This is a genomic window from Romboutsia lituseburensis (genome assembly GCF_024723825.1).
GTDB classification, from domain to species: domain Bacteria; phylum Bacillota; class Clostridia; order Peptostreptococcales; family Peptostreptococcaceae; genus Romboutsia_F; species Romboutsia_F lituseburensis_A.
The window spans coordinates 3,171,936-3,229,606 of sequence record NZ_JANQBQ010000001.1 but is presented as its reverse complement, the minus strand read 5'-3'; the positions used below and the strand labels follow the sequence as shown (position 1 = coordinate 3,229,606).

The window sequence follows — 57,671 nt, the reverse complement described above, 5'->3', positions numbered from 1 at the left end:
CATTAATAATAGCAGGGAAATAACTGCACAGATCCACATTCCTTTTAATTTATAAATTCTCTTTAATACAAAAGGTATACCTGTTTTTTGTTTTACTTTAATATCATAGTTACTTCCCCTATACACCTGTTTAAAGGCTCTTATGTCACGTCTATCAACACAAAACTCAATTTTAATATTACTTGTTCTATTAACATTATATATTCGTATGTTATTCCTTATAAGGTGATTTAAAAATTTTTCTATTCCTATCCCTTCTACTGTTATGACGTAGTATCCCCTGATATAACTTATCACTAGTATCTCCTCCTAATCCACATATTCTACAGTATATATAATCCCTTTTATACCTATCTCCCCATCAGCTATATATTTCAATGAAAGTTTGTCCCCAGATATTTTAATTGATTTGACTTTTGTTTTAATTTTTATCAAATCAGTCTCATAAGTTATTATTGATAGGTAGTTTTCTATACTTACAAATGTATTTCCTATAATTGTTACTGTAGGTTGGTTTACCTGTAGGTCAGTTGATATTTCTACCATACATATACCCCCTTAATATAATTTATTTAATCCCCTTATAAATAATTACTATATTTTATAATACTCTTTTATTTAAATAAGTGTGTAAACTTATAATAATCTTTAGAATAAAATATCTATATATAAATATAAATTTGAGGAAAGGATGGTTACATGAAAAATATATTTTTTACTTTAGTACAAAAATGTATATGTTTAGATTTTCTAATTAATGCATTTATGAATTTAAATTATTACAAATCCTTGAATTTTTTAACTAATATAAAGAACGAAAATTTAAGGAATATAAAATTTTTATGTTATTTATACGAATACTCATTTAACGATAACTTAATTATAGATAATATAGATTCTTTTAAAATTTCTAAATGTACCGAAGAGAACTTTGATGAATTGCTTCAAATAAATTTATCTATATTATCAGACTTAAACGCTTTAAAAAAGCTAACACCAGATACCTATGCCTTAAATTTACTAAACGCCCTTACTTATAGTTATTTCAACTTTATATCTTCTATTCAATATTTTTCACCATCTTCAGTTTCAAGAAGTTCTATTTATAATGAAGATACTTCGTTAAAAATAAATAGCCACAATAATATACGATTATTTAATTTCATTGATGATTCAACATTCGAACATCCCACACAATTAGATTTTGATTTTATTAGACAGAAAACTTTAGAATCTATAAACATATTTTTTGATTTTGACTATAACACCGATAATATTATAGATGAATACTACGAAGTTTTTTTTGAAAATAACGATAAATATAAATTCCATCAATATTTTATAAAAACAAAAAATAAAATTTTCAAAGTTCGTATATCAAATTTTACCGGTAAAATATTTTATCTATATCAATCGCTTCAATATGATATAAAATCATCTGCTCCTATAAACAAAGATGAATCAAAAAATCTCATAAATAAATATTTAAACGAAAAATTTGAATCTGAATTTGACAACTTTACTTTAGATAAAGATTATATAAATACAACCACTTATAATACCATTACAGAAAGTTATACTTTTAAGTATAATTACAAAGATAACGTAGGTAAAGTTGACTTTAATAAAGGTTTTTATATTACAATAAACACCTTAAATTTAAATATAGAAGAAATATCATTATTTTAAAACAAAAATACTGAGGATTATACCTCAGTATTTTTTATTTATATTATTCATGTTCTATTAAACCATATCCACCATTGTATCTTTTATATACAATATTTATTTCATATGTTTCTTGATTTCTAAACATATAAAAATTATGACCAATAAGTTCCATCTGCATTATTGCTTCTTCTACACTCATAGGTTTTAAGTTAAATTTTTTATGCCTTTCAATCAATTGATCTTTTTCTTCCCGTTGATATTTGATACTCTCATTATTTATATCAAAACTATTAAATTTACTTTCAAATTTCATCTTATACTTATATCTAATTAATTGTTTAGCTATTCTTTCTAATACCATATCTGCTGCAAAATATAAGTCTTCATCAGATGATTCAGACCTAATTATTGTACTGTCGGTTGATAATATAGTTATTTCTATCTTATATATTTCTTTATCATAAGTTATCAAAATTTTCACTTCATCTTCAGAATTTAGGTGATTTTCTAACTTATTAACTTTATTATTTATATAATTGTATACTGACTCTGTTAGTTTTATCGGCCTACTTGATATGGTTATTTTCATAAAAACCTCTCCCTTCGAGCATACTAATCAAATATAATCTAGTAAATTGTTTATTAAAATTTTTTATAACATTTACTTTGTTGATTTGTATATTAAATATTTTATCTTAAGTATTTAATATAATTATATCTAGCGGGTTGAGGTCAACTTCTATAAGTGACATATATTTATTAATTCAGTATATGTTTTCACTTATATATTATTACTTTATTTGTTAATTACCCAAATAAAGTAATTTAGTACGAATGCATATAAAAGCCATAGTATATATGGAATATTTAAGTATACAGCTTTTTTATCTATTTTAAAGAACTTTATAGTCATTATAATTACTATTATAGTTAATATCCCCAAAGTTATTAAAGATGTAAATCTTAAATCAAATCCAAAAAATAATATACTCCAAAGGAAATTTAAACCTAGCTGTAACCAATAGTAAAACATTGCATCTTTTACTTTCGGTAACTCATATCCTTTTTTTAAGATTTTATAAGCTGATATTCCCATTAAAATATATAGTATTGTCCAAACTATAGGAAATACTATACTCGGTGGAGCGAAACCTGGTTTTATTAATTGGGAATAATATGTAGATGTATCTATTCCTGCTATTAATTGAGTAATTACACTACTTGCAAATCCAACAATTAATGGTATCAGTACACTTATTAAAAAATTTATAACTTCCTTTACTGATATTATCAATTTGTTCTCCCTCTCTTTCTCCTTTTGTATTTATTAATTTATTTAATTAATAAATATGTACAAGACTATAAAGGTATGACACTTTTTATTTTATAAATGCAAAAAAACCTAGAGATTTCTCTCTAGGTTTTTAATCTATTGTAAGTTAGCCTTAACTAACTCGTTTATTTGTTTTCCATCTGCTCTACCTTTTACTTTAGGCATCATAGCAGACATTATTTTACCCATATCTTTCATAGAAGTAGCTCCTAATTCAGATATAGTTTCTTTTACTATTTTGTTTAGCTCTTCTTCGCTTAACTGTTGAGGTAGGTACTCTTTTAAAACTTCGATTTCAGATTCCGTTTCACTTACTAAGTCTTGTCTATTAGCTTTTGCAAACTCTTCCAACGAATCTCTACGTTGTTTCATTTGCTTAGATATTATATCTATAATACCTTCATCATCAAGTTCAACTCTATTGTCAACTTCATATTGCTTTATAGAAGCTCTTATTAAAGTTACTACAGATTTTCTTACTGTATCTTTGTTCTTCATTGAAGACTTTAAGTCCTCTTGTAACTTTTGTTTAAGGGACATTCCCCTCACCTCTTTATTTCTTTTTTAACTATTTCTTAGCATTTTTTCTTCTTGCTGCTTCTGCCTTCTTTTTACGTCTAACGCTAGGCTTATCATAGTGCTCTCTTTTTCTAACTTCAGACATGATGCCAGACATTGCACATGAACGCTTGAATCTTCTTAAAGCGCTGTCTAATGTTTCATTTTCTCTAACTCTTACTTCTGACATTTCATTTTCCCTCCCTCCGATAGCGCGAATTATGCTGGGACTGTAACTACGATTATATCTGCATAAATGCATTACAACCTCACACTTTGTTTATTATAAACTAATCTTAAATTTTTTTCAAGTATTTTGTTTAATAACAAAGTTATTTTTTGTTTTTTTAGTTATTTAGCTTGTGCTTCATATAATGGTAGCTTCTTTCCAGCTAAAATATGATAATGAATATGTTTAACTTCTTGGCCTCCATCTTCACCACAATTATTTATTATTCTAAAGCCAGCTTTATCAAATCCTTTATCACTTGCTATTTTATTAATAACGTTATGAATATGTGCTACTATTTCCATATCTTTTTCTGGTATATCTATTATACTTTCATAATGAGCTTTAGGTATAACTAATATATGATATGGAGCTACCGGATTTATATCATTAAAAGCTAAAACTTTATCATCTTCATAAACTTTACTACATGGAATTTCTCCATTTACTATTTTACAAAATATACAACTCATGTCTACACCTCCTTTTATTTATACAAAAGTTCTATTTCTATGTCCTATACTAAAACACCTTCTACATATTCATTTTTAACATGTAAAATTTTTGTTTTTAGTATTTGACCTTGAATATCTCTATCTGTTTCTACTACTACTCTTATATAATTAGAAGTTAGACCTTCATATCTATTTTGTTCTACACTTTGTTCAAATAGTACATCTACTTCTTGTCCAACAAATTTACTTGCAAATTTATTAAAATTCTCTTTATTTAAATTTAAAAGTTTATCACTTCTAAACTGCTTCATTTGTGGATCTATTTGATTATCCATTGTAGCAGCTGGAGTACCTTTTCTTGGCGAATATTTAAATATATGCATTTGAGAAAGTTCGATGTCCCTTAAGAATTCATAAGTTTTATTGAATTCATCATTAGTTTCCCCAGGAAAACCTACTATTACATCAGTAGTTATTGCTACATTAGGTATATTTTCTCTTAAGCGGTCTACTATTTCCTTATATTCTTTTGTAGTATATCTTCTATTCATTCTTTTTAAAGTTTCATCACATCCACTTTGAAGTGATAAATGGTAATGAGGACAAACTTTTGGCATTTTTGATACTTCATTTACAAACTCATCAGTAAATAAAACAGGTTCTACTGAACTTAATCTTATTCTTTCTATTTCTTCAACTTCATTTATTTCTTTTATAACACTTAATAATGTCATTTGTTCATCTTTTAAGTCTTTTCCATAAGATGCGACATGTATACCAGTTAAAACTATTTCTTTGTACCCATTTGAAGCTAATTTTTGAACTTCTTCTAGTATACTTTCTTTATTTCTACTTCTTACTTTTCCACCTCTTGCATAAGGTATTATGCAGTAAGAACAGAATCTATCACATCCATCTTGTATTTTCATGAATGCTCTAGTTCTTCCGTTAGATTGACTTATTTCAATTTCTTCAAATGCTCTAACTTTCATTATGTCATCAACTGTACTAGCTTTTTGGCTTGAGTCAATTTTTTTAATTTCTTCTACTATTTGTCTTCTTTCATTAGTACCCATTACTAAGTTTACTTCTTCTATTTCAAGTATTTCTTCTGGAGAAACTTGAGAATAACATCCTACAACTGCAATTATTGCATCTGGATTTTTCTTTTTCATTCTTCTTATATATTGACGTGATTTTCTATCACTCATGTGTGTTACAGTACATGTATTTATTACATATACATCTGCAAATTCTTCACTATCAACTTGAGCATATCCGTCTTTTTCAAACATCTCAAGCATAGCTTCTGTCTCATATTGATTTACTTTACAACCTAATGTGTAAAAAGCTACTTTTTTCATTTATTCATTTCCTCCTAAGTCGCTTAATTCATATAGTACTATAGATGAAGCGACAACTGATGCTGTCTCGGTTCTTAATATTCTAGGTCCTAAAGATACTGATTGACCGCCAATCTCCTCTATTGCTTCTATCTCACTTTCGTCAAATCCACCTTCTGGTCCAACAAAAACACCTATGTTATTTATATCTACACCTTTTATCGCTTGCTTAATCGATTTTGTTCTTTCATTTTCATATGGGGCTATATTAAAATCATTTTCTTTCATTTCTAATAAAGCTTCCTTAAAACTTAAAATGCCTCTTAATCTAGGAATTTTACCTCTTTTACTTTGCTTAGCTGCTTCATAGATTATTCGTTCCCAACGCTCAATTTTTTTATCTTCTTTTTTATCGTCAACCTTAGCTACACTTCTCTTCGTTTGAACTAATACTATTTCATCAACACCAACTTCAGTAAGCTTTTGAAGGATCATTTCCATTTTAGGGCCCTTTGGTAATCCTTGATACAATTTTATTTTTAAGTCTGATTCTCTTTTTATATCAACTTTTTGTAATATATTTAGCTCAACTATTGATTTATCTATATCAGTAATTTCACATATGTATTCATTGTTATCATTATCGCATATTTCTAATTTTTCACCATTCTTACATCTTAGAACTTTAGATATATGCTTTACATCTTCACCCTCAATGATACAAGTATTACTTTCTAGATTTATATTTTTCTTTTCTACAAAAAATCTATCCATTTATGTCACCTACTTAATCTTTGATACTATAGCGTTCCACTCACCTAAAGTTTGTACTTCTATTATTTCTAATCCATTTTCTATTAAAGCTTCTTTTACTTCTTCAACTTTTGCATGTATTATTCCTGAAGATATAAATACTGCATCTTCTTTCATAAAGTTCTTTATATCTTTAGCTAATATTTTTATTATATCAGCTATTATATTTGCAACTACTATATCAGCTTTATCCTTAACTACTTCCATTAAATTACCATGCTTAGCAACTACTGTCTCTTCTACATTATTTAATTCTATATTTTCTTTAGATACTTTTACAGCAACTTCATCTAAATCAACTGCTAAAACCTCTTTCGCTCCAAGCTTTGCAGCAGCTATTGCAAGTATTCCACTTCCGCATCCTATATCAAACACTTTAGAATCTTTTTTTACATATTTTTCTAATTGTTGTATACACATACTTGTTGTTTCATGAGTACCTGTACCAAATGCCATTCCTGGATCAAGCTCTATTATTAAATCACCATCTTGAAGATCATATTCTTCCCAAGTTGGTTTAACAACTACTTTTTGCCCTATCTTTGTTGGCTTGTAATAATTTTTCCATTCATTTGCCCAATCTTCTTCATCAACTTGTGATAATTCTACAATAGCATCACCTATGTCTATTCCGAACTCTTTTAATCCATCTATTTTTTCTTTTATTATTTTAATATCATCAGATACATCTCTTTCTTCTGTTATGTAAGTTTTTATTATAACTCCGTCATATCCGCTATTGAATATTTCTTCTTCTACAAAATCCCAGTCATATTCATGTTTCTTTTGGAATTTAAAGTCTTTAGGGTCTTCTATAGATACTCCCCCTACATTTTGTTCATATAATATATTAGTTATAGCTTCAACTGCTTCAGTTGTAGTTTTAATTGTTATTTCTGCCCATTTCATTTATAAAGCACCATCCTTATGTTTTCGTATTCTTTTCGTAAATTTTATTATATCATAATTATTATTATCTTTAATACCATTCTTTAATCTATTTTGCAATACTTATATAACTACTTTATTATTATATTGTTTTATTTAGTTGTTTTTAATTCTATTAAATTGGGTATTATATTATAATAAAATAAATTACAATTTAAAAAGGAGATTTAATATGGCTGGAGATAAGATAATATGTCATTGCAAACAAGTTAGTTACATAGATATAAGAAAGGCAATGATAAATGGCGCTCGTACTTTAGATGAAATAAAGGAAATGACTGGTGCTGCTACTGGGTGTGGTAGATGTTCTGGTGAAATTGAGAAAATATTAGCATCTGTTTGTGGATGTAAGGGAACTTCTCTTGAAGATGTTGTTAACGCAGTAAAAAATGGTGCAGATACAACTGATAAAGTTGCTGAATTAACAGGAGCTGGATCTGGATGTGGTAGATGTAAGGCCCTTGTTGAAAATATAATAGAATTAAAAAGATAATAAAAAAGAGTGATTTAATCACTCTTTTTTATATTTATATAAATATTTTTTAATTTTTATCTATATCTATAACTACCTTATTATTTTCAAATTTTCTTAAAAGCTTATTTGTTCCGTTTAAGTTTATTTGAACTTCATCATATATTTTATCGTATCCATTTTTAATTAAATCAATGGTAATATTTAATTTATGAGAGTTATTAACTTTAATACTATATAAATTATATTTTCCATCTTTATATTCAAAAGATTCACCATCATCTTGATAGTGATTATATTCAAATTCACCATCTTTAACTGTGTATATATCTAATATCAATGTTTTTATCTCTTTTTCTCCTATATAACTTAATTCTGGAAAATTAGGTATTATACTTCCTTCTTTTATATAGATAGGACATATTTCTAATGGAGCTTCTTTTATTATATATTGACCACCTTCAAAACTTTCTTTTGTCCAATAATCTATCCAATTCTCTCCTTTAGGTAAATATATCATTCTTGCTTTTTTACCTTGTTCAAGTACAGGAGCAACCATTATATTTTCTCCAAATAAAAATTGATCATTTATCTCATATGTTTTGTCATCTTGTTGATAATGTAAAACTAAAGGTCTTATTACTGGAAGTCCATCTCTTTCTCCTTTATAGAAAGTATCATATAAATACGGAATTAATTTATATCTTAATTTTATATATTTTCTATTTATATCTTCTTTTAATTTATCAAATGCCCATGGTTCTTGATCTCTTGAGTATATTGTTGTATGATTTCTAAACAAAGGTGTAAATGCGCCTACTTGTACCCATCTACTTAAAAGTTCAGATGTACAATCATATCCAAATCCTCCAACATCAGTTCCACAAAAAGCAAATCCACTTAATCCTAAATTCATAAGCATTGGTATACTCATTCTTAAATGTTCCCATGTACTTTGATTGTCTCCTGTCCATACAGTTGAGTATTTTTGAGTTCCTGAATATGCTGCTCTGGTTACAACAAATGGCCTTTTATTTATAGACTCTTTTATTCCTTCATACGTTGCTTTATCCATCATATGACCATATACATTATGTACTTCTTTGTGTTCTACAATATTACCATCTTCATTAAATTTTATATCATCTGGTAAAGGTCCATTAAAGCTCGCTGGCTCATTCATATCATTCCATATTCCTGATACGCCATAGTCTAGCATTATCCTTTGGTTATTTGACCACCAGCGTCTGACATCACTATTCATAAAGTCTGGAAATACCGAATTTCCAGGCCAAACCCAATTAGTATATACTATTGAATTTTTATCAGTTGCAAAATATCCATTTTTTAAGCCCTCATCATAAATTTTATATCCTTTGTCTACTTTTACACCTGGATCTATAATAGTCACTAATCTAAAGCCGTCATCCTTAAGGTTTTTTATCATTTTTTTAGGGTTAGGAAATTTTTTATTATCCCATGTAAATACTCTAAAATCATCCATATACTCTATATCTAAGTATATAGCGTCACATGGTATATCTTTTTCTCTAAATTTTTTAGCTATATCCATTACATTGTGCTCTGGACAATATGCCCATCTACATTGCTGGTATCCTAGTGTCCATAACTGAGGAAGTGGTGTTGTTCCTGTTAAATTTGTATATCCTTTGACAACTTCAGTTATATCTGGCCCATAAATAAAGTAATAGTCTATATTTCCATCTACAGATGCAAAGTAATAATATTTAGAATTTTCTTTACCTAAATCAAAATGGGTTTCAAATGTATTATCAAAAAATATTCCAAATGCTTCTTCATCTTTCATCGATATAAAAAATGGTATTGATTTATACAGTTTTTCATATGTTTCTCCATGTGGACTTGGGTCATCTGTATTCCAATTTATATAATGACATCCATTTTTATTTAAATGGCCTGTCTTTTCTCCAAATCCATAAAAATACGTATTGTTTTCTAAATTCTTAGGAATAAATACTGTATAATCCATATGTTCAGTTGGCTTATGACCTTCTTGAGTTGCTATATCTAGCCTACCTGCACAATTTTTTATAAATGGTTCTCTCTTGCCTCTGTAATCTTCACAAATCAATTTTCCTTCTTTATTATATATATCGACTTTAAATTCATCATAAATTTTTATAACTAAAATATCTGTTGATATTTCTATATAGCTATCTTGTTTTAATATATTTATATTACAATGTTCTACTATTAAATTTTCAATAGCCTTCGATTTCTGCTCTTTTCTAAAATTAGGGACAAAGAAATTTACTGTAGATGGATTTATTATAGTTATTTTTGTTTCTAATTTCTCATATTCAATTTTTATAATGTTTTTATCAACTTCAAAGTTTTTTATTTTACCAAACATAAACTTAACCTCTCTTTACTAAAATATTATAAGCTGATGTAAATACTTACATCAGCTTATATAATTCAACATCAGGTGTTAATATACCTACATATTTTTTATACATTTTAACTTAATCGTTCATTATATATATCACTTTTATCTTCCTTTAATTTAGAAAATGCTTCTTTTAAGTTAGATTCTTCTTTTAAAATTTCTTCTTTTTCAACTTCTACCATATTAACTACATTTTTAGATTGTTCTAATATAGCTTCAAATTCCTTATCTACTTTTCCTAATTTTTTATATTCATTTTCTATATTTTCAATTGTGCTATTTAATTGAATTAAAGCTTGTTTATTATCTAGTACAGTTATCTTTTCAGAATCTAATCCAAGTACTTCAATTTCATAAATTCTAGTTGCTCCACCTGTTCCTTGCTCTGATTTATTTATCTTTATTCTTACATATCTAGCCAGTTCATATCCTAAATCATCTTTTGACACAGCATTAGTATTTCCTTTTATATCCTTTAACGCTTTCCATACTTTCTTATCTTTGCTAACTTCTACTGTATATTCAGATGTATTCATACTAGCAGCTTCTCCACCCGCTTGTGCATGGATCATACGTAATTCTTTTATTGTCATTTCTTTTCCTAAATCAACTTCTATCCAATTTCCTTTTTCTCCAAATGCACACCATTTACTATTTAACTTTCCATCAAAAGCAAATTTAGCTGCTTCATTCTCATTTACTTGTGTATTTGCAACTGCATCTTTATTTAGTGCTAAATTTTTCAAACCACCTTTAGCTTGACTACTTACAACTATAAAATCTTCTTTTTTGTTTATTGTTTCCCCTGCAGGATTAGATGATATCTGAGTAACAGTATAAACTCCCGGCTTATCAAATTTAACAGTTACATTTTCACCTTCTAATTCTTCATTTTTATGTAAGCCTTCTATTTTCCACTTAACTTTATTTTCAGCTAATGATTTGTCCGTTAAAGTAATTGATTCTCCTGGGGCTACTATAGGAGCACTTACCTCAAAATCCGCCTTAGGCGCTTCTAACTCAGGCCACTCAACTATTATTTTAGATTCATTTTGTAATTCACTCTTATTAGTTTTACTTACTGGTCTAACTATAAAACTTGTCTTAGTATCTATTGTAAGTTGTCTTTCTATATCATTTACATAAAAAGCATTAGTTGGAGTAGCTCCTATAAGTTCTTTATTACCATTTTCATCTTCCATATAGATTTCATAGTGACTTACATCCTCACTGCCTTTATCCCAAGTTAATCTAACATTTCCATAGTAATTATCTATTACTTTAAAATCTTCCACCTTTAAGTTTGATACTTTAGAAATCTTATTTCCTTTATTTCCATCTGTTATTGACATTTCGCCTAAATTTAGCTTAAATTTATTTGACTTAGCATTTCCTTCTACAATTAAAGAAATTTCTTCTAGTTCTTGCCCCTCATATTTACTTAAAGATGCATTTGCGTCTACCCATTCACCATTTTTCTTAGTATCTAAATTGACAATATGGTTTTTATTATTTATAACTAATTCTAATTTAAGCTTAACTTTATCATTATTAGTTTTATATTTTAATGATATCTCTGTATCTGAAGTTAAATTAAGTTCTGAAGCATATAATTTTATTGCACTTTTCCCACCTTTTTCTATTTTACCTCTAAGCGCAATTGAATTTCCTCCATAGTAACTTTCTGTATAATCTACATCAGCACTTATGTTATTCTTTTTATTATCTATTACCCATCTATATGTTGGCATTACATCCATCATACCTCTATGGTTCCATTCATCACTAGATAAAGTCTTTCCATTTACATTAAAGAATTTACCATTACCCATAGAGAAATTAGTTACAAATGGTAATGATGTAACAGGCGATTTTTCTACTATATAATTAGATATGCCTTTCCAATCCTCTTCACTATTTTCTCTAGGATCTCCATTTTCATTTACCCAAAATCTATTTTCTTTTTCTAAAAACTCATCAAAGTCTTTGGCTGAATCAAAAGTCCAAGAAGGACAATATAGTCCTAATGATGTATTTGCATTTTTTCCTTCTGGGAATAAATAATCCCATTTAATTTTTGTATTATATCCTTCAGCTTGAACATCTACACCTGCATATAAATCATATGGACTTCTCTTCATTTTTTTTGCTAGTTTAGCAGATTCATTCAGTTCTTTCCCTGTTACTGTATATGGTATTCTATTTTGAATATTAGCAGGATCTACTGCTGAATATTTTTCATTAGTCCACCAGAAATTTAAAAACATACCATCTGATAAAGGTTTCTTGTTAGTTCCAAGAAAATTTTTATTATAATCATTCAATCTATTTTGCCAAAAAACTCTACCATCATCTATCATAGAATCATACCAAATAATTTCCATATTATCTGGTTTTATTTTTTGAAGATATGCTAAAAATTCTTTCATTGATTTCGCTAATTCTGGTTTAAGTGTTTCCCTATCCCCTGTTTCTTGATTTATAAACCATCCATCAAAATTGTAATATTTAGCTGCTTCTACTAATTTATCTGCCATTGGGAATGTTCCATCAGCATTTTTTTGTAAAAATTCTTCCATCCATTCATATCTTCCTCCGTATTCTAATGGTGGGAAGAATACTGTTCCAAGCACTGGTACCCCATTAGTATGAGCTGCATCAATTAAGTCTGCACTTGGACTTAAAATTAATCCTTCTCCGGATGATCCACCCCATGCAACTAAAGTATCTATATATTGCCAATAGCTAAAATTATATCCATCAAATTCATCTTTTCCTTGAGATGGAGTTGCACTTGTAGTTTTATTTGCTATGGCTAGTGATATAACTTTGGCTTCATCATTTTGAGATTTTTTTTGCTTTTCTCCATCAGTTCTTTCTTGAAGAGGTACTGTTCCTACATTAAATTTTGCATCTTTATCTGTATTTGGGTTCCACTTTAAAAGTTCACTAGGATACCAATAAGATGAGAACGGCTGTCCATTTTTTTCTTGAGTTGCAATATCTGATTCTAAAATTGCATAACTAGTATTTGGAACTGCTGAAAATAGTAACATTGCTGCTATTGCTGATGATAAAAGTTTTCTATGTTTCATTGTATTTCCCCCTTAGTTTTTATTTATTTTAATAAATTAATTAACTATTTATTTCTATTTAGGAAGTTGTATAATGCACCTATTTTTCCTGATTCATTTTGGAATTTGCAAGTGTCTAATTCCACAAAATTTAATATATCTTCATTTAAAAGAATTAACTTTTCTTCTATCTTTTCAATCAAATCCGACCTAGCACTAACACCCCCGCCTAATAAAACCTTTTCCGGAGCAAAATTATAAACTATATTATGAATTCCTACAGCTAAAGAAAAATAAAAATCTTCTATTAAATTTTGTACTTCTTTATCACCCTCTTGAGCAAGTTTAAATACTCCTATTCCATCCAATTGAGATTGCTTTACTTTGTTTACTCTCGAAATCAAATTATATGTAGAGCCTAACTTACTAAAACTTTTGTCTCCTATGCTTTTAAGTTGCGATAATCTATGTTCTAGTATATTTATTCCAAACTCTCCTGCCATGCCTCTATGTCCTCTATATAGTTGGTTATTTATAAATACGCCTCCACCTATACCTGTCCCAATAGTTATGCACACAAAATTTTTATTATTAACAGCATTTCCCATGTACTTCTCAGCCATTGCAACACAGTTAACATCATTGTCATAAGCTGCATCTAATCCTGTATGTTCTTTTATATATTTGTTTAGATACATACCTTCAAGATCTGTTACTTGTCCCATAAAGTGTATATACCCATCATCATCTATACCACCTGGAACACTCATAGCTACACCTTCTAATTGATATTTATATTTAAATTCATTTATAATATCTAGTAAAATTTTCTGTGTCTTTCCCTTTCCTTGTTCTGGAGTGTTACATGAATAAGACTCAATCATCTCTCCTTTATCTGTCATTATGCTATATTTTATAGCAGTCCCTCCAATATCAAACACTATATAATACATATAAATACCCTCTAATTATCTATTTTTATTTTTACTCTTTAAACCAACTTTATATATTTAAACTTTTAAAGTAAAAGCTATGTTAAAACTAAAAACCATTATTTTTTATTAAATCTTTAAACCAATATGCACTCTTTTTAGGAACTCTTTTATAATTATTATTTAAATCCACTTCTACAAACCCATATCGATTTTTATATGAATTTAACCATGACCAATTATCCATAAATGTCCAAAGATGATATCCTTTCAAATTGCATCCTTCTTCCATTGCTTTGTGTGCCCACTTTAAATGTTCACTTATAAATTCTATACGATAATCATCTTCTATTTTTCCATCTACTTTAAATTTGTCTTCTCCTTCTACACCCATTCCATTTTCCGATATGTAAAAAGGTATATTTTTATAGTTATCTCTTATATTTATTGATAAATCATATATACCTTTTTCATAAATTTCCCAACCTCTATGAGGATTTATTTTTTTGCCAGGCATATCATAGAAATCAAAAAAAGATTCTGGAGTTAAAGGTTCTCCATCCTTTATTTCACTTGCCTTTGCTTTTATTCTCCTTGGTTGATAATAATTAACTCCTAATAGATCTATAGTATTATGTTTTATAATTTCTAAATCTTCACTTTTATAAATAGGTAATAAATTCTGTTCTTTTACAAATTCTATTAATTTCCCAGGAAATTCCCCTAATACTGATGGGTCTAAAAATGAACGATTTAATATTAAATCTGCTATATTTGACGCATCTAAGTCTTCTTTACTATTGCTTCTAGGATAAGATGGAGTTAAATTGATTATTATACCGATTTGACCATCTTGATTTAATTTTTTATACTCTTTTATAGCTAATGAACTTGATAACATTATGTGATACCCTACCTGTATCGCTCTTTTAAAATCTACTATTGCTGGATAATGATATTCACCTAAATATCCACACTCTACTGGTACAATTGGTTCATTATGAGTAAACCATTTTTTAACTCTGTCTCCAAACATATCAAAACAAGTTTTAGCAAACTTTTGATACAGTATTACAACTTCTCTATTTTCCCAACCACCAATATTTTGTAGATACATTGGCATATCAAAATGAAATAAATTTATAAAAGGCTCTATCTCATTTTTTAACAGCGTATCTATTACATTATTATAAAATTCAACTGCTTTTTCATTTACACTTTGATCTTCATTTATAAGTCTTGACCAGCTTATAGAAAATCTAAATGAATTATGTCCTAATTCTTTCATAAGTGCTATATCTTCTTCATACTTATAATAAAAATTACTTGTATCATAAGGTCCTATGTTGTTATGAAATTTTTCTGGATATATTTCATACCAATAATCCCATATATTCTGATTCTTTCCATCAATATTATATGCACCTTCCATTTGAGTAGCTGAAGATGCACTTCCCCACCAAAAATCTTTTGGAAATTTATAGTTCATTATTCTCCTCCATACAGCTTATAAATTTGGATTCTTAACAAGATTAAAATTTTATTTCTAAAAAAGAGTGTCTATTATGATTAATCACTAGGGACACTCCTTCAATTTTTTATTGAATAATTTTTTATTTTACTTTTTAACTTTTATTCCACAATAGTCTAGTACTAATTCACAGAACATCATATTTGCCCACGAGAACCAATCTCTAGTAAATTTGCTAGGATCATTAGGATTGAATCCTTCATGCATTAAATATGTTCCTGCATCTGTATTTTTCATAATTTCTAATAATTCTCTTTTTTTGCTCAAATCATTTGTAGTTAAACCTTGCATTGCAAGTGATATATGCCATATGTATCCTTCTGGTGTATGTGGACTTCCTATCCCACTAGCATATTTACCAATATGAAACTCAGAATTTTCTGTGCTTAATATAAAGTTTCTTGTATTTACATATAGTTCATCATTTATATCAGCATAACCTAAATATGGTATTGCTAATAAGCTTGGTAAATTAGCATCATCCATTAAATTATAATTTCCTAATCCATCAACTTCATAAGCATACATTTTTCCAACTCTAGGATGATTATATACTGCAAATTTTTGTATTCCTTCATTAATTTCATCTCTTAATAATTTTGCTTTTTTAGCTAATTCTTTATCTTTTAAAATTTCAATAGATATTTCACTTATGTAGTCTAGCACTACTACTGCAAACATATTCGATGGTACTAAATAACTGTAGGTACAGGCATCATCACTAGGTCTAAATCCACACCAAGTCATACCAGTTTCTTTATGTAGTGGACCTTTTCCACTTCTAGCTAGTGTATCTAGTTGTCGACAATCAAGCCTCTCAAATGTATACGGAGAATTATCTTCATGATTTTGTTCAACTCTCCATAAATCTATTATTTTATTTGCTGCTTCTTTAAATGTATTATTAAATTGAGTTGTCCTTCCAGTATTTTTATATAATAAATAACTTAATTGAATAGGAAAACACAATGAATCAATCTCATATTTTCTTTCCCATATATCAGGCTTCATATCCGTTAAATCAGTTTGATGACCTTTACCATTTGATATCTCATTAAATGCATTAGCATACGGATCAACTAATATATATCTAAATTGTCTTTCTACTAATCCTTCTATCATATCTGCTATTTCTTTATCTTCATTTGCAAGTACTAAGTATGGCCTAACTTGGCAAACAGAATCTCTTAGCCACATAGCAGGAATATCTCCTGTTAATACATATGTAGTATTATCATCCATTCTTTTTACAGTTGTATTGATAGTATTTAAGAAACATTTTTCAAACATCTCTCCTATTTTCACATCATCTGTGAAATTTTCTTTTACTCTGTCTATTAATCCATTTAGTGATTTATACATTGCATCCTCCATAAAATACACAAGGTATTCTACTACTATTTTAGTTGCAGAATACCTTGCACATTGTTTAATATATATTTAAAAATATTAGTAGTTATCTATTTTTGATCTGCCATCCAAGCATCATATTGAGTTTGTATTTCAGCCATAACTTTGTCTAATCCTGCTGAATCTAACTTCTTATTTAATTCAGCTAAATACTTATTTGTATCTACAGAACCTGTAAATAATGGGGCTTTGAATTCTTGGACTATATTAGATATAGTAGCAAGTTCAGTACTTATCTTTTCTGTATTAACATAGAATCCTAATGTTGGAGATGCTACAGCTTGTTCATTGAATTTTTCATATTGTTCAATTCTATCTTTAGGGTCTGTGTCAAAGTTCTTAGTTAAGAATACATTTCCTAAAGCCCAAGATGGCATATTATATGCTTTAGCTTCTTCTGTCTTAGTTATAGTTTTATCTTCATTTGTTTTGTAATGTACATCTTCTATACCTCTATCTATTAAGTTTCTTAAATATTCATCTGTATTTAATAAATTTAAGAACTCCATAGCTTTTTCAGGGTTTTTAGATGCTGCAGAAATTGACATTACTGAACCAGTAACTGAATTATTTATAGTTAAAGGATCATGCATTGGGCTATATCCAATTTCATATCCTGCATTTGAAGACCACATTTCTCCTGCACCAGGTGCATATTGCTCTTTTCTAACAAACCAGTTTTCAACACTCATTTCATGTGGATCTGTATCTGTTGCTGCTTGTGGATGAACAAATCCTTTTTGATAGAATCTTCTTAATGTGTCTAAAGTTTTCTTAACATCATCTTGTTCATATATATTTACTATCTTAGTAGTATCACCTTCTAATGCTATCCCAAATGGTAAGTTTTCACCTAATAATAAATCATATGGCATATATGGTACAAAGTTAGCTCCTGCTGCCATTGGCATTTTTAAGTCTGGATACTTAGCTTTTATTTTTTCTAATATAGGCTCTAAATCTTCTAAGCTCTTAACATTTGTCATATCAACACCGGCTTCTTTTGCCATTTTTTGATTGTACGCCCAAACCATCTGTTGGCCAACTTCCTTATTAGCTGGAACTCCATATAGCTTTCCATTTATTGTTGCACCTTCTAAGAATAGTGGATTTATTACTTCTTTCATTTCTTTTCCTTGCTTATCCATTAAATCACTTATCTCTAAATAAGCTCCTTTTTGTGCATTTAATGCATAATCACTTGCAAAGCATATATCAAATGGTTCACCTGAAGATGTTATAACTTGCATTTTTTGACCATAATCACCCCAGTCAACCATTCTTAAGTCTAATGTTACACCTATTTTTTCCTTTGTATATTTATTAACTTCTTCCATAACCTTAGCCTGATCTGGTTGTGGAGTACCTATCATGTACCATACTAATTGAGTGCTATCACCATCATTTTTTGCTGCACTATCTTTATCTTTTGAACTTGAGCATCCTGTAAGTATTGTTGTTGATGCTATTGTCATTACTAAAAATAAACTAGATATTTTTTTGAATTTCATAATAAAATCCCCCTATTAATGTTGTTTAAATTTCTAATGTATATTATATATTTTTACTCCTTTACTCCCCCTATAGTTAGTCCACTTATGAAGTATTTTTGGAAGAATGGGTATGTACATGCTATCGGTAAAGTAGATATAACTACCATTGCCATCCTTACAGATTCTTGTGGCAGGGCACTCATAACTTGACCACTTAGCATTGCATTTTGTCTTATAAACTCCATATTTTTTTCTATTTTCATTAACATATGTTGAAGTGGAACTAAATTTTGGTAGTCTATATACAACATTGCGTTAAACCAGTCATTCCAATATGCTAATGTTGAGAATAATGCTATTGTAGCAATCCCTGGTAGTGCTAAAGGTATTACCATTTTCACGAAAATTTTCAATTCACTTGCTCCATCTATTCTTGCTGATTCTATAATTGATTCTGGAACAGATTTTTGGAAGAAAGTCCTCATAACTATTATGTTAAATACATTAAATGCTAACGGTAATATCAATGCCCATATAGTATTTTTAAGACCTAGTACCTGAGTCATTACTATGTATGAAGGTACCATCCCTCCACCAAATAACATTGTAAAAAATGCTAAGAATGTAAACTGCTTACGATAAGCAAAGTTTGGTCTAGATATTGCATATGCATATGTAGATACCATCGTTACATTTACTATAGTTCCTAATATAGTTACTATAATTGTCACTATATATGATTGAAGTAGTGCTCCTCCTGATTCAATTAAATATTTATATGCATCTAAGCTCCATTCTGATGGAAATACTGAATATCCATTTTGTAATAATGACTGTTCTGAAGTTAAAGAAATTATTATTACAAAGATAAATGGAAATATACAAGCTATAGAAAATATTGCTAAAATTATATTTGCTATTATATTTGTTATACCTGTAAATCCTTCACTGTAAGCTTTTTTCTTTTTCTTAGTAAAAAGACCAGGCTTTTTAATTTCTTTTTTAATTGCCGTTGAATCCATGTTTGCCTAACCCCTTTCTATACTAGAATAAACCATATTCTGGATCTAACTTTTTAACTAGGAAGTTTGTAGTCATTATTAAAATAAATCCTACAACTGATTGATATAAACCTGCTGCTGTACTCATACCTATATTACCCATGTTCATAAGACCTTTATAAATGTATGTATCTATAACATCTGTCACTGGATATAATACTGCTGAGTTTCTTGGAACTTGATAGAATAATCCAAAATCTGATCTAAATATTCCACCGATTGCCATTATTGTTAATACAATCATTAATGGTATAAGAAGTGGTATTGTTATGTTTTTTATTTGTTGCCACTTACTAGCTCCATCTATTCTAGCTGCCTCAAAGTAAGTTCTATCTATACCTACTATAGCTGCTAAGTAAACTATACTTCCATATCCGACACCTTTCCATATATTCATAAATACTAATATGAAAGGCCAGTGTTTAGGTTCGCTATACCATGAAACAGGATCTACTCCAAAAGCCCCAAGTACTGAATTAAGCATACCTTTATCGAAACTTAAGAAACTAAATACGAAGTAGCTAACTATAACCCATGATAAGAAGTGTGGGAATAACATACTTGTTTGATAAATTTTACCTAATTTTTTATTTGCTATTTCACTAAGTATTATTGCTACAAATACTGCGAATAATAATCCTAAAATTATAAATATTAAATTATATACAACTGTATTTCTTGTTATACGAAATGCATCTCCACTTGTAAATAAGAATTTAAAGTTATCTAATCCTACCCATTCACTATTAACTAAACTTTCTATAAACCCACCAGGGCTTATTTTGAAGTCCTTAAAAGCTAATACCGTCCCAAACATCGGTAAATATGAGAAAACTAATAACCATATAGTTCCTGGTAAAACCATTAATAACCATGCTTTGTTTTTCCATAGATTTTTCAGAAATTTTTTCATCAATGCGTCTCCCCTCTCTATACTTATATTTTACCATTGGGCAAATGTTTTCTAAAGTTTACTATTATTAGATTCGCTACACTAATTTTATTAATGTATACGTTTTCCAGAAAACTTTCAGATAGTTTTTTAGTATAAAGATATTTACATAAAAATAGATTGTCTTAAGATAAAATTTATGTAAATTAATCTTTAAAACAATCTATTTTACTTAGTTATAAATTTATTTTTCTCCAATCACTTGGTGTAACTCCAACTATATTTTTAAACTTTCTATAAAAATAGTTTTTGTTAGCATATCCAACTAAATCCCCTATTTCACTTGCTTTTAAACTTGTATTAACTAATAAATCTTTTGCTTTGTTTATTCTAAAGTTATTTATATAATCTGAAAATAATATACCTGTTTCTTTTTGAAACAATTGACCTAAATAAATTGAATTTATATTTAGATTTTCACTTATTTCTTTTAAGTTTAAATCATCTTTGTAATTTGTTTCTATATGATTAAGTAACTTGATTATTACAGGGCTTATACTCTCTTCAGTATTTTCTAACTTAGATTGCATATATTTAACCATACTAATTAGCTCAAATTCTATATCATCTATGGTTCTATTATTTATAGCGTTTTCTAAATATATATTTAATCCTTTTATTAACTTCGTATCATTAAAATAATTATATACATTTAAAAATATTTCTATAGCTTTTATTTTTATTTGCTTTGGACTTGTTTTTTCATTTTTTAGATTTATAAACATATCTTTTATATATTCAGCTGTACTTGAGAAATTTTTATTCATTAAAATTTTCTTTAATTCTTCAAATTCTATATTTATATTGTCTTCATATATAGATTCGTCTTTGTATTCTTTTATCCAAGATATATTTGGATATACTATTTTATATTCACTAATTTTATTTGCAGTTTGATAGCTATCATATAGTTCATTTAAGTTGTTTACAAATTTTCCCAAACTTATATATATGCTATCTTCCATAACACTTGCAATTTTATTTTTTAAAACTGTAAGCTTATCTATTATTAGAGATTTGTCATCTTCATCTATTATTAATAAAGCTTTCGACTGCGATTGTATACAATATATAAATTGGTTACTATCTATACATCTTTTTAAAATTTTAGAAATATTATTAGATATATTTTTAAATTCAATTATTGCCACAGCATAGCTACTGCTTTTAAAGTTATGATTTAATCTATTCCATTTTTCTTCTGTATCTAAAGAATATTCTTCTGTTAAAATACTTAATAATAAATTATTCTTAACTAATTTATCATCTGAAGCTATTTTTTCTTTTTTCTTTAATTTTGTATATACAGTTTTTAAATTATTAGACAGTTCATCTGTATCAATAGGTTTTAACAAATAGTTTTCAGCACCTATACTTATAGCTTTTTTAGCATATTCAAATTCTTGAAACGCACTAAGTACTATAAAATTTGATTCATAACTTGATTTTTTTAATTTTTCAATAAGTTCTAACCCCGTCATTTTAGGCATCATTATATCTGTTATTATTAAATCTATATTTTTATTAATTATTTCATTATACCCATCAAGGCCATTGTTAGAACTTCCTACTATTTCAAATCCATACTCTTCCCAAGGCAGTATATACTTAAGCCCTTCTAATATAAACGGTTCATCATCTAATAAATATACACTATACATTTTTAACCTCATCCCTCAATATTGGTATTTTTATTTTTACTGTTGTACCTTCATTTATTTCGCTGTCTATGCCAAGTCCATAAATTTCCCCAAATTTTAATTTCAACCGATTATTTATATTCATCAAGCCTATAGAGCTTGTTTTTTGCAAATTCTTTTCTAAATCTTTTCTTAAATATTCTAATTTATCTCTGCTAATGCCATGACCATTATCTTTTATTAAAATTTCAATATCCGATTCATTACAAGTCAATTCAATCTTTATCACATTTTCATAAGAATCCTTTTTTAGGCCATGATTTATACTGTTTTCTAATATAGGCTGAAGAGTAAATTTCGGTAATAAACACTGTGTATATAAATTATCAATATCAATTTTATATTCTAGCATTCCTTTGTATCTTGTACTACATAAGTCTAAATACATTTTACAGTGTTTTATTTCATCATTTAAAGTTACTAAACTACCATTATTGTACGTTGAATATCTAAACATACTTGCTAGATTATATATCATTTGAGCTACTTCCCTATTCTTACTTGCTAACGCACACATTCTTATTACTTCTAATGTATTGTATAAAAAGTGTGGATTTATTTGAGATTGTAACGCATTTAATTCTGCTTGTTTTTGTTTAACTTCTGCAATATAATTTTTATTTATATTGTATTGTAAACTTTCGCTCATCTCATCAATTCTAATAGCAATCATATCTAGTTCATCATCTTCATCTTCTATATTGAATCTAGTATCCAAATCTCCATCTTTTATCTTTTCTATGCCTTTCATCATCTTTTTCAACTTATTTGAATAACCACTTATTACGGTGTAAGTTACGAACAGTATTAATATTATACATATTAACGATATATATAATATTTTAGAGCTCATTTTACTTGTACCTAAATCTTTTTCAGTTATAATACTTCCGTATTTAAAACCAGTTTGTGCATCTTCTTTAATATTGATAAGAGGATATTTTAACTTAAATTCTTCTCTGTGTACAAATTCATTTCTAGAATTTTTCATTCCATATTCTTTGACTTTATCTATATCCTTTTGAGCTAACTCTTTACTAGAAGTAAATATAATATGTTTATTTTCATCAACTATTATTAAATTACCTTTTAAGTTTGAATTATCAACTATTTTATTTAAATGCTTTAAATCAAAATAGATATCTATATATCCTATAGTGTACATAGTATCTACATTTTTTATAGGTCTAGTTATCTTCCTAATATATTTTACGGCCTCTGGATCATTTTTTATGTCATACCATTTATCATAATTTAAAACAATTTCATTTTTATATTCTTTATTTTTATCATTTATAACTACTGCTAAAACATCATTCCTATTTGATAACATTGTATCTAACAAATATTTCAAATCTAACTGCTTAGTATTAGTAATAGAAAAATTATCTAACTTATAACTAAGATATTCTTCATATGTTGATGTTGTAAGTTTTAATATCTCATCAATTATTTTAGGTTGTGTATTTATACCATTTATAACAGAATTACTTATATTATCTTGTTCTTCAAACCGTTTTTCTATATTAAATATAACTTCTGAGTGTATATTTAATTCATTTTGTAATTCATTATCCACATAGTAGCTTATAAACACTGCTGTTAATAAAAATATAGCTATTATAGTTATACTTGAGTATATAAGTAGCATTTTATTAAATATTTTATTTTTTATATATTTTCTATATAATTCTATCAAAACTTCGCTCCCCTATTGAAAAATTACACACTTCTTTGTAATTGTAAAAATCTTTTATATAATACATGCATTACCCAATATCCTGGTATAACCATACAGAAAAACATTAATAATCCACCATTACTTTGTACCATATAATATAGTAATCCAAACCCGATTAATATTAATATTGTTTGAAAAGGACTTGATAAAGCTAATACAAAAGAATTTTTTATATAATCTTTATTACTTGATTTAAAATGTACATAAGCTGGGAAAAAATATACAAATGCCATGCTTACGAAGAATAATACTGCCATAACTAAAATATATAACACTGTAGAATACATAGCTTCTATTTTAAATAAAATATTTAAATCAAATGCTAAGAATGCAAATATAGCAAAAAATACCAATCCACATTTATTTGTGTTTATAAATTCCTTTTTATATACATCTTTAAATGTTTTTAAAATATTAAAATCAAATTCACCTTGTACCCATTTTCTCAATATATAAAATGTAGCTATAGTTGATGGCATTATTCCAAACACAACGCCTCCACCAATCATAAATACAACCCATAAGAAGTTTAAAATCATAAACCTCCAGATCCACTCACATGAGTTTAATAATACATCCCCTAATTTCATATAATCACCTCAAAGTATATTTTAATAAAAAATTCGCTTCGCTCATGTCGCCAACGACCTAAAAAACAGGTCCGTTACTCAAGCCTAGCAGTTGGTATTATAACTTATCCACAAACCATATAATTTATAATACCTTAGTATATAAAAAAGTTCGCTAAATATTAAATGAGCTATTAATTAATAATAATCCAATAATACTTAAGCGAACTTTATATAATCTATATTATTTTTCTACAATTACTTTCTAATTCCTATTGTTAATATTTCTGATTGTCTTAAGTTCACTTTATTGTCTATATTATTTTGAGTTTGTTCTTCCAGTATATTAGATATGTACTTATCCCCTTTAAATTTACATATCTTTATATCTAATTCTGTTGGTTTATCTGATGCATTATATACCCTTAAAATTTTATTTCCTTTTTTGTCGTCTAATTTTAATGTTGAACACATTATACCATATCCGTCTAATTCTAGTAAACCGTTTTCAGAATCTAACTCTTCATTTTGTATAGACATTTGCTTTGTAATCATTGGTATTTGGAATATATGAGCTTCTTTATAAGAATCATATAATTTTTTTCCATGAGGTATTACTTCTATTTCTGCTTTATGATTACCTAAACATTGCGCTTCTGGAGTTTCAAACACTCCCCAATCTCCTAATTCTGATACACTCCTAATAAGTGTTACAGCTATTGTATTTCTATCATCATTTAGTATTTCATATTCATTTAATCCTTTATTTGCTATAGTCAATCCATAATCATCATTATGAATGTTTACAAAAGCATGTTGGTGATGACAGTTACTAGGGTTTTGCCATGCTTTATCTATAATATTGCTCCTTTTAACAACTTCAAATATAGAGTCGGCATAGTGTACATTGCTTTTTATATCTGTTGAAAATAGCATTCTCATTCTATGATCTTTACAAATATTATTAAATTCAGATATTATTTTTAATCCTTTTGCTTTTCTTTCTAGTACTAAAGTAGTCTTTATTTCCATTTGTAGAGTTTCTTCTACTCTCTGAGACTTTCTATGCTTAAATTCTAAAACTTCTTCTATCTCTTGTTGAAGTAATTCATTTGCACTCTTTGGTATATTCCATTTATGAGTTATTTCAATTACAGCCTTGTACTCTAAGTCTTCTTTTATTTCTATATTGGCTTTTATTTCTTTTGTAGTAATAGGTTCTTCTCCTATTGGCTTCATATGTATATATTCATTTCCTATATCACCTGAGTTTTCATATATACATAAATCTTTAAAAGTTTTTCCTGTTGATTTGTCAATCAGATCTACTGATCCATTTTCTTTTATCTCAACTCTTATATTTTCATTTTCTAATATATTATTATTTATTAAAGATGTTTTATTTTCTAAAATAGAATTTTCTTTATCTTCAACTAAAGCATATGTATCCCATCCAAATGATTTGATATAATTAGTTTCTAATTCTAATTTTACATATCTTGCATAATACGGTTGTCTAAATTTATCATCTGGTAAATCATACCCGAACCTAATTCCCATATCTATTATTTTTGCATCTATTTTATTTCCATTTATATCAACTACCTTATACTTAGGCAATTGTATTTCCTTCATTTCTTTTGCTATTAAATTTGGATGTCCTTCTCTAAAATATTTTCTAGCTATATCTATTTCTATTTCTACAACACTACATCTATTGTATCCAGATGTATTTACTATAATAAATGGATATACATTTTCACCTAACTGCTTAAACTTTAATGTATTGATTTTATTTGCTATGTATTCTAGACTTTCATTTATTATATACTTAGCTACATCTTTAGCTTTATCAAATCTAGCTACCATTTCCCTATGTACTTCATCAACACTACATCCGCATATGCTATCATGTGGATGATTTTTCATTAGAGATTTCCATCCATACTCAAATAAATGATGAGGATATTTATATCCAAAATCACTTGCCATTGTAGCTATTGGCTCAGCTATTTTTTCAAATAAAGTCTGACACAATTGATTCCACTGTTTTAAGTAAACTCTTGATGATGCAGTGTTAACAAGAGTATACCATCCATCTGTTTGCTGACTTCTAAGTTCTCCTTTTATAATCTGTAAATCTTTTGGCATTTTTTCGTTTAGATTTTTTACATAGTGTTCAAAGTTTGAATGTATAAATTCTATATCTTGATATATATTATTAGCAGCTTTAATGGCCTGCGATAAATCAGTTTGTATAGGTTGATGGTCGCACCCATTCATAAATAATAGTTGATCGCAAGAAGCAAACTTAACTGCATCATCTATTCTTTTGTTCCAATATTCTTTAGCTTCTTTTTCATCTATAGGTACTTCCATCCCATTGCAGTACCAGTTAGCAAATAATATCCCTAATATTTTAGAACCATCCGGACTTTCCCAATACATCTCTGAATAAGGTGATTCAAATTTATCATCTGCGCTAACTTCATTATTAAATCCTGTAGGCTTTACCCCTCTACCAAATGCTGCAGTATCTATTCCTGCTTGTTTTAATATTTGTGGTGCTTGTCCCATATTTCCAAATGAATCTGGGAAGTATCCAATTTTACAAGCATTAACTCCGTATTTACTAGCATCCTTATGACCATATTGTAAATTTCTTACATTTGATTCACTACTTGTTAAAAATTCATCTTGTAGTACATACCATGGACCTATATTTAATCTACCTTCTTTTATAACTTTTTCTAATAATTCTTTTCTTTCTGGTCTAACTTCTAAATAGTCTTCAAGTAAAACAGTTTGACCATCTAAATGATAATACTTAAATTCAGGATCATTTTCAAAAGTATCTAATAATGTATCCATAGTTTTTATTAACATCATATGATGAGTTTCATAAGGTAAATACCATTCTCTATCCCAATGAGTATGAGATATTATATGAGCTGTCTTTTTCATAAATTTATTCCCCTAATCTATATTATATTAATCAAGGTAACTAAATTATCCAATTAGATTTTCTAGTTACCTCGTGTCTTTTTGTATATACTTTTGGCTATTATACCTATGCCATTTTTATCATTATAGTTTTTATTTCATATGGATTAACTGTTAAGCTTATTTCTTTTTCATTTCTTAACCCTTCTATTGGTTTTTCCATTAAATTAGTTTCCATCCATCCAATTATATTGTAATCACTGTTTATCTTAACTTCTTGTCTGCTTCCTGCATACTCATGGAAACGAACTACTACCATATTTTCATCTTCTGCTTTCTTTATAGCATCAACTAACACATACGCATTATTAAAATCAAACATTTTAGTAGGTATATTTTCTTTAAATGTACCTTCTATAGCTCTTAGTGGTTGATTAAGTTCATATGCTGCTTTAACTGTGTCTGCTTCTATAAAGTCCCCTGCATGAGGAAGTAATGAATAAGTAAAGTTTTGCTCTCCTTGGTCTTGCACTGGATCTGGATGAGTTGCTGATTTTAATAATGTAAGTCTTATTACATTATCTTTTATGTCATGTCCATATTTAGAATCATTTAATAAACTTACCCCATAATCTCTTTGTGATAGGTCTACCCACTGCTGAGCAACAGTCTCAAATTTAGCCATTTCCCAACTAGTGTTCCAATGCGTAGGTCTTTTTACATTACCAAATTGAACATCATATGTTGCCATTGTACTTCTTATATCAACTGGAAACGCAACTTTTAATAATTGCTTTTGTTCTCTCCAATCAACATTTGTTATGAAGTCTATTCTTCTATCATTTACATAAGTTACCATATCTTGACTTATTGTAGTGTTCATATACTTATAATTAAATCTTACTACAGCTTTCAAATTTCCAATTTCTATAAGTTCTATACTTTGTAAATCAGTAACTTCTCTCATTTTTTCTTGGTAGTATATATCTATATCCCAAGCCTCATGTGCCATTGGCTTATCTTCAAACATTTGAAGAACATTTCCTCTTTGTCCTTTAGCTAAAACTTCTCTATTATTTTCTTTATCAAATATAGATGTTAATTGACCAAATTCATTCCACTTTATTTTATAGTATGGAGTATCTATCTTATTCTCACTATATTCAAATGAATTATTATCTTCTTGAATATCTTCAACTTTTAATTTTATTGTTTTAAATCCTGTTCCTTCTATATTGTTAACTTTAACAGCATAATTTCCATTTTTTCTTTGAGATTCTAATTTATTTCCTTCGTTATCATAGAAGTTTCCTTCTAATTCAGTTTCTATTTCTACAATTTCACATCTATTCCAGTTAGCGTTATTTATTACTGTCCAAGAATTTTCATCTTCCTTTATTAAAGAAGACTTGAAATTATCTTGAGTATCTAATGCTAATTTTTCTGCTTCTTTATATTCTACCTTAGTATCTTCATAAACTTCCGTTATAGAAGACCCTGGTATTATATCGTGGAATTGATGTCTCAGTATAGTTTTCCATCCTTTAGTTAAATCAGCTTGAGGATATGAATTCCAATCTCCTATATTTAATGAATTCATAGTTCCTAGCCATTCTGTTTCTCTATATAATAATTCAAGCCTTCTATTCATCATCTTAGTATATGCTTGACTTGTATATGTTCCTCTATGATATTCTAGGTATAATTCTCCATCCCATGTGTGTACATATTCATTTGTATTTTCTACTTTTTCTCTTAGACACTTGAAGTAATCTGCTGCTTTTCCTGTTTTAACATTTGGAAGTCCTGGCATCTTGTCTAATCTTCTTCTGTATTCTAACATCTCACGGTTTACTCCACCGCCGCCATCTCCAAATCCATATGATACTAATAAATCACTAGTTATATTTTTATCCGTATATGCATCCCATACACCCTTTACTGATTTTGGCGTAAGTCTTCCATTGTATGTATAGAACCAAGAACCTGGTTGACTCCATGGCTCTGGAGTTGTTATAAAGTGAGTTAGTACCTCTGAACCATCTATCCCTCTCCAGTTAAATGTATCGTGCGGCATTCTATTATATTGATTCCAACTTATTTTTGTTGTCATAAATGTGTTTATTCCTGATTTCTTTAAAATCTGAGGTAATGCCCATGAATAACCAAATACATCTGGTAACCATAAGTATTCTACATCTTTGTTAAATTCTTCTTTTATAAATCTTGATCCAACTAATATTTGTCTTACTAAAGATTCTCCTGATGGTATGTTACAATCCGCTTCTAGCCACATTCCTCCATCAACTTCCCAATTTCCATCAGCTACCTTTTGTTTTATAGCTTCATATAACTCTGGGTAATCATTTTTTACATATTCGTATAGCTGAGGCTGAGTTTGTAAGAATATATACTCTGGATATCTTTCCATAAGTCTTAATACTGTTGAAAATGATCTTGCACATTTTTCTCTAGTATGTTTTAATCTCCATAGCCATGCAACATCTATATGTGTATGGCCTATACATGTTACATTTATTACTGAATCTTTATCTATTTTATCAATTTCTGAATTTAAATAATCACTTGCTTCATGTGCTGATATGTAGAAGCCTTCACTGCCTGGATACGACCAATCTACTAGTTTAAAAGTATTATTTAAAATTTTTGTTAGGTGAACTTTATCAGATGAATATTGATCTAACTCTTGTATTGTCTCTAGCACAACCATAGCATTATAATATAAATCATCCATTTTTTCATCTAACCATGCAACCTGCGCCCTATTTATTCTATGTTCTTGATCTCTAGGTACGCCTCCACCTTCAAGCCCTGACCATAATCTAAATAATAATTCTAAGTCACACCCTGCGCTACCTTCTGGCAAGAATACTTCTTTATGATTACTATCTACCCCTTGATACGGCTTATTATCTAAGTAAAATAACGATTCAAATCCTGAGTTATTACCTGCACCTGTTTCACCAAAATCAAATATCCCAACTATACTTTTCTCTTTCCAATCAGATGGTATATTTACAACTGTTTTCATCCATATATATAAATCTCTTCCCTTCCAAGTTTCCCCTAATCTTAACACACCATCAAATTCACTTGGTATTTCTGGATTTATATCTTTATCTTCATTTATTTTAGTATTAAAATACTCTAATTCTATTGCATCTCTATATCTAAAGTTTTCAATCTCATTTATTCTATTTCTTAATTTGTCGATTGTATAAAACATATCTTTCATGTTTTACCTCCCCTACTGATTTTATAGTTTGATTATATTTAAAAACGTTTTCAAATTCAATATTCTACAAATTATTCATATACTTAGTGTAGTTTTTATAATAAAATTATAGCTTATTTTAAAATTAATTTAAAAATGCTGCTCCTATAATACCTGCATCCGCGCCTAAATTTGCACAAACTATATCTGCAAAGTCTTCTTTTTTGTATAATATTTGTTGCCTTATCAAGTCTTCTATTCCATCTAATATTATGTCGCTAGCTCTAGATACACCACCACCTATAGATATTACATCTGGATCTAAAGTATTTATCATTCCAGACATTGCTTTTGCCAGATATGATTTAAATCTATTTATGGTTTCTAATGCAACTACATCATTTTCTCTATAAGCATCAAATACCATCTTTGCATTTATATTTTGTAAGTTATTTTCAGCAAGTTCAATAATTTTACTATTTTTTCCTTCTTCAATTAGCTTTTGAGCATGCTTTATAATAGCAGTAGCTGAACAAAAGGTTTCTAGACATCCATTATTTCCACAATTACAATCAAAATAATTTTCTCCAATCACTGTATGACCAATCTCTGATCCCATACCATTGGCTCCTGTAAATGCCTTGCCATTTATTATAATTCCACCACCTACACCTGTTCCTAAAGTGTACATAACAGCTATATTTTTATCCTTCATACTTCCAAATTTAGCTTCTCCTAATGCTGCTACTGTAGCATCATTTTCTGCATAAACACTAACATCTGGAAATCTGTTTTTTAAGGCTTGTATAAAGTCAACTTCATGCCAACCTAAATTTACACAAGTTACCAATCCTTTTTTATTTATAAAGCTTGGAACACCAAATCCTATTGATTTTATATCATCCATACTTAGATTATTTTCTTTTATCAGTTCTCTAACTAAAGTATTTATATCATCCATTATGCTTTCAAATCCTGAATTCACATTTGTTGTGCATTCTTTTCTGAAAAGTATACTTCCACTTTCATCTACAATACCAGCTTGTACACCAGTCCCCCCAATATCTACTCCTATAAAATACATAATTGCCTCCCTTTATTTAAACATTGTAAATTTATTTAAGTAATTAATTTTGTATTATTGATTAAGTTTTATTAATTCTATATTATATGAAGGTTTTTAATAGTAAAAGTTCAAATATTTAAGTTTATCTATAAATATCTTATTTTGTCAAAAACTTTTCATTTTTTATAGAAAACATTTTCTTTATTATATTTAATTAATAGATTATACTATTGTTATTATAAAAAATAATAGTAACAACTTAGGGGGGATTATTATGAATAAACTAGAATCATTAAAACTATTTCAAGATATACAATTAGTTTCTGATAAATATAAAGATTGGCAACTTAAAGATGATGAAAAAGATGTTGAAGATAATATAAAGTTAAAATCTTTGCTTAAATTTTATAATGATAAATTAGATGATATAAAAAGTAGAGCTCATTTTGTTTCTAAGCAAACAAAAGATGAATTAAAAAATAAAGATTCAAAAGAAATTTATAAAATTCTTATAGATTTTAATAATTTTTCAATAGAAAAATATAATACTTTAAAGCAATCTGAAATTAAATCTACTACAGCCAAGGCTGTTATGTTTTCAACTATAGATGAACTTACTATTATAAATGAATCCATAAGAAATAAAGAATATTTAATGGATAAACCTACTTATTTCTATATATACGAAAAAATAGTTATAAATGCTTTTATGACATTTTTAGCTTTAAAAGATATGGATATAGATCAAGAAATTATTAATAGTTTATCTCAAGCTATATTTAGTCAAATTCAAACATTAGCTATTATTTCAATGTAAAAAGAGTAAATCAAATTTGATTTACTCTTTTTATAATTTCAACTCTATTACTAATAACAGTTAGTATTATATACACATATTGGTATCTCTTTGTTCAATGTCGTTCCAACAGCTGTTAATTTAAGACACCCTCGACCGGGACACTCTGCTATAAATGTAGTGAAAAAGCATCCATCTCCAAAACTTATTGCAGGGCTAAAACTCATTGTACCCAAATCATAATCAGATATTTCAAATTCTATCATTGCATTTTTGACAGGATGACCATGAGCATCTACTAAAACACCAAATATCATTTGTTTACAACCTGAATTTAGCTCTATTTTATACGGAACCATATACTTTAAATAAACTTGTTTAGGTCCTTGTGGTTGAACTGGTTTCTTTTTCCTTCCCCTAGATATATCATCTTGATGAATATCATCTAAATTTATATTATGCTCTTTTTTTAACTTATACTTCAAATATTCATGTAACTCTTGTTCGGTTGAAATTTTCTTACCATCTATAAATAAGGTCTCCATATTTATCCCCCACCTTTAATTTTTTAAACTACTTTGTATAATATATATTATGAGTTTGAAAATTTCATGTTACTTTTCTAAATAAAAAAGCCCTAGGAAAATATCCTAGAGCTTTTTTTTATTTTTTTTTAAACATATCTTCTATTTTTTGACCGAAAGTTCTTTTCTTTTCGTGAACTTCTTCTCCACATTCTGCTGCAAATTGTCTTAGAAGATCTTTTTGTTTTTCGTTTAATTTTTTAGGTGTATCTACGATAACTTTGACGTACTGATCACCTCTAGAGTTACCTCTAATTCTTGGTATACCTTTTTCTCTTAGTCTAAATACCGTCCCAGTCTGAGTTCCTTCTGGAATAGTATATTTAACTTTACCATCTAATGTTGGAACTTCTATTTCATCTCCAAGTGCTGCTTGAACAAATGTTACAGGCATATCAAAGTATATATCATTTCCTTCTCTAGTAAATAGTGAATGTGGTTTAACATTTATAACTAAGTATAAGTCTCCTCTAGGTCCACCTTTACTTCCTACTTCGCCTTGCCCTGATAATTTTATCATTTGGCCATCATCTATACCGGCTGGAATGTCAACTTCTATAGTCTTAACTTTTCTTGTGTGACCTTTTCCACCACATTTAGTACATGGAGTTTCTATTATTTCACCTTCTCCATTACATGCACTACATGTTCTTGAACTTGCTATGTTACCAAATGGAGTTCTTTGAACAGTTCTAACTTCTCCTGCACCATTACAAGTTGGACAAGTTTTCTTTCCTGTTCCTGGCTTTGCACCACTTCCATTACATTCGCTACATTCTTCACTTCTATTAATTTTTATAGATGCTTTTTTACCAAAAGCAGCTTCTTCAAAAGTTATATCTATACTATGTCTAATATCAGCTCCACGCTCTGGACCTCTTCTTCTTTGTCTTGAACCGCCAAAGCCTCCGCCAAATATATCTCCAAACATATCTCCAAATATATCTTCAAATCCGCCGAATCCACCTTGACCACCAAATCCTTGGCCACCGAATCCACCTTGACCATTCATTCCTGCATGACCAAATTGATCATATGTTTGTCTTTTTGTATCATCAGATAACACTTCATAAGCTTCATTTATCTCTTTGAATTTTTCTTCAGCTTCTTTATTATCAGGATTTCTATCTGGATGATATTGCATAGCTAATTTTCTATATGCTTTTTTTAGTGTCTGAGCATCTGCATTTTTATCTACACCTAGCACCTCATAGTAGTCTCTTTTAGTACTCAATATTTGTCACCGCCTTCATCTTACAAAACAATAGCTTGTAGAATATCATACTACAAGCTATTATTATTATTTTAGTATTCTAATCTATTTAATTTAATGACTGAATACTTTTGAAAAGATACTCTTTTCGAATTCTATATTAATTATATACAAATTTCTTTATTTGTGTAACCTATTTTTCATCATTTACTTCTGTAAAGTCAGCATCAACTACATTATCATCTTTAGCTTGTGATTGATCATTTGCACCTTGAGCTTCACTTTGTGTAGCTTGAGCTTGTTGATACATTTGTTCCGCTATTTTGTGGAATTTATTGTTTAATTCTTCCATAGCTTTATTTAATTCTTCAGCTGTCACATCTTCTTTAGCTTTTAATTCTTTTAATTTAGCTATTTCAGCTTCTACTTCACTCTTAGCAGCTGCATCTACTTTATCTCCAGCATCAGTTAAAGTTTTTTCCATTTGGTATATAGTAGAATCAGCTTGATTTAATGCTTCTATTTTGTCTTTCTTTTGCTTATCAGCTTCAGCATTCATTTCAGCTTCTTTTACTTTTCTTTCTATTTCTTCTTCACTTAAGTTAGTTCCTGAAGTTATAGTTACTTTTTGCTCTTTTCCAGTACCTAAATCTTTAGCTGTAACATGAACTATACCATTAGCATCTATATCAAAAGTAACTTCTATTTGAGGTATTCCTCTTGGAGCTGGTGGTATATCTGTTAATTGGAATCTACCTAAAGTAGTGTTATCGAAAGACATACTTCTTTCACCTTGTAATACATGTATATCAACAGCAGTTTGGTTGTCAGCAGCAGTTGAGAATACTTGAGATTTCTTAGTTGGTATAGTTGTATTTCTTTCTATTATCTTAGTCATTACGTTACCCATAGTTTCTATTCCTAATGATAATGGAGTAACATCAAGAAGTAATAAATCATTAACTTCTCCAGTTAATACACCAGCTTGTATAGCAGCACCTGCTGCAACACATTCATCTGGATTTATTCCTTTATGAGGTTCTTTTCCTATGAATTTCTTAACAGCTTCTTGAACTGCTGGTATTCTAGTTGAACCACCAACTAATAATACATCATCTATATCAGATGTAGATAAACCAGCATCTTGTAATGCTCTTCTAGTTGGTTCCATAGTTTTTTCTACTAAATGAGAAGTTAATTCATCAAATTTAGCTCTTGATATATCTATTGTTAAGTGTTTTGGTCCTTCAGCTGTAGCTGTTATGAAAGGTAAGTTTACGTTAGTTGTCATTGTTGATGATAACTCTTTTTTAGCCTTTTCAGCAGCTTCTTTTAATCTTTGAAGAGCCATTTTATCATTTCTTAAATCTACACCTTCAGCTTTTTTGAATTCATCAGCTAAGTAGTCTATTAATACTTGGTCAAAGTCATCTCCACCTAATCTGTTGTTACCAGCTGTAGCTAAAACTTCGAAAGTTCCATCTCCGATTTCAAGTAAAGAAACGTCAAATGTACCTCCACCTAAGTCGAATACTAATATTTTCTTATCTTGATCTAATTTATCCATTCCGTATGCAAGCGCAGCAGCTGTTGGCTCATTTATTATTCTCTTAACGTCAAGTCCTGCTATTCTACCAGCATCTTTAGTTGCTTGTCTTTGAGCATCTGTAAAGTAAGCTGGAACTGTTATAACAGCTTCTGTTACAGGTTGACCTAAGTAACTTTCAGCATCTGCCTTTAATTTTTGTAATGTTATAGCAGATATTTCTTGTGGAGTATACCCTTTACCATCTATATCTACTTTGTAATCTGTTCCCATATGAGTTTTTATTGATATTATTGTTTTATCAGCATTTGTAACTGCTTGTCTTTTTGCAGGCTCTCCTACTATTCTATCACCATCTTTAGTAAAAGCTACTACTGATGGAGTTGTTCTCATACCTTCTGAGTTTGTTATTATTTGTGGTTCTCCACCTTCTAATACTGCAACACAAGAGTTAGTTGTTCCTAAATCTATACCTATTATTTTTCCCATGATTGATTCCTCCTAAATTATTTTATATTAATTTTAAAGTTATTTTTATATTGTATTTTGTATAAAGTTTTATTAACAAGAAACTTTAACCATACTAGCTCTTAATACTTTACTTCCTAATTTGTATCCTTTTTGAAGTACCATTACTACTTTATTAGCTTCTACTCCATCTATAACTTCTTGCATTACAGCTAAGTGTAAGTTTGGATCAAATTCTTGGTCTAAAGCATCTATTTCTTCTACACCAAATTTATTTAAAGTATCTTGTAATTGCTTGTATACTAAGTCTATGCCTTTATACATAGAGTCTTCTTTATCGTCACAAGCTTCTAAAGCTCTTTCCATACTATCTATAACTGGTATTAAGTCATTTAGTATTTTTTCATTTGCAAATAAACCTATAGTTTCTTTTTCTTGTTGAGTTCTTCTTCTATAGTTTGCATATTCAGCTTGAAGCCTTTGATATTGATCATTTACTTTGTCTATTTCATCTTGTAAATTTTTTTCTTCTAACTTTTCATTTATGTCAGTAACATTATCATCACAGTTAGTTTCTTCTTTTGTTTCTTCTTTTGTTTCTTCTTGTTCAACTGTTTCTTCAGCTGAATTATCTATTTCTTCTTTTAATTCTTCTTTTTCTATGTTATTTTCTTGCAAGACATTACACCCCTTAATTTATTTTTTGCTAAACAATAAGCTCATGTAATTCATAATTGCTGATATCCTAGCATAATCCATCCTTGTAGGCCCTATAAAGCTTATCTTACCTACTAAATCATTACTTATATTATAGGTTGCAGTAACTACACTACAATCTTGTGCTAGCTCACAATCATTATCACTACCTATAATTATGTTAATATTATCTTTTTGAATTCCCTTAGCCCTGACCATACTTGCTATTGTTTCTTTCTTTTCTAGCATATTTAAGAAAGATTTTGCTTTCAATATGTCATTAAATTCTGGATAACTAAATATATTAGTTGCTCCACTTAAAGAAACTAAAAGATCATCTTCTGATGTTTCAAAATTCAAAGCACTTATTAACTCATCTATAAGCGCCGAATATTCACTTATTTCATATTTTATAAATGCAATTAACCTTTCATCTAAATCAGTTATGCTTTTTCCTGCAAGTTTTCTTGTAAGATTATCTGAAATTAAGTTTAGTTTAGATTGCTCTAAATAAACATTTGTTACAAGGTTTGCATTTTTTATATCACCTTGGTCTGTTACAACTATTAGCAAGATTTTATTATCACTCATCTCAACTAACTGTATATGTTTGATAACACTCTGATTTACTAAACTTTTAGTCACAGCTACCGTTGTATAGTTAGTAAGCTGAGATAACAGCTTAGAAGTTTCATGAATTAAATCCTTTATATGATCCACATTATCTTTTACACATTGTTCTATTAAGCACTTTTCTTCCTTACTTAATTCACACTGACTCATAAGTGAATCAACATAAAGTTTATATCCTTTTTCAGTTGGAACTCTACCAGCAGAAGTGTGAGGCTGAACAAGGTAACCAAGTTCTTCAAGGTCAGCCATTTCATTTCTTATAGTAGCAGCACTAACACCTAAATCATGTTTTTTAGATATAGTCCTTGATCCTACAGCTTCAGCTGTCTCTATATAATCTTTAACTATAGCCTTGAGGATTTTTAATTTTCTTTCATTTAGTTCCATACTATATTACCTCCACGCTGTTAGCACTCACTATATCCGAGTGCTAAAAAGATTATATATATTATATATCATTATATTTTATCTTTGTCAACACTTTTGGATTAATTTATAAATTCTATAAACACGCTATTTGATATTTCTCTTCCTTTTTGAGTGAGGCTAATCCCAGTTATACTTTCATTTATAAGCTTTTTTGCCTTTAAATCGTCCATTTGTTTTCTATATTTTTCCTTAAACTCTATTTTAAATTCTTTTCTAAAATCATCAAACTTGATTCCTTCATTCATTCTTAATCCCATAAATATTTTTTCTTGTATTTTATCTTCTATACTCAATTTCTCTAAATTAGATATAGGTTTTTTATTTTCGCTTAATTTATTATGGTATTCATCCAGACTTTCAACATTATTATATCTATAATTTTCAATATAACCTGATGCCCCTGGTCCTAAACCTATATAATGTTCACATTTCCAATATAATATATTATGTTCACATTCAAAACGTGACTTTGAATAATTAGATATTTCATACTGGTTATATCCATTTTCTTTTAAATAATTTATTGTATAATTATACATATTAATATCTGTATCTTCATCTATAACTTCAAATTCATTATTTTCATACATATCATATAATTTTGTACCTTCTTCTAAAATTAATGAATATGCTGATATATGAGAAGGATTTAATTTCACTATTTTTTTCAAACTTTCTTGCCAATCTTCAAATTTGTGATTTGGAAGAGCATACATTAAATCTACATTTATATTATTAAATCCAACATCTATAGCTTCCTTATAATTTTTTTCAAACTCATCATAGCTGTGTATTCTACCTATAGATTTTAAATGATAATCTTGAACAGCTTGTAAGCCAATGCTTAGTCGGTTTACGCCTACATCTTTCATAGTAATTAATTTTTCTTTAGTCAATGTACCTGGGTTACATTCCATAGTTATTTCTGCTTCTTTTTTCACATTAAAATTATTTTTTATTGAATTAAATAGTCTTTTTATTTCACTACTACTTAATATACTTGGAGTTCCACCTCCTATAAATATACTAGTAATCTCATTTTCTAGATTATTTTTTTTAATATCATCATTATACAATTTCATTTCTATTTCTAAATCATCTAAATACCTTTTTTTCATATCAAAATCTAACTTACATGAGTTAAAATCACAATAATTACATTTACTTATACAAAATGGTATATGTATATAAAGTCCTAACATTCATTTACCTCTCTTAAATTTTAAAAGTTTCTATATTTTATCTTATATTAATTACCCATTTTATACCATAGGTAAATATAAATAATATAAGATTCTATTTAAACTTTATTTATTTGTCTAAAATATATTTTTTGCAATTTAACCTTTATTAATACTTGCATAATAAAAAATTTAATTTATTACTATTTAATGTTTATATTAAAAAAATCTCTATTCTTAAAAGAGTAGAGATTTTTATTATAATTTTCTATTTTACATTTTTACTTGTAACTGAGTAAACAGGTATACCTATCAATGTTATTATTATTCCTCCTAAAGCTATCATAGTCGCTGTAATCAATTGATTTACTATAACAATTAGACCTCCAGTTATAGCTATTAAAGGTATTATTGGATATAGAGGAACTTTATAAGGTCTATTTAGCTGTGGTCTATCTTTTCTTAACTTTATTACACCTACAAAAGTAAATACATAAAATACCCATATAGTAAATACTGTTAAGTCTGTCAAAAGATTAAATTGACCAGAAAGAGCATATAAGGATGCTAATACTGCTAGTAACCAAATAGCATTAGCTGGTACACCACCTTTATTTAGCTTTGAAAAAGTTTTACTACCTGGAAGCGTTCCTTGTTTAGCCAAAGTATAAGGAACTCTTGGACCAGTAAGTAAATATCCATTTAATGCACCAAATACAGATATTAATATACCTATAGTTATTAATTTTCCTCCAACAGATCCAAACACTCTTTGAGCAACTAATGCTGCTGGTGCTGTGGCTGTGGCTAATTCTGATGCTGGCGCTACCCATAAATATGCTAAATTTATTACTATATAAACTGCCATAACTACAGATAAGCCTCCAACTATAGCTCTCGGTAAATCCTTACCTGGATTTTTCATTTCACCTGCTATAGCTCCAACATTTATCCATCCATCATATGCAAATAAAGTTGCTATTAAAACTTGTCCTAATGCACCTGCAACAGTTTTTCCTTGTCCAACCATAGGAGTAATTATTGGATTTCCATTTCCTTTTATAAATCCAAATATAATTATTAATATTAAAGGCACTAGTTTACCTATAGTTGCAATTGTTTGTATTGTTCCTCCTAAAGAGGAACCTATCGTATTTAATAAAGCTATAAATAATATAATTCCAATTGCCACGGGTAAAACAACCATCATATCACTAGGTAAATATCCTAGTAACTCTGCTACTTGTTGAGCAAATATTACAGCTAAAGCTGCTACTGTTCCTGGAAAAAAAAGTACAGTTTGCATCCATCCAGTTAAAAAACCTAGTTTTTGCCCATAGATTTCCTCAATATAAACCATCATACCTCCAGTTCTTGGAATTGCAGCTGAAACTTCTGCTGCTGTAAGACCTGCTGTGATAGTTATAATTCCACCTAAAACCCATGCTATTATTCCAAGACCTGGAGCTCCATTTGTAGCTGTATAGATAGCTTGAGGTTTAAAAAACACTCCAGATCCTATAACCATACCAACTACTGTAGAAAGAGCTGCAGATAATCCTAGAGTCTTTTTAAGTTGATTGCTCATATATTTCCTCCTTACTACTGTATAAATGCATACAATTTTGTATTTATTTGATATTTATTATTCCCAAGTTTTATGTATTTATTAAAAATGACATTTTTCATGAAAATTATGTATAAAATGTTTTAATAGATATCTATCCTAAATAATTTTCCATATTTTGACTATAGCATGAAACTTAAATTTTCAGTGTTAAGAGTAAGTTAACTAATTGGAATTATATAAATTATATTTTTAATAGTAGATTTTACCTATATAATCAATATATTTTATTATCTAGTTAACATAAATTTTACTTAAATCTAAAATTTAACCACAAATTTTTAAGTATAATAATTATCTTAAATCTAAAAAAGCTCATAGAATTTAATTCTATGAGCTAAAATAAAATTTATTAATTTTTAATAAATTATTCATCTAATTTTAATACCGACATAAACGCCTTTTGAGGAACTTCTACAGATCCAACTTGTCTCATACGTTTTTTACCTTCTTTTTGCTTTTCAAGAAGTTTCTTCTTACGAGATATATCTCCACCATAACACTTAGCAAGAACGTCTTTTCTAAGTGCACTTATAGTTTCTCTAGCCACTACCTTATTACCAACAGCAGCTTGTATTGGCACAGGGAATTGATGTCTTGGTATCTCATTCTTTAACTTCTCGCACATTGATTTTCCTCTAGGATATGCTCTAGTTTCATGTACTATAAAGCTAAGTGCATCTACCTGTTCTTTATTTATTAATATATCAAGCTTCACAAGAGTTGAAGGAACATATCCTTTCATTTCATAATCTAGAGAACCATACCCTCTAGTTCTTGATTTTAATGCATCAAAGAAGTCATAAACAACTTCATTCAGTGGTAAATCATAGTGAAGCATAACTCTTTTTTCATCTATGTACTCCATGTTTATCATGTTTCCACGTCTTTCTTGGCAAAGCTCCATAACTATACCTACATAATCCTTAGGAACTATTATATCTCCTTTAACTATAGGCTCTTCTATTTGTTTTATTTCAGATACCTCTGGCAAGTTTGCAGGATTTTGTATCATTACAAGTTCTCCATCAGTCTTTGTAACTTTATATATAACAGATGGTGCAGTTGTTATAATATCAAGATTAAACTCTCTTTCTAATCTTTCTTGAATTATTTCCATATGAAGTAAACCTAAGAATCCACATCTAAATCCAAATCCTAATGCTGCTGATGTTTCTGCTTCAAACTCAAGAGCTGCATCATTTACCTGTAATTTTTCAAGCGCGTCTCTTACATTTTCATATTTTTCACCTTCGCCTGGGTATATACCACAATAAACCATTGGTGTAGCCTTTTTGTATCCTGGCATAGGTATTTCTGTTGGATTATCTGCATCCGTTATTGTATCTCCAACTTGACAACTTCTTATATCCTTTATACTCGCTGCTATGTATCCAACATCACCAGCATAAAGTCCATCAAGCTCAGTTTGACCTGGGGCCATAACACCAACTTCAGTTACTTCGAACTTTTTGTTAGTATTCATCATTTTTATTGTCATACCTTTTTTAACAGTACCTTCAAACACTCTAACATAAGCTACAACACCTTTATATGCATCGTAATAAGAATCAAATATTAGAGCCTTTAATGGAGCTTCCTTATCACCTTGTGGGGCAGGAACTTTCTTAACTATCGTTTCTAATACATCTTCTATATTTAAGCCGCTTTTAGCAGATACAAGAGGTGCTTCACTTGCATCAATACCTATTATATCTTCTATTTCTGTTTTTATTTCATCAGGTCTAGCACTTGGAAGGTCTATTTTATTTATAACTGGTAATATTTCTAAATCTTGATCTAATGCTAAATAAACATTCGCTAAAGTTTGTGCTTCAACACCTTGCGCTGCATCTACTACTAATAAAGCACCTTCACATGCTGCTAAACTTCTTGATACCTCATATGTAAAATCTACGTGACCTGGCGTATCTATAAGGTTTAAGTAATATTCATTTCCATCCTTAGCATTATAAACTAATCTTATATTTTGAAGCTTAATAGTGATTCCTCTTTCTCTCTCAAGATCCATATTATCTAATAATTGAGCTTTCATGTCTCTATCACTAACAAGTCCTGTTTTTTGTATTAATCTATCCGCTAAGGTAGACTTACCGTGATCTATATGCGCTATTATACTAAAATTCCTAGTTCTGCTTTGTTTGCTGTCCACCCTAAATTCCTCCTTTATTATTATCATAACTTTTATTTTATAATATATCCTCTTTTATGTAAATAACATGGACAAAAAATAAGACTTATCTTTTTAATAAGTCTTATTTTTAATATTATTTGTTTATCTGAGACATTAATTCTTTGGTAATATTATCTAGATATCCCACTTTGTCTTCTATAAATGATCTCATTTCTTTTATAATAGGCTCTATTTGGTAGACATCTTCTCCTAGCATAGCTTTTGCATTTTGATCAACTATAATTATACAAATACATAAATTTATGCTCATTAACAAAATAAATAGTACTTTGGTTATAAATCTCCATTTTTTCCGTTTATTTTTTTTTTGTACAGTTTTTTCTAATCTACTCATGAGTTTCTCCTATTAGTACTGTATTTACTTTGTTTTAAAATATCCGTCTAAAACATCTGCTATATATTTAACACTAGCTTGAGCTTCTTGAATCGTAGTACCATTACTTCCTACTTCTATAAGCAGATGGTTAGGTGCTACTGATTGATTAAATTTACCATATGGTTTTTTTACAACAGGTAAAACTAATTCTGGATATTTCTTCATTGCATATGATGTTATATCATTTGCTAATCCCTGTACATGACTTACATTTTCATTTTTCATTCCAACTACAAATAAAAACTTAGCTACACTTTCTCCTTTATAGGTAGATGTTGCTCTTTCATGTTCATTTTTCATAGCTACTGAATCCGTTAAGTCTCGTCCATCCCTATGCAAATCTATTGCTATATCTACACTTGGATATTTAGGCATTAAAGCATCTAATGTTTGTCTACTACTCATATATGCTCCATTAAATGATGGATAGTCATGATACTTAGAACTATGTACTACGCCCCATCCTCTTTTTGTTAATTCATCTGTAAGCATAGTACCTATTTCTAATACTGAATTAGGCTTATCTTGTGAATGATAATTACCTCCTGGGGAATTCGAATATGTTTCTCCTGTATGAGTATGATATAAAAGTATTCTAGGCTGATCTTTAGTCACTCTTACATCATTTATATATTTTGAGCTATTTGCTGCAATTGAGCTGTTTGCATTATCTGCATTATTTGTAGTTTCTTCTTTTTGATTTTCATTATTTATTGTAGGTATATTTTCTTCACCTACATGAAATTTCATATAATCTTTTTCATATTTTTGAGTATTTGCATTTTCTTTATATTCTTTTATCCCACTTTCTTCTTTACTTTCTGGGTATGATGAGTTAACTAAGAATTTTAGAAATTCATCCTTATCCATAGCTATAGAAGTTATAGGTAAAATACAAACTAACACACATGACATAACCAATGTCTTAATGCGCTTTTTTAACATACTTTCTCCTCCTTATTTGGTGATTCTACCTGGATGAAGAGACCTATTTAATCCTTCGCTTATTATTATTGATAAATTCTCAATTGTTTCATCTATGTCCTTTGGTGTAACAATTAAATTTTTATCGTATGGATCTAGTGAATCTTTTATTAGCTGATATTTTTCTTCTTCTTTTAATTGCTTTAACATTTTATAAAAGTCTTCTACTCCTTCTGATTGAGTCATTAGATTATCTATCGCTAAATCTAGAACATCGCTAGTTAATGTGGCTGCGTCTACAACAGTAGGAACACCTATTGCTATTACATCTACCCCTAAGTATTCCTTATTCAATGCTTTTCTTTTATTTCCAACTCCACCTCCAGGTGCTATACCTGCAGTTGATATTTGTATAGTAGTATTTACCCTTTCCATCTTTCTAGATGCTAAAGCATCTATTGCTATTACTCTATCAGGTTTTATCTTATCTACTATTGATTTAACAATTTCACTAGTTTCTATACCTGTAAGTCCCATAACTCCTGGGCTAAGCCCTGCAACTTCTGTAAAATCATCATCATAATCTTTATTATAATTTTTAAAAATATGTCTAGTAACTAATGTCTTAGATACTGCTTTTGGACCAAGTGCATCTGATGTTATATTCCAGTTACCTAATCCTATGACTAAAGTTTTTTTAGTTTTATCTTGTCCTAAAATTTCAATTAGTTCTTCTTTTAAGTACTCTATTATTTCTTCTCTTGATTCATCATCATCAAATTTCATTAAGTTACTTTCTAGTGTTATGTACTTACCTATACCCTTGTTCATTATTTGAGATCCTTGTTCATCTATAACTTCAACTTTTGTTACTGTACAATTTTCTAATTCTTTTTTATCTAATTTCACTCCAGGTATTTCTTTTGATGAATGTTCATCTTCACACATTTCTCTAGCTTCTAAAGCTAAATCCGTTCTTATACTAATCATATCAAACCTCCAAGTACAATTTAAATGCTACTTATAAGTGTTAACAAATTTTAGTATTTTATAACAAAAAATATAATTTAATAAATCTTTGAATATTTAATTTGGATGTTGTAAATTATTTTTATATAGGTTATAATCTAAAAAGTCAAAACAAAAAGATATTATATAAAAACTTATAAATAATTATCCTTGATTTTTAGATTTATTTCTGTTAAAATCTAATATGTTGACGATGAATATAATAAAAACGCACACGAGGGGGTGAACACGGTGGCAAACATAAAATCAGCTAAGAAAAGAATAAGAGTTATCGAAAAGAAAACTGCTTTAAATAGAGCTAGAAAATCTCAAGTTAAAACTGCAATAAGAAGATTCGAAGAAGCTGTTACTGCAGGAAACAGAGAAGAAGCTGTTGCTAAGTTCCAATTTGCTCAAAAGAAATTACAACAAGTTGCTTCTAAAGGAACTATACACAAGAATGCTGCAGCTAGAAAAGTTGCTAAATTAGCTCAAAAGTTAAACGGAATGAACGCTTAATTACCCGTTTAAGCTTATAGATATTAACCCTTGATTCTTAATCAAGGGTTTTTTACTTTATTATTTCTCAAATGTAAAACATAACATAACAAAAGCCTTAGATAGATTTTTCTACCTAAGGCTTTTAACTTATATTTCTTTGACAATATTTACTTACTAATATCTCTATAGCTAAAGTATCTCTAACTAATCCATTTTTTATCTTATAATCACTTTCTAATATATAATTTAACATATCAATTATTACTTCATCTGAGAAGTTGTTAGCCTGTTTTAATGCTTTTCCCGCTACAAACGGATGAATTTTTAATTTTTCTGCAATAACCTTGGATGTATACCCTTCTATTTGAAGTTGTCTAACTTGTACTACTACTTTAAACTGTCTTGCTATCATAGCAAATATGCCTAGGACAGATTCACCTTCATAAATCATATCATTTAAAATTCTCATAGCATTAGAAGAATTTTTTTCACCTATATAATCAATCAGCTTAAATATATCATTTTCTACCTTTTTTTGAGAAAGCTTGTCTATAACTTCATTACTTACTTTATTTCCTTTTCCTATGAATGAGCTAATTTTATTTATTTCATTTTCTAAATCTGATAAAGTTTTTTCACTACTTTTATCTCTATATCCTTCTTGTTCTATAAAATACATTATCTGTGGATTGTCTATAACTGCACTATTTACCTCAAACTTCTTTTTAACCCACTTAAACAAATCCATATCTGATAATTTATCACAGTTAAAAACTATTCCATTTTTATCGATTTTCTTTACTAATGCTTTCCTTTTATCTACATCTCCATATACTACAAAAACTAATACAGTACTATCAGGAATATTATTTAAATGTTCTATCAGATACTTTTCATCACTATCAGTAAAGTTTTTCTTTTTTCCTTTTAATAGTTCAAAATCCTTTACTATTACTATCTTTCTATCATCCATAAAAGGAAGAGTTTCTATAGAGCTTATAAGTTGGTCTAGCATAGTTTCCTTGCCATCTATCATATCTAGGTTAAAATCAATCATACTTTCACTTAGACTTTCCTTAAATACCTTTATAGCATTTTCAATTAAATAATATTCTCTTCCATAAAAGAGATATGCCTTTTCAAAATTTCTATTTTTAAGATTATTTATAATATCCTTGTAATTCATTTGTCTGCTCCTTCATAACCTTTAATTCTTTATAAATCATATATGAAAATACTATTGTATAGTAAATTATTACATAAAATTTACTTGGATTTTCTATTTCTATATACGCAAAATCTAATTCACTTAAATTGCATAATAAAAAGTATATAGCATTTATTATTATACAATTAAAATACGCTATACATTTAGATATAGTTATATTTACTCTAAATAAAAAAACACTTAAAATACTTATATATATTATAACACCTATAAATGGTACTATTATTATATTACTAATAATAGATATTATTGGTATTCCATTAAAATTATAATATATTATTGGCAACGTTAAAATATTTGAAGCTAAAGTTAATGATATAACACTTATTTTTAGCCTATTATTTATATAACCATAGAAATATATTATAGACAATGTTGCAAGAAAAGACAATTGAAAACTTATATTATATAAAATATATGGGTTATTTATCAGTAAAATAATCCCTATTAAAGATAATGTACTTATACCATCCCTCTTCCTATCTGTAAAAATAGCTATATATAATATCATTATAAAAAATATAGCTCTAAGTATAGATGGTGAACTACCTATCATAATACAGTAAATAATCATAATTGTTATAAGAATTAATAATTTATAAAATTTATTAATCCCTCCTATTATAAATGAAATCAATACACATAATATCCCTGTATGAAGTCCAGATATAGCTATTATATGGCTTGTTCCAGTCCTAGAAAACATATCTTTTTCATTTTGTGATAACTGATCTTTTTCTCCTAAAACTAATGAGTTAATAAAATCAGAATTTTTCTTATATAAATATCTATTTGAGCTTCTTATATACTCTTTTAATCTATCTAAGCTTTTATAAAATATATTTTCTCCTATTATTTTATAGCTTTCTATGTAAATTAAACCTTCGCAACCTATACTTTTTAAATATCTTCCATAATTAAATTTAAAATCATTCATTTCACCTAATGATTTAAATTTTCCATTTATATTTATTTCATCTCCAACTTTAATATTTTTTCTTTTTGTATAGTCTCTAACTAAAAATTCAGAAATTTTATACTCATCATACCTTTCCTTTTCTTTTTTCTGTTCAACAGTACCTATTATCTCTACTTTGTTGTCATTGTAACTACAATCAAGTGTTTTATTATTTGTATATATTAATGATATTATCATAATTATTAAGAATGTAATTAGAAGTGGTCTTCTCATTGGTAACTCCTTGTTTTATTTTTAATTATCATCAATATATTAATTTTTAAAACAAAAAAAAGACACAAAGGTGTCTCTTCTTAAACATATTCATTTATATAGTTACTTTTCTTTTTAAATATACAATTTAATAAATTTATATCTCTTTTACTTATTTTTAAATCATTTAATAATATAGATTCATCTATATCAATATATGAAAAAGCTAATTGAGTCAGTGTATTTATATTAAATGCAACGTTATATTTTTCATTTACTTTCTCTACGAATAGTCTATTATTTTTTATTTGTATTTTAAACACTCCATTATTCTGTTCTATATAGTTATCTTTTACTAATATATTTAAGCTTCCTTCTACATTATTTTTTATAGTCAGACTCTCTAAATAATCTTTTAAATTTATTATTCTACCCATCATAAATGGTTTAACCTTTATTTCACACGTTCTTGGATTATCTAATACAAATTTTATTTTATCATTTATAGGAGCTGATATTTTAACCTTTTTACATTGAGTATTATGGTTGTAGATAAACTTTAACATAGACTTTAAGGAATCCATATTTTTGTAATATATTTCCCTAACAAACATAGTTTCGCCATCTAAAAAATATATTATATAACCTTCACTACCATTATTTTCATGTATATATATATGACCATTCTCACTTTTTATTTCATTTAATAAATTTAGATAAAACTTCTCATCTCTTTCTACATTTCCGTTTATATCTTTTAAAAATTTTCTACTTATATCCACTAACTCATTTATATTAAATTGATTTGCCTTATATAATCTACCATTTATTTTATAGTTACCTAAATCCTCTATATTTATATTATATTCTATTTGATCGTAACAGTGCTCATATCCATATTTTCGGTATAACCTATAATCAATAGGCATTAATATCGAAACTAATTGATTTCTTTTATATAATTCTTTTAACATAAATTTCATTATATTTTTCATATAACCACGCCCTCTAACTTGAGGTAGTGTCGATACACCTACAACATAAGAAGTATTATAGATTTTATTATTTAGATTTATTTTATATTGATTAAGTTGAAGGGAAGATACTACTTCTCCTTCATCCTCAACTACAATAGTATTATGTCTTTTATATTTATTCTTAAAATAATAATCTACAAAATTTTCGCCGTCATTAAAACAGTAATTCCATATATTTTTTATATCATTTAATTCATCTTCTTTAGCGTGTCTTATCTTCATATTATCCCTCCCTAACAGTGTATTTTTCAACAAATCTACACGGATGGTATGAAAGTTTTGCTTTTCTTAAACCTTCAATACCTAAATCTTCTTCTCTATTTACAAACTCTACATTTTTAAATTCGTTAACAATAAACTGTTGATTTATATAAGGATATAATCCTCTTATATTTGGATTTGCTTTTTCTATGTGTACTAAAGCCATATTATCATTTAAAAGTTCCCCTATAGTAAATGCTTCTAACTTATTATCTATATATATACCAGCTATTTTAACTTTATCTTTTAATATTTTGAAATCATTAAATATTTTTTTTATTCCTGAAAGTTCATCATCCATACCTTCATCAAATTCATCATTTTCTTCTTTGTTGCTAGTCCACTCTTTCATTAGATCTAAGCATTCATTAAAGTTTGATTTATCTAAAAGCTTATATTCAAATCTTCCCTCATATTCTTTTATAAAATAATTTATATGATTTCTTTTCTTTTGATTTTTTCTACCTGCTAACGATCTTAAACCTTCTGCATCATATATATAATCAAATAAATCTCGCTCTTCTATATATTCAAATTTATTAGGATATTTTTCTCTTAAAAGTTCTACTACCTCTGATGTTATTCCTCTTAGATATATCTTTTTATTTGATTTTTTAAAGTAATCTATAACAAAATCGATTACTTTAGATAAATTTTCTCGAGTCGCTAATGGTAATATAGAAAAACTATCACCTTCATATTCACCAACTATTACTGCAAAATCATCACCTATATAATATCCTGTCTTATATACATGTTGCCACATATAAAGAGTACTAAAGCAATACTCGCATGCTTCATAATCGACCATTTCAAAATATGGGTCTAGTTCCTTTTTTGAATCTATATTAATCTCTTTAAAAATCATAATTCCTCCCGAAATTTCTTTTTGCTTTGTTATATTATTTTTCATTTCTTATCTATTTATTTTATTTTTTTGAATTTAATTCTTAGAACTTGTATAAAATCTAAAATATGAAATTTGTATTAAATTATTTTACCCATATTGTATTTATATAAACATTTTATGAATGGAGTGATTTTTTATAAGAAAGAAATTTTTTTATATAATACTTATTATAATAACACTTTTATCTGGCTGTGGCAAAAATTCCCTATTAGAGGTTCATATTATAGATGTAGGTCAAGGCGATAGCATATTAATTAAAACACCTAATTCAAAAACATTATTAATAGATGGTGGTACTAACGAAAGTGAACATATAGTTAAAAGTTATTTAAAAAAACAAAAAGTAAAAATAATAGATTTTTTAATAGCTACACACCCAGATTCAGACCATATAGGCGGATTAGATGCTGTCGTAAATAAATTCAATGTTAAAGGATTATATCTTCCAGAACAAACGATTACCTCAAATAGTTATAATGATTTAATATCTGCATGCAATCAAAAAAATGTTCCTTTAAATTATTTATACAAAGGTGATAACTTTTCGATAGACAACTATATAAATCTATTTGTTTTAAGTCCGTCTTATATACAGGATGATAATAACTTAAATTCAATAGTGTTTAAATTGAGTTTCAAAAATAAATCATTTTTATTTACAGGAGATGCTGAGAGTAGTAATGAATCTGATATTATTAATTCATTTAATCTTGAAGATATAGATTTTTTGAAAGTTGGTCATCATGGAAGTAAATCTTCTACAACTTCAGAATTTCTAGATGAAACAACACCTGATGTAGCTGTTATTTCATGCGGGTATAAGAATCAATATGGCCATCCTCATAACGCTACGTTAAAAAATTTAAAAGACCATAATGTCACAACATATAGAACAGATTTATCAGGAGACATAGTATTTTATAGTAACGGAGAAATAATATACACCAAGAAAAAATATAAATAAAAATGTTAATTTAACTCAACAATGCAGATTAATAATAATTTTATTATTAATCTGCATTGTATTTTTATTTATTTAACAAATCATTTATTACCACTGATGCTATTGTTAACCCTCCTACTGATGGTACAAAAGAAGTACTACCTGGAGTTATTTTTTTACCATTGAGTATTTTCTTTTTTAAGTCTAGTGGTTTTTCAGTTGAATAAACTACCTTTAATTTTTTTATTCTTCTATCCTTTAGTTCTTTCCTCACTACTTTAGCTAATGGACACATGCTTGTTTTATGTATATCTGTTACTACTATTTTAGTTGGATCTAACTTATTTCCCATTCCCATAGAACTTATTATTTCTAAACCCTTTGATTTGCAAGTTTCTATTAAATGTATCTTTGAGCTTACCATATCTATTGCATCCACTACATAATCATAGTCTTCACATAGTATTTCTTCACTCGTATCTTTATTGTATACGTTTCTTATCGCTTTTATATTTATATCTGGATTAATATCTAGAATTCGTTCTTTCATAACCTCTACTTTATACTTTCCTACAGTAGAATGAAGTGCCGGTAGTTGTCTATTAATATTTGTTATATCAACATCATCAAAATCTACAATCGTTAGATTTCCAACTCCTGCTCTAGCTATAGCTTCTGCTGCAAAACTGCCTACTCCTCCAACACCAAATACAATTACATTTGATTTTTTTAATTTTTCTATACCTTCATCACCAACTATAAGGCTAGTTCTCATTGTAAAATTTTTTTTCATTTATAATGTTCTCCTAAAGTATTTATTTAAACTTAATAGAATATATTTTATTATTAAATCCTAATTTTTAAGGAGGTTTAAATTGAATAAACTTATAAAGCTATTAAGTTTTCTTCTTGTTATAAACTTACTTATTTTAGGTAATTTAATCATTAAACAATATAATACTGTTGATTTATTACCTATATCTTATGCTCAAACTGCTAAACATAATAATGATAATTATAATTTAATTACATCTATTTTAAAAGATACTAATAAAAATAATCTTATGAAATATGCAGATTATTTTGAAATCCAAATTACAGAAAATATTCCGAATCTACCTAAAAGCAATATAGCATTTACTTTATCATTACCGGAACAGGTTTCTTTTATAGCTATTTATGATAAAATTGATAATAATAATTATAAATTTAAATACTTAATAGATGATTTATCTTTAGTGGATAATTTTCATTTTTATAATAATTTTTTAATAGTTGAACAAACAGACAAAAGTGTATCTACTGAATTTAATGATAAAAAAATATTTGAAGTCTTTTCAAAAAAAGAAGATGAATTTACATCTATATTTAAAAAAAGCACATATAGCGAAAGAATTATATCAAAAGATAATAATAACTTTAAAGAAATAGAAATTTCATCTATCGACTATGTTCTAGGAGATATACCTAAGATACTCTGTATTGTAACAACTTCAGTGTATAAACTAGAATTATTCTCTTCAGAAAAAAATGAATCTCTAGAAAAAATAAAAGAGATTACTAAAAAAGAGGTTTATGACTTTAATTATGATAAAAATACATTTGATTTAACTAATAGTGATATAATTAGATAAAAACAAAAAAGAACTCATACGAGTTCTTTTTTTATTGGCGGGAATGCGTGGGAGTCGAACCCACCTAAGAGGCTCTTAACCCCTCATACTAGTTTTGAAGACTAGAGGACACACCAGCACCCATCCATCCCCATGCTCATTTTTATAATAACATTTTTATTAAAATTTTTCAATATAGTTTGCACACAAATTTAAATATAGCCCCTAATAACTTTATTAACAAGGGCTATATCTTTTATTCTACAATATATACTTCTATATTTTTTCTACCCCAATTATAAACTTCTTCTTTATCGTACATATATATATCTATTTTATTTCCTTTTATAGCGCTTCCACAATCTTCTGCTATAAATGTCTTTCCAAATTGAGGAATATAAACTTTTGTTCCATAAGGTATTATTGTTGGATCTACTGCTATTGTCCCCCATTTAGGTTTTGTTCCTGTGGAAGTTATATTATGTCCTGTATAAGCAGTCGCTTCAACAGATATCTGTTTTCCATCTGTTTTTGATGTATCATCATAATTTTTTATAGTTGTATCATAACTATTCAATGTTGGTATCATTCTTGTAGTTTCACCTCTAGATGAGGCTACTTTTACTTCCTCTTTTATTCCTTTTTGTATTACTTTATTTATAGGATGCGATACTTCTTCTTCTTTAATAAATTTTTTATCTACTTTTTTACCATTATAGTATGTTATTTTATAAACTAATTCATTCCTACCAGTTTCCCCTTCAGTAGACACAGTACTATTCCCCTTTAATAAATTCTTATCATCTACTATTTTTGTTTCATAAGGTATTTCTTTTTTTTCTCTTATAGTTTGTTCTCTTACGTCTATCACCTCAATTCTATCTCCATTTTTTATCTTTCTATCTAATTCTAAAGTTACTATATCATTTCCGTCATATTTAACATCTTGCTCATCTAACAATTTTTTGACATTTGATTTATGAGTGCTCAGATTCTTTTCTTTTCCTTTTACAACTAAAGTGACTTCTTTACTTGATAATGAATATCCAAATCCTGATAAACTTATTGCTATTATACCGGCCAAGGCTGAGGATTTTATTTTTTTATTATTTATAAAATTCATATGTCACCTCCCTTATTTATTTTCGCTCTACGCTATTTCGATGTTTGCAAAAGGATTGTAACTTTTTTAATACTTCATGTCAACTTGACAAAAAAATAAAATTGTGCTCATTAAATTGTATTCGAGCACAATTTTATTTTTAATATTCTAAGCTATATTTATATTCTTTAATTCCTTTATATAAACTATATAAATACTCAAATCCATTTACAGCTAATACTTTACAAACACTTTTACTTTGGCTACCTATACCACAGTATAATAATATTTTTTTATCTTTATAGCTATTTAAAAAATTCATCTTATCTGGTATTTGATTTATAGGTATATTTATAGCCCCCTGTAAATGTCCTTTTTCATAATTATCTTCAGTTCTTAAATCTATAATTAAATCAAATTGATTTTCTTCAATCATAAGTTTAACTCTATTTGAATTTAAATTAGTTATACTCATTCATATACCTCCTCATACTTAATATATACTATTTATTTAATTGATAAAAAGTTACATTTTTAAACTTTTATCTTCAATTTCTAAGTTTTTAATCAATATAATGCCAAATATAAAAAGCTAAGTACAATTGTACTTAGCTTTTTATATTTGGTATTTGCCAATTTATTGGAACTTTACCTATACTAGTTAATATTTCATTTATCTTTGAAAAATGCTTACACCCAAAGAAACCTCTATGCGCAGATAATGGACTTGGATGAGGTGCTTCCAATATATAATGTCTACTAGAGTCAATAAATACTTTTTTCTTTCTAGCATTAGCTCCCCATAATACAAATATTACTGGGTCTTTGCGATCATTTAAAAGTTGTATTATCTTATCAGTGAAAATTTCCCAACCTTTATCTTTATGAGAGTTAGCTTCATGAGCTCTAACTGTTAAAGCTGTATTTAAAAGCAAAATACCTTGATCCGCCCACGGTATTAAGTATCCATTATCTGGTATAAAGCATTTCAAGTCTGAATTTAGCTCTTTATACATATTTAGCAAAGATGGTGGTATAGCAACCTCTGGTTGTACAGAAAAAGCTAACCCATGAGCTTGATTTTCTCCATGATATGGATCTTGTCCAAGTATTAATACTTTTGTATCTTTATACGATGTATGCTTTAAAGCATCAAATATATTATGCATATTAGGAAAAACAGTTTTTTTACTATATTCTTGTTTTAAAAAATCTCTTAACTTTAAATAATATTCTTTATTAAATTCATCTTTTAATAGTTCATCCCAATCATTATCAAATTTAATCATAAAATCACCTATATTAATAATATTATCCTTTCATAACTTGTATTTTATACACTATATATATCTTCCATTCCGACAACTAATCTTTCTACATTTAAAGGCTCATTTTTTTTATGTTCATAATTACAATTTGTATGTTCTTCTTTTTTATGTGTTATATTTAAAGATATTGTAAAAACGCTACCTTTTCCATATTCACTTTCAGCGCTTATCTTAGCATTAATTAAATTAGATAGTGATTTTATCATAGATAATCCTATACCACTTCCATTTATATTTCCTACAAATCCTTTATTAACATCATTAAACCTCTTAAATATAAGATTCAACTTATCTTCTTCTATCCCTATTCCTGTATCCTGTATTCTTATATCAATTTTATTTTCCTGTTCTTTATATATCATATTCACATATATATATCCATCTTTATCTGTAAACTTTATAGCATTAGATAATAAATTTAAAACTATTATTTCTAAAGCATTTACATCTATAGCCATAACAAGTTCTTCAATATCTGTATCAAATATAATTTGAACTCCTTTTGATTTTGCATAATCTACAACTGACATTACAATATCTTCTATGACTAAAACAACGTCTTTATTAATTAAGTTAACATGATAAAATCCAGTTTCCATTCTAGTAAATTCAATTAAGTCATTTATTATCTTTAGCAATCTATAACTATTTTGCTTTGTTAAGTTTACATGATTTCTTATACTATTCCCACTCAATTTATTTTTATTATAAAGACTTTCTATTAATTGAGTACTTGTAAAAATTAAATTCAATGGAGTTTTTAACTCATGGGACATATTTACAAAAAACTCCATTTTCATTTTATCATGTTTATCTCTTTCAATTATTTTCTTTTTTAATTCTTCTATTTTTTTAATATCTTCCATGGTTTTTATAATACTTAATTTAAATATATTATTATTTATTTTAAATGGTACACTACCTACCTTAGCATCTATAACCTTGCTATTATTATCAATGTATTTAATATCGTCAAAATCAGATATTTTATCATGCTTTACATTTTCTATTCCTTTATATAAAACGTGGCTATATTCTGGATGCACTTTCATAGCTTCATTTTTATATATTTTTTTATTTATATCTTTTAGCCTATAACTAAATATTTCTTTAAACTTTTCATTTACAAATATATATTCTTCATTATCTATATCTTCTAAATATATACCTTCTGGAATGCTATCAAGAACCCCTTTGTACATATCTTGGTTTCTTTCTAGATTCTTTTTACTTTCTATATACTCACTTATGTCAACATAACTTTGTATTTTATATTTTGTTTCCCCTTCGTAATATATTGTTGTCTTTGACTCTAGCCATATAACTTCTTTTATTTTATCTATTATTCTAAATCTAAACACACCATTATTATACAATTCATTATTAGATTTTGCTTCTTGATTTACCTTGTAAACATATCTTACAATTTCTTTATCGTCAGGATGAATTATTTTAAAATAACCATCTACATTTAATTTTTTATTATCTTCACTGATATATGTTTTGTATTTATCAAATGTTAATTCATAAGATTTGCTAAAATTAACTATGTTGTTATATCCATCACATATAAAAACAGGCGTTTTTATATTTCTAATTAAATCTTCATATTCTTGCTTTAAATTTATAAGATTATCTAAAATATTAACTTCTTTAGTTATTTCAAACATAAAGCAAATACATTCGTTATCATTTTTATAGGACATATAAATACATTTATAAATTTTATTATCACTGGTCCTTATTGAATCTTCGATTTTTATCTTTTTATTTTGTGCTTTTAATATATTGTTTTTAAACTTATCATAATCAATTATATTTTTTTGTATTGAACCTAATACATCATTATTCTGACAGTTAATGATTTTTCTAAATGATTCATTACAATATATTAAATTTAAATCTTTATCAAATATGAACC

General features: G+C 27.7%; 50 protein-coding genes and 1 tRNA gene (2 of these 51 cut by a window edge). 6 read left to right on the top strand and 45 right to left on the bottom strand.

The features are described 5' to 3' along the window. Positions 1-297: the 5' end (the start) of a sporulation protein YqfD gene (yqfD, locus tag NWE74_RS15585; RefSeq protein ID WP_258243887.1), read on the bottom strand. The gene continues 1,002 nt to the left of window position 1, outside the view; only the first 297 of its 1,299 coding nucleotides appear in the window; the start codon lies at positions 295-297; its stop codon lies beyond the left edge, outside the window. A gap of 12 nt (positions 298-309) precedes the next feature. After that, complete coding sequence (locus NWE74_RS15580) at positions 310-546, bottom strand: YabP/YqfC family sporulation protein (RefSeq protein WP_258243886.1); 237 nt, start codon at positions 544-546, stop codon at positions 310-312. 153 nt (positions 547-699) lie between these two features. Here NWE74_RS15580 and NWE74_RS15575 point away from each other — a divergent pair, with 153 nt between their 5' ends. After that, the gene (locus NWE74_RS15575) at positions 700-1,689 is read left to right on the top strand and encodes a hypothetical protein (RefSeq protein WP_258243885.1); all 990 of its coding nucleotides are present in this window, start codon (positions 700-702) and stop codon (positions 1,687-1,689) included. 43 nt (positions 1,690-1,732) lie between these two features. On the opposite strand, the gene hpf is transcribed toward NWE74_RS15575, so the two are convergent. From hpf to prmA, 8 genes are all read right to left on the bottom strand, one after another. Next, entirely contained in the window at positions 1,733-2,260 is a 528-nt protein-coding gene (gene hpf / locus NWE74_RS15570; protein WP_258243884.1) for a ribosome hibernation-promoting factor, HPF/YfiA family, read from the bottom strand. A gap of 207 nt (positions 2,261-2,467) precedes the next feature. Beyond that, complete coding sequence (locus tag NWE74_RS15565) at positions 2,468-2,965, bottom strand: TspO/MBR family protein (RefSeq protein ID WP_258243883.1); 498 nt, start codon at positions 2,963-2,965, stop codon at positions 2,468-2,470. 135 nt (positions 2,966-3,100) lie between these two features. Then, positions 3,101-3,544, bottom strand: a complete 444-nt coding sequence (locus NWE74_RS15560) for a GatB/YqeY domain-containing protein (RefSeq protein ID WP_258243882.1) — start codon at positions 3,542-3,544, stop codon at positions 3,101-3,103. Between the two features lie 28 nt (positions 3,545-3,572). Next, positions 3,573-3,752, bottom strand: coding sequence for a 30S ribosomal protein S21 (gene rpsU / locus NWE74_RS15555; RefSeq protein ID WP_021125460.1), 180 nt, complete (start codon positions 3,750-3,752; stop codon positions 3,573-3,575). A 161-nt stretch (positions 3,753-3,913) separates the two neighbouring features. Then, complete coding sequence (locus NWE74_RS15550) at positions 3,914-4,264, bottom strand: histidine triad nucleotide-binding protein (protein WP_258243881.1); 351 nt, start codon at positions 4,262-4,264, stop codon at positions 3,914-3,916. 44 nt (positions 4,265-4,308) lie between these two features. Continuing rightward, the gene (mtaB, locus tag NWE74_RS15545; RefSeq protein ID WP_258243880.1) at positions 4,309-5,610 is read right to left on the bottom strand and encodes a tRNA (N(6)-L-threonylcarbamoyladenosine(37)-C(2))-methylthiotransferase MtaB; all 1,302 of its coding nucleotides are present in this window, start codon (positions 5,608-5,610) and stop codon (positions 4,309-4,311) included. Beyond that, positions 5,611-6,363, bottom strand: a complete 753-nt coding sequence (locus NWE74_RS15540; RefSeq protein ID WP_258243879.1) for a 16S rRNA (uracil(1498)-N(3))-methyltransferase — start codon at positions 6,361-6,363, stop codon at positions 5,611-5,613. It abuts the gene before it with no gap. 9 nt (positions 6,364-6,372) lie between these two features. After that, positions 6,373-7,311 (bottom strand): 50S ribosomal protein L11 methyltransferase, encoded by a 939-nt coding sequence (gene prmA, locus NWE74_RS15535; RefSeq protein ID WP_258243878.1) that lies wholly within the window; start codon positions 7,309-7,311, stop codon positions 6,373-6,375. Between the two features lie 211 nt (positions 7,312-7,522). Here prmA and NWE74_RS15530 point away from each other — a divergent pair, with 211 nt between their 5' ends. Beyond that, positions 7,523-7,843 (top strand): (2Fe-2S)-binding protein, encoded by a 321-nt coding sequence (locus NWE74_RS15530; protein WP_258243877.1) that lies wholly within the window; start codon positions 7,523-7,525, stop codon positions 7,841-7,843. A gap of 49 nt (positions 7,844-7,892) precedes the next feature. On the opposite strand, the gene NWE74_RS15525 is transcribed toward NWE74_RS15530, so the two are convergent. The 14 genes from NWE74_RS15525 to NWE74_RS15460 form a co-directional block, all read right to left on the bottom strand. Then, entirely contained in the window at positions 7,893-10,217 is a 2,325-nt protein-coding gene (locus NWE74_RS15525; protein WP_258243876.1) for a glycoside hydrolase family 31 protein, read from the bottom strand. 107 nt (positions 10,218-10,324) lie between these two features. Beyond that, complete coding sequence (locus NWE74_RS15520) at positions 10,325-13,348, bottom strand: endo-beta-N-acetylglucosaminidase (RefSeq protein ID WP_258243875.1); 3,024 nt, start codon at positions 13,346-13,348, stop codon at positions 10,325-10,327. 44 nt (positions 13,349-13,392) lie between these two features. Further along, positions 13,393-14,280 (bottom strand): ROK family protein, encoded by an 888-nt coding sequence (locus NWE74_RS15515; RefSeq protein ID WP_258243874.1) that lies wholly within the window; start codon positions 14,278-14,280, stop codon positions 13,393-13,395. Between the two features lie 88 nt (positions 14,281-14,368). Beyond that, positions 14,369-15,748: a glycoside hydrolase family 1 protein gene (locus tag NWE74_RS15510; RefSeq protein ID WP_258243873.1), complete on the bottom strand. Its 1,380-nt coding sequence runs from the start codon at positions 15,746-15,748 to the stop codon at positions 14,369-14,371. A gap of 129 nt (positions 15,749-15,877) precedes the next feature. Next, complete coding sequence (locus NWE74_RS15505) at positions 15,878-17,152, bottom strand: glycoside hydrolase family 125 protein (RefSeq protein ID WP_258243872.1); 1,275 nt, start codon at positions 17,150-17,152, stop codon at positions 15,878-15,880. 98 nt (positions 17,153-17,250) lie between these two features. Further along, positions 17,251-18,711 (bottom strand): ABC transporter substrate-binding protein, encoded by a 1,461-nt coding sequence (locus NWE74_RS15500; RefSeq protein ID WP_258243871.1) that lies wholly within the window; start codon positions 18,709-18,711, stop codon positions 17,251-17,253. 53 nt (positions 18,712-18,764) lie between these two features. Beyond that, positions 18,765-19,715, bottom strand: coding sequence for a carbohydrate ABC transporter permease (locus NWE74_RS15495; RefSeq protein ID WP_258243870.1), 951 nt, complete (start codon positions 19,713-19,715; stop codon positions 18,765-18,767). A 22-nt stretch (positions 19,716-19,737) separates the two neighbouring features. After that, on the bottom strand, positions 19,738-20,667 hold the full coding sequence (locus NWE74_RS15490) for an ABC transporter permease (RefSeq protein WP_258243869.1): 930 nt from the start codon (positions 20,665-20,667) through the stop codon (positions 19,738-19,740). A gap of 215 nt (positions 20,668-20,882) precedes the next feature. Beyond that, positions 20,883-22,367: a response regulator transcription factor gene (locus NWE74_RS15485; RefSeq protein WP_258243868.1), complete on the bottom strand. Its 1,485-nt coding sequence runs from the start codon at positions 22,365-22,367 to the stop codon at positions 20,883-20,885. Beyond that, positions 22,360-24,105 (bottom strand): sensor histidine kinase, encoded by a 1,746-nt coding sequence (locus tag NWE74_RS15480; RefSeq protein ID WP_258243867.1) that lies wholly within the window; start codon positions 24,103-24,105, stop codon positions 22,360-22,362. The genes NWE74_RS15485 and NWE74_RS15480 overlap by 8 nt, the downstream gene beginning before the upstream one ends. 23 nt (positions 24,106-24,128) lie before the next feature. Further along, the gene (locus NWE74_RS15475; protein ID WP_258243866.1) at positions 24,129-24,737 is read right to left on the bottom strand and encodes a YesL family protein; all 609 of its coding nucleotides are present in this window, start codon (positions 24,735-24,737) and stop codon (positions 24,129-24,131) included. 237 nt (positions 24,738-24,974) lie between these two features. After that, positions 24,975-27,680: an alpha-mannosidase gene (locus NWE74_RS15470; protein ID WP_258243865.1), complete on the bottom strand. Its 2,706-nt coding sequence runs from the start codon at positions 27,678-27,680 to the stop codon at positions 24,975-24,977. A 106-nt stretch (positions 27,681-27,786) separates the two neighbouring features. Then, positions 27,787-30,915, bottom strand: coding sequence for an alpha-mannosidase (locus NWE74_RS15465; RefSeq protein WP_309137293.1), 3,129 nt, complete (start codon positions 30,913-30,915; stop codon positions 27,787-27,789). 124 nt (positions 30,916-31,039) lie between these two features. Beyond that, positions 31,040-31,978, bottom strand: coding sequence for an ROK family protein (locus NWE74_RS15460; protein WP_258243864.1), 939 nt, complete (start codon positions 31,976-31,978; stop codon positions 31,040-31,042). 256 nt (positions 31,979-32,234) lie between these two features. Here NWE74_RS15460 and NWE74_RS15455 point away from each other — a divergent pair, with 256 nt between their 5' ends. Then, a complete protein-coding gene (locus tag NWE74_RS15455; protein WP_258243863.1) occupies positions 32,235-32,777 on the top strand; it encodes a hypothetical protein in 543 nt (180 codons plus the stop codon). A gap of 50 nt (positions 32,778-32,827) precedes the next feature. Here NWE74_RS15455 and NWE74_RS15450 read toward each other — a convergent pair whose 3' ends face one another. The 11 genes from NWE74_RS15450 to gpr all read right to left on the bottom strand — a co-directional run bounded on the left by NWE74_RS15450 (position 32,828) and on the right by gpr (position 45,638). Beyond that, positions 32,828-33,301 carry a hypothetical protein gene (locus NWE74_RS15450; protein WP_258243862.1) on the bottom strand — a complete coding sequence of 158 codons (474 nt, stop codon included), beginning with the start codon at positions 33,299-33,301 and terminating at the stop codon, positions 32,828-32,830. Positions 33,302-33,419: 118 nt separating this feature from the next. Then, the gene (gene dnaJ, locus NWE74_RS15445) at positions 33,420-34,574 is read right to left on the bottom strand and encodes a molecular chaperone DnaJ (protein WP_258243861.1); all 1,155 of its coding nucleotides are present in this window, start codon (positions 34,572-34,574) and stop codon (positions 33,420-33,422) included. A gap of 172 nt (positions 34,575-34,746) precedes the next feature. Then, positions 34,747-36,588 carry a molecular chaperone DnaK gene (gene dnaK, locus NWE74_RS15440; protein WP_258243860.1) on the bottom strand — a complete coding sequence of 614 codons (1,842 nt, stop codon included), beginning with the start codon at positions 36,586-36,588 and terminating at the stop codon, positions 34,747-34,749. Between the two features lie 72 nt (positions 36,589-36,660). After that, entirely contained in the window at positions 36,661-37,245 is a 585-nt protein-coding gene (gene grpE / locus NWE74_RS15435) for a nucleotide exchange factor GrpE (protein WP_258243859.1), read from the bottom strand. 18 nt (positions 37,246-37,263) lie between these two features. Then, the gene (gene hrcA / locus NWE74_RS15430; RefSeq protein ID WP_258243858.1) at positions 37,264-38,283 is read right to left on the bottom strand and encodes a heat-inducible transcriptional repressor HrcA; all 1,020 of its coding nucleotides are present in this window, start codon (positions 38,281-38,283) and stop codon (positions 37,264-37,266) included. 101 nt (positions 38,284-38,384) lie between these two features. Next, positions 38,385-39,527, bottom strand: a complete 1,143-nt coding sequence (hemW, locus tag NWE74_RS15425) for a radical SAM family heme chaperone HemW (protein WP_258243857.1) — start codon at positions 39,525-39,527, stop codon at positions 38,385-38,387. Positions 39,528-39,774: 247 nt separating this feature from the next. Beyond that, positions 39,775-41,094, bottom strand: a complete 1,320-nt coding sequence (locus tag NWE74_RS15420) for an APC family permease (RefSeq protein ID WP_258243856.1) — start codon at positions 41,092-41,094, stop codon at positions 39,775-39,777. A gap of 406 nt (positions 41,095-41,500) precedes the next feature. Next, on the bottom strand, positions 41,501-43,306 hold the full coding sequence (gene lepA, locus NWE74_RS15415; RefSeq protein WP_309137292.1) for a translation elongation factor 4: 1,806 nt from the start codon (positions 43,304-43,306) through the stop codon (positions 41,501-41,503). Positions 43,307-43,421: 115 nt separating this feature from the next. Further along, positions 43,422-43,682 (bottom strand): hypothetical protein, encoded by a 261-nt coding sequence (locus NWE74_RS15410; RefSeq protein ID WP_258243854.1) that lies wholly within the window; start codon positions 43,680-43,682, stop codon positions 43,422-43,424. Positions 43,683-43,706: 24 nt separating this feature from the next. Beyond that, a complete protein-coding gene (gene spoIIP / locus NWE74_RS15405; RefSeq protein ID WP_258243853.1) occupies positions 43,707-44,669 on the bottom strand; it encodes a stage II sporulation protein P in 963 nt (320 codons plus the stop codon). A 12-nt stretch (positions 44,670-44,681) separates the two neighbouring features. Then, positions 44,682-45,638: a GPR endopeptidase gene (gene gpr / locus NWE74_RS15400; RefSeq protein WP_258243852.1), complete on the bottom strand. Its 957-nt coding sequence runs from the start codon at positions 45,636-45,638 to the stop codon at positions 44,682-44,684. A 270-nt stretch (positions 45,639-45,908) separates the two neighbouring features. On the opposite strand from gpr, the gene rpsT reads away from it, so the two are divergent. Beyond that, positions 45,909-46,175, top strand: a complete 267-nt coding sequence (rpsT, locus tag NWE74_RS15395) for a 30S ribosomal protein S20 (protein WP_092725469.1) — start codon at positions 45,909-45,911, stop codon at positions 46,173-46,175. Between the two features lie 124 nt (positions 46,176-46,299). Here the strand turns inward: rpsT and holA are convergent, their stop codons facing one another. The 4 genes from holA to NWE74_RS15375 all read right to left on the bottom strand — a co-directional run bounded on the left by holA (position 46,300) and on the right by NWE74_RS15375 (position 50,722). Further along, positions 46,300-47,343, bottom strand: coding sequence for a DNA polymerase III subunit delta (holA, locus tag NWE74_RS15390; RefSeq protein ID WP_258243851.1), 1,044 nt, complete (start codon positions 47,341-47,343; stop codon positions 46,300-46,302). Continuing rightward, positions 47,318-48,577 carry a ComEC/Rec2 family competence protein gene (locus tag NWE74_RS15385; protein WP_258243850.1) on the bottom strand — a complete coding sequence of 420 codons (1,260 nt, stop codon included), beginning with the start codon at positions 48,575-48,577 and terminating at the stop codon, positions 47,318-47,320. Before NWE74_RS15385 ends, holA begins: the two co-directional genes overlap by 26 nt. Positions 48,578-48,657: 80 nt before the next feature. Beyond that, complete coding sequence (locus NWE74_RS15380) at positions 48,658-49,815, bottom strand: GNAT family N-acetyltransferase (protein WP_258243849.1); 1,158 nt, start codon at positions 49,813-49,815, stop codon at positions 48,658-48,660. Position 49,816: 1 nt separating this feature from the next. Continuing rightward, positions 49,817-50,722: a DUF2156 domain-containing protein gene (locus tag NWE74_RS15375; RefSeq protein ID WP_258243848.1), complete on the bottom strand. Its 906-nt coding sequence runs from the start codon at positions 50,720-50,722 to the stop codon at positions 49,817-49,819. A gap of 178 nt (positions 50,723-50,900) precedes the next feature. On the opposite strand from NWE74_RS15375, the gene NWE74_RS15370 reads away from it, so the two are divergent. Beyond that, positions 50,901-51,728: a ComEC/Rec2 family competence protein gene (locus NWE74_RS15370; RefSeq protein WP_258244480.1), complete on the top strand. Its 828-nt coding sequence runs from the start codon at positions 50,901-50,903 to the stop codon at positions 51,726-51,728. A gap of 64 nt (positions 51,729-51,792) precedes the next feature. On the opposite strand, the gene NWE74_RS15365 is transcribed toward NWE74_RS15370, so the two are convergent. Beyond that, on the bottom strand, positions 51,793-52,500 hold the full coding sequence (locus tag NWE74_RS15365) for a tRNA threonylcarbamoyladenosine dehydratase (protein WP_258243847.1): 708 nt from the start codon (positions 52,498-52,500) through the stop codon (positions 51,793-51,795). Positions 52,501-52,582: 82 nt separating this feature from the next. On the opposite strand from NWE74_RS15365, the gene NWE74_RS15360 reads away from it, so the two are divergent. After that, a complete protein-coding gene (locus NWE74_RS15360; protein WP_258243846.1) occupies positions 52,583-53,341 on the top strand; it encodes a hypothetical protein in 759 nt (252 codons plus the stop codon). A 35-nt stretch (positions 53,342-53,376) separates the two neighbouring features. Here NWE74_RS15360 and NWE74_RS15355 read toward each other — a convergent pair. The 5 genes from NWE74_RS15355 to NWE74_RS15335 form a co-directional block, all read right to left on the bottom strand. Further along, a tRNA-Sec gene (locus NWE74_RS15355) sits at positions 53,377-53,473 on the bottom strand. Positions 53,474-53,576: 103 nt separating this feature from the next. After that, positions 53,577-54,443: a 3D domain-containing protein gene (locus NWE74_RS15350; protein WP_258243845.1), complete on the bottom strand. Its 867-nt coding sequence runs from the start codon at positions 54,441-54,443 to the stop codon at positions 53,577-53,579. 139 nt (positions 54,444-54,582) lie between these two features. Further along, a complete protein-coding gene (locus NWE74_RS15345; protein ID WP_258243844.1) occupies positions 54,583-54,897 on the bottom strand; it encodes a rhodanese-like domain-containing protein in 315 nt (104 codons plus the stop codon). Positions 54,898-55,030: 133 nt separating this feature from the next. Continuing rightward, positions 55,031-55,711, bottom strand: coding sequence for a uracil-DNA glycosylase (locus tag NWE74_RS15340; protein WP_258243843.1), 681 nt, complete (start codon positions 55,709-55,711; stop codon positions 55,031-55,033). Positions 55,712-55,755: 44 nt separating this feature from the next. Beyond that, a protein-coding gene (locus NWE74_RS15335; protein ID WP_258243842.1) for an ATP-binding protein crosses the window boundary here: on the bottom strand, positions 55,756-57,671 show its 3' portion. Its footprint extends 913 nt past the window's final position; only the last 1,916 of its 2,829 coding nucleotides appear in the window; the start codon falls outside the window, past its right edge — the gene reads right to left on this strand; its stop codon occupies positions 55,756-55,758.

Coding starts and splice junctions, on each gene's coding strand:
- NWE74_RS15580 (WP_258243886.1), bottom strand. CDS start 546: ATGGTAGAAATATCAACTGACCTACAGGTAAACCAACCTACAGTAACA.
- NWE74_RS15575 (WP_258243885.1), top strand. CDS start 700: ATGAAAAATATATTTTTTACTTTAGTACAAAAATGTATATGTTTAGAT.
- hpf (WP_258243884.1), bottom strand. CDS start 2,260: ATGAAAATAACCATATCAAGTAGGCCGATAAAACTAACAGAGTCAGTA.
- NWE74_RS15560 (WP_258243882.1), bottom strand. CDS start 3,544: ATGTCCCTTAAACAAAAGTTACAAGAGGACTTAAAGTCTTCAATGAAG.
- rpsU (WP_021125460.1), bottom strand. CDS start 3,752: ATGTCAGAAGTAAGAGTTAGAGAAAATGAAACATTAGACAGCGCTTTA.
- NWE74_RS15550 (WP_258243881.1), bottom strand. CDS start 4,264: ATGAGTTGTATATTTTGTAAAATAGTAAATGGAGAAATTCCATGTAGT.
- mtaB (WP_258243880.1), bottom strand. CDS start 5,610: ATGAAAAAAGTAGCTTTTTACACATTAGGTTGTAAAGTAAATCAATAT.
- NWE74_RS15540 (WP_258243879.1), bottom strand. CDS start 6,363: ATGGATAGATTTTTTGTAGAAAAGAAAAATATAAATCTAGAAAGTAAT.
- prmA (WP_258243878.1), bottom strand. CDS start 7,311: ATGAAATGGGCAGAAATAACAATTAAAACTACAACTGAAGCAGTTGAA.
- NWE74_RS15530 (WP_258243877.1), top strand. CDS start 7,523: ATGGCTGGAGATAAGATAATATGTCATTGCAAACAAGTTAGTTACATA.
- NWE74_RS15525 (WP_258243876.1), bottom strand. CDS start 10,217: ATGTTTGGTAAAATAAAAAACTTTGAAGTTGATAAAAACATTATAAAA.
- NWE74_RS15520 (WP_258243875.1), bottom strand. CDS start 13,348: ATGAAACATAGAAAACTTTTATCATCAGCAATAGCAGCAATGTTACTA.
- NWE74_RS15515 (WP_258243874.1), bottom strand. CDS start 14,280: ATGTATTATATAGTGTTTGATATTGGAGGGACTGCTATAAAATATAGC.
- NWE74_RS15510 (WP_258243873.1), bottom strand. CDS start 15,748: ATGAACTATAAATTTCCAAAAGATTTTTGGTGGGGAAGTGCATCTTCA.
- NWE74_RS15505 (WP_258243872.1), bottom strand. CDS start 17,152: ATGTATAAATCACTAAATGGATTAATAGACAGAGTAAAAGAAAATTTC.
- NWE74_RS15500 (WP_258243871.1), bottom strand. CDS start 18,711: ATGAAATTCAAAAAAATATCTAGTTTATTTTTAGTAATGACAATAGCA.
- NWE74_RS15495 (WP_258243870.1), bottom strand. CDS start 19,715: ATGGATTCAACGGCAATTAAAAAAGAAATTAAAAAGCCTGGTCTTTTT.
- NWE74_RS15490 (WP_258243869.1), bottom strand. CDS start 20,667: ATGAAAAAATTTCTGAAAAATCTATGGAAAAACAAAGCATGGTTATTA.
- NWE74_RS15485 (WP_258243868.1), bottom strand. CDS start 22,367: ATGTATAGTGTATATTTATTAGATGATGAACCGTTTATATTAGAAGGG.
- NWE74_RS15475 (WP_258243866.1), bottom strand. CDS start 24,737: ATGAAATTAGGGGATGTATTATTAAACTCATGTGAGTGGATCTGGAGG.
- NWE74_RS15470 (WP_258243865.1), bottom strand. CDS start 27,680: ATGAAAAAGACAGCTCATATAATATCTCATACTCATTGGGATAGAGAA.
- NWE74_RS15465 (WP_309137293.1), bottom strand. CDS start 30,915: ATGAAAGATATGTTTTATACAATCGACAAATTAAGAAATAGAATAAAT.
- NWE74_RS15460 (WP_258243864.1), bottom strand. CDS start 31,978: ATGTATTTTATAGGAGTAGATATTGGGGGGACTGGTGTACAAGCTGGT.
- NWE74_RS15455 (WP_258243863.1), top strand. CDS start 32,235: ATGAATAAACTAGAATCATTAAAACTATTTCAAGATATACAATTAGTT.
- NWE74_RS15450 (WP_258243862.1), bottom strand. CDS start 33,301: ATGGAGACCTTATTTATAGATGGTAAGAAAATTTCAACCGAACAAGAG.
- dnaK (WP_258243860.1), bottom strand. CDS start 36,588: ATGGGAAAAATAATAGGTATAGATTTAGGAACAACTAACTCTTGTGTT.
- hrcA (WP_258243858.1), bottom strand. CDS start 38,283: ATGGAACTAAATGAAAGAAAATTAAAAATCCTCAAGGCTATAGTTAAA.
- hemW (WP_258243857.1), bottom strand. CDS start 39,527: ATGTTAGGACTTTATATACATATACCATTTTGTATAAGTAAATGTAAT.
- NWE74_RS15420 (WP_258243856.1), bottom strand. CDS start 41,094: ATGAGCAATCAACTTAAAAAGACTCTAGGATTATCTGCAGCTCTTTCT.
- NWE74_RS15410 (WP_258243854.1), bottom strand. CDS start 43,682: ATGAGTAGATTAGAAAAAACTGTACAAAAAAAAAATAAACGGAAAAAA.
- spoIIP (WP_258243853.1), bottom strand. CDS start 44,669: ATGTTAAAAAAGCGCATTAAGACATTGGTTATGTCATGTGTGTTAGTT.
- gpr (WP_258243852.1), bottom strand. CDS start 45,638: ATGATTAGTATAAGAACGGATTTAGCTTTAGAAGCTAGAGAAATGTGT.
- holA (WP_258243851.1), bottom strand. CDS start 47,343: ATGAATTACAAGGATATTATAAATAATCTTAAAAATAGAAATTTTGAA.
- NWE74_RS15385 (WP_258243850.1), bottom strand. CDS start 48,577: ATGAGAAGACCACTTCTAATTACATTCTTAATAATTATGATAATATCA.
- NWE74_RS15380 (WP_258243849.1), bottom strand. CDS start 49,815: ATGAAGATAAGACACGCTAAAGAAGATGAATTAAATGATATAAAAAAT.
- NWE74_RS15375 (WP_258243848.1), bottom strand. CDS start 50,722: ATGATTTTTAAAGAGATTAATATAGATTCAAAAAAGGAACTAGACCCA.
- NWE74_RS15365 (WP_258243847.1), bottom strand. CDS start 52,500: ATGAAAAAAAATTTTACAATGAGAACTAGCCTTATAGTTGGTGATGAA.
- NWE74_RS15350 (WP_258243845.1), bottom strand. CDS start 54,443: ATGAATTTTATAAATAATAAAAAAATAAAATCCTCAGCCTTGGCCGGT.
- NWE74_RS15345 (WP_258243844.1), bottom strand. CDS start 54,897: ATGAGTATAACTAATTTAAATTCAAATAGAGTTAAACTTATGATTGAA.
- NWE74_RS15340 (WP_258243843.1), bottom strand. CDS start 55,711: ATGATTAAATTTGATAATGATTGGGATGAACTATTAAAAGATGAATTT.